Consider the following 57464-nt stretch of genomic DNA (forward strand, 5'->3'; position numbering starts at 1 on the left):
CGACCTCTTCGGTCAACGAGGGACGCTGAGCAATCAGCACGGGGTATTGCCTCCAGTGTTTGGCGCCCGCTATGTGACGCCGTCGTCCACGAAGGGTACGGGCGGTTCGGCCCTGCATGAAGCCGAACCGCCCGACCCCGCCCGCCCGCCGACCGCTCGGAGGCCCCGACACGGACCGCCACAGGGCCGGACCGGGGCCGCCAACGGGCCGAAACGGGGCCGAAAATGAGGGCTGGCAACGTGCCTGAACGCGACCGGAACGGGAGCCCGGCGACCAGCCTGAACGCGACCGGAACGGGAGCCCGGCGACGAGCCTGAACGGGGCCGTACAGGGGTCGGCGGCGGGCCCGTGCGCGGGTCGGCGGGCTCAGGCACGGCGATCGGCCGTTCCGGTCTCCGGGACCCCGGCGCGCGGCCCCGGCGCGCGGCCCCGGCGCGCGGCCCCGGCGGGGTGTAGTACCGCGGTACGACCCCGGTGGACCCGTTCAGCCCCCGGTACCACCGGATCGGGGCGATCACGGACTTAGCGTGGCGGAGAGGCGCCGGATCGCGGGACGCCGAGTCCGAGAGAAAGAGCTCCGATGATCGAAGCACGGCAGCTGACCAAGAGATACGGGGAGAAGACGGCCGTGGACGGCCTCGACTTCGTCGTGAGACCGGGTACGGTGACGGGCTTCCTGGGACCGAACGGTGCGGGAAAGTCCACGACGATGCGGATGGTCGTCGGGCTGGACGCCCCCACCAGCGGCTCCGTCACGGTGAACGGCCTCCCCTACGCCCGGCACCGGGCTCCGCTCCAGGAGGTCGGTGCCCTGCTGGAGGCCAGGTCGATCCACCCGGGCCGGTCGGCCCGCAACCACCTCAGGGCGCTGGCGCTGACGCACGGCATCCCGCGCCGCCGGGTCGACGAGGTCATCGAGCTCGCCGGTCTTGACAGTGTGGCGGGCAAGCGGGCGGGCGCCTTCTCCCTGGGCATGGGCCAGCGGCTCGGGATCGCGGCGGCTCTGCTGGGCGACCCGCAGACGGTGATGCTCGACGAACCCGTCAATGGTCTCGACCCCGAGGGCGTCCTCTGGATCCGCAACCTGCTGACCTCGCTCGCCGAGGAAGGGCGCACGGTCTTCGTGTCGTCGCACCTGATGAGCGAGATGGCGCTGGTGGCGGACCACCTGATCGTCGTCGGCCGCGGCCGGCTGCTGGCCGACACGACCGTGCGGGACCTGGTGCGCCGGGCCGGCGGTGACACCGTGCACGTGGCCACCCAGGACCCGGCGCGGCTGCGGGACGTCCTGGCCGGCCCGGACGTCGACGTCACCGGTCGCATCGGCTCCGAGGAGCTGGAGGTGACCGGGCTGAGCGCGCGGGAGATCGGGCTGAAGGCCGCCGAACACGGCATCGCCCTGTTCGAACTGAGCACGCGCCAGGTCTCCCTGGAGCAGGCCTTCATGGACCTGACCAAGGACGCCGTGGAGTACCACGGCTCCGCGACGGCCACCGGCACCGCGCAGGCCACCGAGACCCTCGGGAGGACGGCATGACCTCCACGCTCACCGCCACCACCGACGCGCCCCCCGCGGCCGCGCGCCCCGTGCACCGGGTGACCGGCAGGCGGGTGCTGGCCTCGGAGTGGGCCAAGCTCTGGTCGCTGCGGTCCACCTGGATCACCCTGGGGCTGGGGCTGCTGTTCCTCGTCGCGTTCGGGCTGATCGCGTCGAGCCGGTACAAGTCGGGGATCGGCTCCGCCCACATGGACCCGGACTTCGCCCGCTCGACCGCCGTCAGTCTGTCGCTGTTCGGGACGAACTTCGCGCAGCTCGCCCTCGGCGTGCTCGGTGTGCTGGTCACCGCGGGCGAGTACTCGACCGGCATGATCCGCTCCACGCTGGCGGCGGTGCCTCGCCGGCTGCCGGTGCTGTGGTCCAAGGCGGCCGTGTTCGGCGCGGTCGCGCTGGTGGTGGCCACCCTGGGGGTGTTCGTCGCGTTCCTGTTCGGCAGCCGGATCGTGTCCGGTACGCCCGCCGCGATGGGCCTCTCCCACGCCGGTGTCGTACGGAGCCTGCTGGGCGCCGGTCTCTACCTGGGCCTGGTCGCCGTGATCGGCACGGCGCTCGGGATGCTGCTGCGCTCGGTGGCCGGCGGCATCTCGGTGCTGGTCGCCTCGCTGATGCTGATCCCCGGGCTGATCTCGCTGCTGCCCAGCTCCTGGCGGGACGACATCGGCCCCTACCTGCCCAGCAACGCCGGCGAGTCGGTGTTCGCCCTGACCCACGACTCCACGAGCCTGTCGCCCGGGGCCGGCCTGCTGGTCTTCCTCGGCTGGACGGCGCTCGCGCTGGGCGGGGCGGCGTACCGGCTGCTGCGCAGCGACGTGTGACACCCGCATGATGGTCCGGTGACCCCCGTGACATCCGCGACCCCCCAGGTCATGGCGCCCGGCCCGGCCGCCGACGACCTCGGCGGGATGGGACCGCTGGTCGCCCGGTTCGCCCGGGCCGGCCAGCGGCTGCGGCATGCCGACCGGGCCCGTCCCTGGGTGCTGGACACCACGGTGGTGGTGCTGGTCTTCCTGCTGTTCTGCCTGCCGGACCTGGTGCGGACGGCCGGTGGCGGCCATGACGGCGACGAGCCGCACCATCTGCGGCTGGCCTTCACGCAGCTGCCTCTGGCGGGCATGCTCGCCCTCCAGGCCGGGCTCGTGCTGCCGCTGCTGTGGCGGCGGCGCAGGCCCGCGGTGGCGTTCGGGGCCGTGGCGGCCGTCTTCGTGCTCCATTGGTCGCTGGATGTGCTGCTGCGGGCGGACGTGGCGCTGTTCATAGCCCTGTACAGCCTCGCCCTGCACGGGCGGCCGCGGCAGCTGGCCCGGGCCTGCGGGGTCATGGCGGGCGCCATGGCACTGGTCGCGGTGCGGGTGTCGGCGGTGGTGTCGGTCTGGGACGCGCTGTTCTTCCTGCTGAGCACGGCGACCGCGGCGCTGGCGCTCGGGGTCGCGGTCCGTATCCGGCGGGCCCAGCTCGCGGGTCTGCGGGACCGGGCCACCCGTCTGGAGGTCGAACGCGACCAGCGCAGCAGGCTCGCCGCCGCGGCCGAACGCGCCCGGGTGGCCCGGGAGATGCACGACATCGTCGGCCACAACCTGGCCGTCATCATCACGCTCGCCGACGCGGGCGGCTATGCCGGCGCCGGCTCTCCGGAGCGGGGCCGGGAGGCCCTCCGGCTGATCGGTGACACGGGCCGGCAGGCGCTGGGGGAACTGCGGCGGGTGCTCGGGGTGCTGCGGGAGGCCTCCGACGGCCCGCGCGGCGAACCCGAGCTCAGTCCGCAGCCGGGCCTGACGGACGTGGACGCGCTGTGCGAGGGGGTGCGGGCCGCGGGTCTCGAGGTCCGCTACCGGACCGCGGGGGACGTCGAGACGCTGGACAGCGGGGTGCAGCTGGCCGTCTACCGCATCGCCCAGGAGGCCCTGACGAACACGCTCAAGCATGCCGGGGCCGGGGCCCGCGTGAACCTGGCGGTCGTCGTGCGGGGGACGCGGCTGACCGTCACGGTCCAGGACACCGGGCCCGCCGGCGCCGAGCGCCGTACCGGTCCGGCGAACGAGGAAGGGCACGGTCTGGTGGGCATGCGGGAACGGGCGGCACTCTACGGCGGGAGCCTCAGCGCGGGCCCCGCCGACGCGGGATGGACGGTCGAGGCCGTCCTGGACCTCACCCCTCAGGACGGTGTCAGGTGACGACCGTACTCATCGTGGACGACCAGCAGTTGCAGCGTTACGCCTTCCACCTGCTCCTCGACTCGGTCCCCGAGACGGAGGTCGTCGGTGAGGCCGCGCACGGTACGGAGGCGGTCCGCATGGCGGCCGAGCTCCGCCCCGACGTCGTCCTCATGGACGTCCGCATGCCCGGCATGGACGGGATCGAGGCGACCCGCCGCATCACCGCAGCGGGCGACCGCTCCCGGGTCCTCGTGCTGACCACCTTCGACCTCGACGAGTACGTCCACGCGGCGCTGCGCGCCGGAGCCAGCGGCTTCCTGCTCAAGGACGCCCGCCCGGACGAGCTCCTCGCGGGCATCCGGGCGGTGGCCGTCGGCGACGCCGTGATCGCGCCCGCCCTGACCCGCCGCCTCCTGCACGAGTTCTCACAGGTCGTGCCGCCGGCCGCGGGCGGTCCCGGCGGGGACCCGCGGCTCGGCGCCCTGACCGAACGCGAACGCGAGATCCTCGTGGCCATCGGCAAGGGCTGGAACAACAGTGAGATCGCCGCCCGCTTCGTCGTGTCCGAGTCCACGGTGAAGACGCACGTCGGCCGGGTGCTGGCCAAGATCGGCGCCCGTGACCGCGTCCAGGCCGTGATCTTCGCCTACGACCACGGCCTGGCCCGCCCCCACGCGGACTGACCCGTCACGCCGGAAGGTCAGCGATGTCTCGCATGTCTCGTATGTCACGGGTCCCGACCGTGCCGCGGGCCGCCTGAACGCATCGTGAGCGTCCCGGGCACCGCCTGAACCCTCCGGCGGGGCTATCGTCGGAATCACAGGCCAGGGCTGGGAGGACGGTCGGTGATGCCGCAGGACGAGGCCGTGATCGGCTGCATGGGGAAGGTACTCATCGGAACGCGTGGTTCCGGTGGTCCCGGTGAGGTCCTGGTGCGGGTCAGGGGCGGTTCGGAGACGTTCCTCGCCTGGTCGGAGGAGCCCCTGCCCGCGGGTGCGACGGTGCTCGTGATCGAATCACGGGGATGCCGCGCGGTCGGCGTCATCGAGTGGGTGGATCCATTGGACGCGCTCGGCGGGGATGCCGCCGACGCCGGCTGAGGAGTAACAGGAATGTTCGGATACCGCGTACCCGCTCCCGACGAGGCGATGCTGATCTCGGGGGGCAGGCGGGGACTGGGGGGCGCGCCGTTCCGAGTGGTCACGGGGCACGGGAAGTTCGTGCTGCCGGTCTTCCGGAAGGTCCGGTTCCTCACCCTGTCCATGTGCGAGTCCGAGGTCACCGAGACCTGCGTGACCCGGCAGGGCATCGCGCTGCACGTCCGCGCGGTCATCGCCTTCAAGGTGGGCAACGACCACGAGAGCATCATCAACGCCGGCCAGCGCTTCCTGTCGGACCAGGAGCAGATGTCGGTGCTCACCGGCCGGATCTTCGCCGGTCACCTGCGGGCCATCATCGGCTCGATGACGGTCGAGGAGATCGTCACCGAGCGGCAGAAGCTCGCCGCGGAGGTGCTGGACACGTCGAAGACGGAGATGGCGAAGATCGGCCTGATCGTCGACTCGCTACAGATCCAGTCGATCGACGACGGCGACACCGGCTACATCGACGCCATGTCCGCGCCGCACAAGGCGGCCATCCAGCGGCAGGCGCAGATCGCCCAGGCGCAGGCCACCCAGGCCGCCGTGGAGGCGGAGCAGGCGGCGGCCCGCAAGCAGGCCGAGTACGCCCGGCAGACCGCCGTCGTCAAGGCCGAGTACTCCGCCGAGGTGGACCGGGCCCAGGCGCAGGCCGGGCAGGCCGGACCGCTGGCGCAGGCGCACGCCCAGCAGGAGGTGCTGGCCGCCCAGACGGAGCTGGCCCAGCGTCAGGCCAAGCTGCGCCAGCAGCAGTTGGTGGCCGAGGTCGTGAAGCCCGCCGAGGCGGAGGCCGAGCGGGTCAGGATCCTCGCGGCGGCCGAGGCGCAGCGGATGAAGATCCAGGCGGAGGCGGCGGCGTCGTACGACCGGGTGGCGCTCGACCGGATGCTGATCGACCAGCTTCCGCAGATCGTCAAGGAGGCCGCGGGCGGCCTCGCCGGCGCCAACGTCAACGTCCTCAACGGCGCGGACGGTCTCGGTGAGATCGCCGCCGGCCTCGTCTCCCAGGGCCTGACGATCCTCGACTCGGTCCGGCAGAACCTGAGCGGCGGCCAGGACTCCGACGGGCAGCGCTCCGAGAACGGCAAGGGCGGCAACAGCCTGCTGCAACTCCCCGGCGGCAAGGGCAGGAAGTCGGACGACGGCCCGGTGGACGTCGACTAGGGCCGGTACTCCGAGGCGAGCAGGCCGTAGAGGAGGTCGTCGGTCCACTCGCCCTTCATCCAGGTGCTCTGCCGGAGGTGGCCCTCGCGGCGGAAGCCGACGCGCTCCAGCAGGTGCGCCGAGCGGACGTTGCGGCTGTCGCAGTCGGCCGAGAGGCGGTGCAGGCCGTCCTCCAGCAGCAGCGACCGTGCCACCCGGGTCACCGCCTCGGTGGCGTACCCGCGGCCCTGGAACGCCGGGTCGAACGTGAACCCCAGTTCGGCCTGGCGTCCGTCCTCGGCGCGGCGCACCCCGATGTCCCCGATCAGGCCGGGGGCGTCCCGCAGTTGGACGGCGTACTGGAACCAGCCCGGACCGCGCGGGTCGCCCGCCGCGAACCCGGCCACGAGCCGTTCGGCCGTCGCGAGCGGTACCGGCGCCTCCCAGGACTGGTACCGGCTCACCTCCGGGTCCGAGCGGTACGCCGCCAGTGCCGGCGCGTCGTGCGGACCGAACCTCCGCAGCACCAGCCTCGCCGTCTCCATACCCGCATCCCCTCTCTCGTCTCTCTTCCCCAGCTTCCGGCACCCGCCAGGTATGTCGGTCCAGGCACTGTCGGCCCAGCACTGTCGGCCCAGCACTCTCGGCCCAGCACTGTCGACCCATCGCCGACCGGCCCCAGGCGCTGTCGTCACCTGCCCGTCGTCGTCGCCCCGAGGGCGGCCCCGCGGCACCAGGTGCGTACGAGTGGAGGCCCCTGCCCTGCCGAAGGCCGGGGGAGCGCATGGCGTCGCGGGGCAGGCGGGCGGGCATGTGGGGGGGCAGGCGGGCGGTCATGTGACGGCGGGGCCTAGGGCCGGTCGGGGTCCGGTGTGGACAGGAGTGCGCGCAGTGGTGCCGAGGTGTGGGGGCCGGGGCGCCAGATGAGGGCCTTGGCGTAGGGGACGCGGGGGTTCAGCGGGACCGCGGTGACCCGGGGGTCGGCGGCGGCGCCCCGGGCGGCGGCGGCCGCCAGCGCGATGCCGACGCCCGCGGCGACCAGTTCGATCTGGAGGGCCACGTGGTTGGTGGCGTAGGCGGGCCGGAACGGCACGCCCGCCCGGTCGAACGCGGCGCTCAGATGGGGTCGCAGGCCACTGTCGGGCCCGTAGGTGATCAGGGGGGTGTCGGCGAGCTGGCCGAGGCCCAGCTCCGGCCGCCCCGCCTCGGGCCGGTCGGCCGGCACGACCGCGACGATCTCGTCCCGGACCAGGATCCGGTGGTCGAAGTCGGGGTCGAGCCCGCCGGGCGGCACGGCGACGAAGGCCGCGTCCAGGGAACCCTGCCGGACCTGCGGGACCAGGCTGGCGCTGGTGCCGTCGACGAGGTGGACGTTGACGCCCGGGTACTGGCGGTGGAACGCGCCGAGCCGGGCGGGCAGGCTGCTGTGCTCGACGCCGTCGGCGGCCCCCAGCGAGAGGTTCCCCGTCAGCAGCCCGGAGCGGGCCGCGAACTCGGCCCTGGCCGCGGCGACCGCACCGGTGACCGTCCGGGCGTGCGGCAGCAGCGCCTCGCCGGCGGCGGAGAGCCGGACGGTACGGGAATCCCGCTCGAACAGCGCCTCCCCCAGCTCCCGCTCCAGTCCGCGGATCTGCCGGCTGATCGCCGGCTGGGCGACATGGCAGCGGGCCGCGGCCCGGGTGAACGACCTCTCCTCGGCCACCGCGAGGAAGTATTGCAGGGTCCGGACCTCCATGGCTCCAGTGTACGACCCGTTGGCCTGCGCGTATTCCGATTTCTTATCGGTGGAGGAAGACCTAGGTCTTTGCGCTATCGATGGCTCCAGGCCCACTCTGGAGACACCGCCGCACGGCCCCCGGGCCGCGCCCGCTTCCGATAGGAGCCCCCCATGCCGCTGGTCCGTATCGACCTCCTCAAGGGCCGCGACGACGCCCAGGTCCGGGCCGTCGCCGACGCCGTCCACACCGCCGTCGTCGACGTGCTCGGCATCCCCCCGCGGGACCGCTTCCAGATCGTCACCGAGCACGAGGCGGGACGGGTCGTGGCGCTCGACGCGGGGCTGGGCTTCGACCGGGGCGACGGCGTCGTCATGATCCAGATCTTCACCCAGGCCGGGCGCCCGACCGAGGTGAAGCAGAAGCTGTACGCCGCGATCGCCGCGTCGCTGGCGACGGTGGGGGTCGCCGGGGAGGACGTGTTCATCGGCTACGTCGAGAACACCGCGGCCGACTGGTCCTTCGGCTTCGGCCGCGCCCAGTACGTCGAGGGCGACCTGGGGATACCCGGCACGGCGGCCTGAGGCAGCAAGCCGCCCGCCGCCTGCCCTCCGTTCCCGGTCCGCAGTGGTCGTCCCCCTTCCGGGCCTCCGCGGATGCCCGTCGCGTGCCTCCGGGGTGGACTGGGAACCGGCCGGCCGGGACGAACGGAAGGCATCCCCGATGCGCGAGACCCCCGAAACCCCCTCTCTCCGCTCCCGTCGCGCGTTCCTGCGCGACGCCGCCGCGGCCGGTCTGGTGACCGCCGTACCGGGTCTCGCGGTGTCGGCGTGCTCGGGGGCGGAGCGGACCGAGGCCGCGGCGGCCAGCCCCCGCCCGGCCACCCCGGCCGCGAGCACCCCGGCCGCAGGCCTGACCTCCAACGGCTACGGCCGCACCGCCGCCGACTACGCCAGGACCGGCCTCACCCCCGGCACGGTCCAGCAGTGGGAGGACGGCTTCCGCACGGCCGCCGGCAACGACGACCCGGACGTCTTCGAATGGTGGTACTCGGACTTCACCGGGGACGACGGCACGGTCGTCTCCTTCACCCTGAGCACCCGCCTGGACGACGGCTTCGTGCCCGAGCCCGGCGAGGACCGCCGTAAGCCGAAGTCCGCGGTCGTCGTCACCGACCCGGACGGCACGAGTCACGGCGGCCCCCAGGAGTACGACTGGAGCGAGTTCTCGGCCGCCCGGGACCGCTGCGACGTACGGCTCGGGACGTTCACCTTCACCGGCGACCTGAAGACGTACCGGATGCGGGGGCACTCCGGGGACGTCGGTGTCGACCTGACGCTGACCAGCCTGGTGCCGCCGTTCCGGCCGGGCACCGGTGTCATCTACTTCGGCGACACCGACGACCACTTCGGCTGGCTGTGCGTGGTGCCGTCCGGCACGGTCACCGGCTCGGTCACCGTGAACGGGAAGGAGCGCTCCTTCACCGGCCACGGCTACCACGACCGCAACTGGGGCAACCGCCCCTTCCCGTACTCCGTCGAGCACTGGCGATGGGGCCGCGGCAGCGTCGGCGCGTACTCGGTGATCGGCGCCGACCTGCATCTGCGGGAGCAGTACGGCTCCGCGACGGTCCCCGTCTTCCTGGTGGACGACACGAAGGCCGGCAAGCGTCTGGTCGGCGCGTACGACACCCGGACGGTGACGGCCACCGAGTCCGCCCCGGTGCCGTACGACGACCCGGCCTACCCCCGCGACTACTACAGCAAGGTCCACTGGGCCTACCACGACGGTGCCGACCGCGCCGACTTCACCTTCACGGACACCGGGCAGCGGATCGTCTCCCGGCACTACCTCACCTCGCCGACCGACGCCCAGCAGAAGGCCCTGGACCGGCTCGGCATCGACGAGATCTGGTACACCCGGTACGCCACGGACAACGACCTCACCCTGGCCCTGGCCACCACCCATGCCTCCGGCTCCGGCACGGGCACCCTGGAGGCCGCCCAGTTCGGACTCGCCGACGCACCTGCCAGGACCGGAGCTTCCGCTTCCTGACGGACGGCGCCCCTCCGCGCTTTCTTTGCACACTCCTGACGCCGGGTGCCGCATCCGGGCGGGCGCGCGCGGTGTCATCTCCCTTGTCCGGATTCCTGTCCGGATTCTTGTCCGGGTTCTTGTCCGGGTTCTTGTCCGGATCACGTCGAGAACGGAGTGTGTGCCCATGGACGGCGCCGTCGTAGGGGTCGTACTGGTGGTCGTGGCGGCCCTGCTCGTGCTGCGCGGCGGGATGCGGGTCGTCAACCAGGTCGAGCGGGGGGTCGTGTTCCGGTGGGGCAAGGCGCTGCCCGGCTACCGGCAGCCGGGGATCACCTTCCTCATCCCCTTCGCCGACCGGATGCGCAAGATGAACGTCCAGGTCGTCACCATGCCGGTGCCCACGCAGGAGGGCATCACCAAGGACAACGTGTCGGTGAAGGTGGACGCGGTCGTCTACTTCCGGGTGACCGACCCGGTGCGCGCGGCCATCGAGGTGCAGGACTACGTCTTCGCCGTCGGCCAGGTCGCCCAGTCCTCGCTGCGTTCCATCATCGGCAAGAGCGACCTGGACGACCTGCTGACCGACCGTGAGCGGCTGCACGAGGGGCTGGCCCTGATGATCGACAGCCCGGCCGCGGAGTGGGGCATCCACATCGACCGCGTCGAGATCAAGGACGTACAGCTGCCGGAGTCGCTGAAGCGGTCCATGTCCCGGCAGGCCGAGGCCGAGCGGGAGCGGCGGGCCCGGGTCATCACGGCGGACGGCGAGTTCCAGGCCGCGCAGCAGCTCGCGAACGCGTCCAGGATCATGTCCGACACCCCCGAGGCGATGCAGCTGCGGCTGCTCCAGACGGTCGTCGAGGTCGCCGCCGAGAAGAACTCCACGCTGGTGATGCCCTTCCCGGTCGAGTTGCTGCGCTACTTCGACCGGGCCACCAAGCGGCTCGACCAGGAGGTCGAGAAGAACGACCGGGAGCTGACCGGGCCGGACGCCGTCGACGGTCCGGCCGCGCTCAAGGCCGGGATCGAGCAGATCGCCGCCGTCGCCGACAAGTTCGCCCCGCCCGCGGAGATCACTCCACCCGAGGGCACGGCTCCGGAGATCACGGCCCCGGAGGCCACGGCTCCGGAGGTCGAGACCCCTGAGATCACGGCCCCGAGGGAGCCGGCGTCGGAGCGGTCCGGTTCCGGCGACCGGCCGTAGCCAGCAGCAGCGTCACCACGAGTGACGTGGCCGCGACGAACGTCATCGCATGGGCGGGCGAGGTGAGTTGGGCCACCGAACCCGCCAGCGTGGCGCCCACGCCCTGCATGGTCAGCATGCCCGACGAGTGCAACCCGAGGGCGTGGCCGCTGAGTTCGTCCGGGGTCAGGTCCATCAGCCGCTCCTGCTGGACCAGGCTCGCCCCGAACCCGACGGAGGCGACGGCGGCGCAGCCCGCGGCGAGCGCCAGCGGCGGGTGCGGGAAGAAGAACAGGTAGGGCGTGGCCAGGAGCAGCAGGAGCGGGGTCGCCGCCCGGCGACGGACGGCCGGCGGCAGCAGCCGGCCGACGGTCAGGTCACCGGCGAGCATGCCGAGGGCCCCGCAGGCGAAGAGGGTGCCGGCCGACTCCGGGGCGTACGACACGTACAGCGACTCGCAGCCGACCACCAGGCCGTTGGGCAGCCACAGGCCGAGATAGGTGAGCCGGCGCGGACGGGACGACCACAGCAGGGCGTTGGTGCGCCAGGTCGCCGCGACGGAGGGGCGGCCCGCGGACCGGGGCGGTCGGGCCCCCAGACCGCGGCGGACGACGACGGCGGCCGTCAGGTAGAGAGCGGCGGCGAGCAGCAGGCAGGTGCGCGGGGAGACGGCGGCGAGCAGGGCGCCGCCGGTGGCGTACCCGGCGATCTGCACCAGCCCGCTCATCATGTTGAACAGCGAACGCCCGGGCAGATAGCCGTCCTTGGTGAGGATCTCGGTCAGCAGCCCCCAGCGGACCCCGCCGCCGAGCGCGGCGACCAGGCCGAGCAGCAGGACGCAGCCGAGCAGCACGGCGGGCGGCAGGCCGGGCAGCGCCATGGCGGCGGTGACGACGGCGAAGGCGAGGGAGATCGCCGCGAGGGTGGTGCGGGGCGGCAGCCGGTCGGCGCCGGAGAGCAGGAAGGTCGCGCCGAGCACCTGGGCGAGCGAGGGACCGAACATGCTGAGCGCGGAGAGCAGCGGGGAGCCGGTGCTGCGGTAGACGAGCGTGCCGAGGGCGAGGCCGCCGACGGTACCGCCGGCGTTGTGAGCGGCGGAACCGAGGAAGAGAGGCGTGAACTCGGGGGTGCGGAACAGGGACCGGTAGGTGGTGGACGAGGTGGGCGCTTTCGAATCTTCGGACGCGGTGGGCGCGGTGGGCGCGGTGGACGAGCCCGACGAGCCCGACGAGCCCGACGAGCCCGACGAGCCCGACGAGCCCGACGAGCCCGACGAGCCGGACGAGCCGGACGAGGTGGACGCAGAGGTCATGCGGGGAGTCTCGGGGGAGGACGAAGCGGGCGTTATTGTTTCTCGTGAGCGCGAAAGGTTGTCACGTGCGCGGGCGCTGTCGCGAAGGTGAGAGGGGCTGGCGCCCGTGATGAGCCGCCCGTTCGCGAGAGGCTGTGACGTCGGCCAGGGACCTTCTCGACAGCGAGAGGCACTAACTACTGGGAGACCTCATTGGGCTGGTGGGAGCTCAACGCGGACACGCTCGCCCGTAGCCGGTTCGTGCTCTCGCCGCTCGCCGAGACCTTCGCGAGCCTCAAGCTGCTGCACGCCCGTACCGCCGCCCACCCCGGCGAGCGCCGCTGGCTGGACGCCCATCTGCCCGCCTACCGGGCGCGGCTCGCCGCCGACCCCGTCACCGCGCTGCTCGTCCGGGCCGGCCTGGGCCGTGAGTGGATCGCCGACTTCCTGACCCCCACCCCCCATGACGGGGAGACCGCCGAGGCGGGCATCGCGCGGGTCCGGGCGGCCGCCGCCGGCGCCGCCCGCGCGCACCTGCGGGTGTCCCTGCGCGGCCCGCTCCCCGCCGCCCTGGACCGCGACGACCTGCCCGGCCGGGCCGCGGACCTGCTGACGTGGGTGTGGGAGACGACCGTACGGCCCGACTGGGACCGCCGACGGCGGATCCTGGAGGCGGACGTGGTGGCCAGGACCGCGCAGGTCAGCCGGGGCGGCTGGGCCGACGTGCTGGACTCGCTGCGGCCCGGCCGGACCCGTTGGCTCGGCTCCAACCGGCTCCAGGTCAACCTGCACGAGTACCCGCCCCGCGCGATCTCCGGCGCGGACCTGCTCCTCGTCCCGGTCACACCGAGGTGCGGGTGGGTGTCCTGGGAGGAACCGGACCGCTACGCCCTGGTCTACTCCTGCGCCGGCGCCCTCGCCGACCCCGCCCGGCAGCGGGTGCCGGCCGCCCTCACCGCGCTGCTGGGCGCCGCCCGCGCCGGGGTGCTGGTCCTGCTGGCCGCGCCGATGAGCACGACCCAGCTGACCGCGGTGACCGGGCAGGGGCTGGGTTCGGTCGGCCGGCATCTGAAGGTGCTGCTGGACGCCGGACTGGTGGAGCGGCGGCGGGCCGGGCGGTCGGTGCTGTACTCGCGGACGGTCGCCGGGGACGCGGTGGTGGAGGCCGGAACCCGGGACGCCACCTGACGGAGTTAGCATCCGGCCATGACGACTACTGAGAACAACGGATCCGTGCTCGATGTCGAGATCGGGGCGCTGCGGGGCGGCTCCGCCGACCTGAGCCGCTATGCCGGCCAGGCCGTGCTCATTGTCAACGTGGCCTCCAGGTGCGGCCTGACCCCGCAGTACGGGGGCCTGGAGAAGCTCCAGGAGCAGTACGCGGCGCAGGGCTTCACGGTGCTCGGGGTGCCCTGCAACCAGTTCCTGGGCCAGGAGCCCGGCAGCGCCGAGGAGATCGCCGAGTTCTGCTCGGCGACGTACGGCGTGACCTTCCCGATGACCGAGAAGGTCGAGGTGAACGGCGAGGGCCGGCACCCGCTGTACGAGCGGCTCGTCGGGTTCGCCGACGGCGAGGGGCACACCGGGGACATCCGCTGGAACTTCGAGAAGTTCCTGATCGGCCGGGACGGGCGGATCGCCGCCCGGTTCTCGCCGCAGACCGAGCCGGAGTCGGCGGAACTCGTGGCGGCCGTGGAGCGGGCCATCGGCTGAACCGTCCGGGGCCCGGTTGACCTTGCCCCTGGGGCAGGGCGGAGTCTCCCGGTCACCGGGCGGAAAGGAACCGCCCGGTGACGGAGGATGCGGCCGTTGGAGGACGCCGTGGACGAGGAACTGCTCACGATCGGCGCGTTCGCGGCGCGGTCCCGGCTCTCGGCGAAGGCCCTGCGGCTGTACGACCGCCTCGGACTGCTGGCCCCGGCGTACGTCGACGGGACCACCGGCTACCGCTACTACCGGGCCGGCCAGACGGAGCGTGCCCGGCTGGTGGCGCTGCTGCGCCGGCTGGACATGCCGCTGGCGGGGATCGCCGAGGTGGTGGAGGCGGCCGACGGGCGGCACGGGGACACCGCCGCCGGGCTGCTGGCCGCCTACTGGGCGGACGTCGAGGAGCGGTTCGCCGGGCAGCGGTCCCTCGCCGCGTACCTCCGTGGACAGCTTTCCGGGAGGAGTTCGGAGATGGGTGAGTCGTTCGCGGTGGAGACGGTGGAGGTGCCCGCGCAGGTGGTGATCACCGAGACGCGGCACAGTCTGGCCGACGAGCTGCCGGCCTGGATCGGTGCCTCTCTGGGCCGGCTGGAGGCGGCGGCGGGCGAGTGCGGGGGCGTGGCCGGGGTGCCGTTCGTCGTGTACCACGCCGAGGTGTCCATGGAGAGCGACGGTCCGGCGGAGGCCTGTGTCCCGGTGGCGGACGAGGCGGCGGCCCTGGCCTGGGCGGAGCGGCACGGGCGGACCTGGCAGACGCGGGTACGGGTGGAGCCGGCGCGCACGCTGGCGTACACCCGGATCCGCAAGGCGCAGGTGGCCAATCCGCAGATCATGGCGGCCTTCGAGGCGGTGGAGCGGTGGATCGCCGGGCGGGACGGGCTGTCGTACGACGGTCCGTGCCGGGAGGTCTACTTCGCGGACTGGGACGCGGCGGGACCGGAGGACCCGGTGTGCGACGTCGCGTTCCCGGTCCGCCGGTCGGACGGCTGACGGGCACAAGCCGAGCCCCCTCGGCAAGGACGGCGAGCTGGTCGAGAGGGCTCTGTGCGTGACGCTTGTGCAGTTGTCGTGGCCGGAAGGCCGAGCGGTGGGTCAGCGAATGCCCCCTACGCCTTGACCGAGGCCACGAACGTGTTCCACGCGTCGGCCGGGAACGCGAGGACCGGGCCCTCCTCGACCTTGGAGTCGCGTACGGCGAGTCCCGCGGTCGTCGGCGACTTGACCTCGACGCACGCCCCGTTCCCTGCGGAATAGGAGGACTTCGTCCACGTCTCCGTGGCGCCCTGAAGCAGTGCCATGTCCACTCCTGTAGCGAGTTGCTGTGGTGCTTGGTGTAGTGCGATTCACGCCAACCTTTCTGACCGGTTGGCGTGATCGACGCTACTAGGCAACTTCCCCACCTGGAGTACCCGTTCACTCGACCGGATGGCATATTCCAGAGGAGACTTCCGCTGGAGCGTGTCCTCCGTGTACCATCCGCCGCTCATAGCTCAAGAGGGCTCAGCGGGCGTACTCCTTGGCCGCGTCGGCGATGAACTGTCGGGACTGCTCGACGTTCAGCGACTGGGCCCGCAGGTGCTCGTACATCACGGCGTACTTCTGCACGTCGTGCGCCTTCTCCAGGTACAGGTCGCTGGTGACGCCCTCCAGGTAGACGACGCTGGAGTCGGCCGCGTCGGCGAACTCCAGGATCGCGTACTGGCCGTTGAGGCCGGGATGGGCGCCGCACTCGAAGGGCAGCACCTGGACGGTGATGTGCGGCCGCTGGGACATCTCCAGCAGGTACTCCAGCTGTTCGCGCATCACCAGCCGGTTGCCGACCAGCCGGCGCAGCGCGGCCTCGTCGAGGACCACCCAGAGGCGGAGGGGGTTGTGTTCCGCGGTGATACGTTCCTGTCGGCGCAGCCGCACCTGGACCCGCTTCTCGATGTCGGCGGCGGAGGTCTCCGGCAACGCGCCCTGAACCAGGGCCTCGGCGTACGCCCGGGTCTGCAACAGCCCGGTGACCAGCTGGGGTTCGTACACCCGCAGCGACTCGGCGTCGGTCTCCAGACCGATGTAGACGCTGTACGGGATGTCGCCGAACGCGTGCCACCACCCCTGCTGCCGCGAATCCCTGGCCATCTCCATCAGGGAGTCGACGACCCGCTGGTCCTCGACCTCGTACACCCCGCACAGGTCGCGGACGTCACGCTGGCTGATGCTGCGCCGGCCGTTCTCCAGCCGGCTGATCTTCGACTGGGAGACGAGCAGCCGCTCGGCCACTTCCTCCGCCGTCATGCCCTTGAGCTCACGGAGCCTGCGGAGCTCCTGGCCCAGCCGGCGCCGCCTGACGGTGGGATTGACATTGGACGCCACGGGACGTGCACCTCCGGCTGCCTGCCTGTAACTACCACTTTGCGTATCTGCTGTTGAGCAGACTGCCACCAAGGTGCTTCCTACCGCTGGGAAACACCGGATATGCGGCGCGTACGCGTCAGTTCGGGCACGTTCCGGATTCTCCGGACCCGGGGCCGGAAGACGGCCGAGCGGGACGGCGAGGCGCGTACTGCCGTGTACGCCTCACCGTCCCGCTCGGACCAGCGGCTCCCGAACCGGGTCTCAGGGGTGCTGTGTTGCCGGTCGTCGCTGCCGTGGCACCGCGGCTCAGTGCACCACGGCACGGGCCATCGCGCCCCGGCGCGGCTGCATCGGAACACCGCGGGCGGGTTCCGGGGCACCGGGCCTGGCTCCCGGACCGGCCGGAGCCGGCGCCGGGTTGCGGCGGGGCTGGGCGCCCGCGCCGTTCTGCACGTCCATGACGGCGTGGGCCACGAGTCCACCCATCGGGTCGTGCCTGATCAGGTCCCGCAGCCGGGACCGAGAGGAGCGCCCCTCGTTCCCCGGGTACAGGTGCTTGCCGAGGCCGACCGCGTGGGCCAGGGCGGCGAGCGCCGCGGTCCGCGGGTCCGGCGGTACGCCGGTGCGGATCGCCGAGTCCAGCCGGCCACGGATCTCCCGGGTGACGGCGTTGTCCGTCGCCTGGTAGCGAGTGGTCGGCAGCACCCCGCACATCTGGCCCGCCACGGCGGCGACCATGCCGCACCGTTCGAGATGCGAGAGGTAGACCTGACGGAGCCCCAGGCGGGGTCCGCCGATCCAGTGCACAGCCCGCACGGGAGCGCCACGCCTTCGCAGCAACTCCAACGCGCAGTCCAAAGTCGGATCTCCAGTCGGCCGTGGCTGCACCACGGCGATACGATCCCCGTCTGGGGCTATCCGTCCGGCCAGCGCCAGCTCCACTAGCTGTGCTCCGGCCAGACCGAGGTCGAGCGACTGCGGCTGCGCAGTGGTACCCGTGGCCGGGTCCAGTGCCAGCAGCAGAAGCTCCTCCGGAAGTGTTCTGCGGCTCCTGCCCATCCATGCCTCCCCGCGTGGATGAATGACAGGGTGACCCCTCTCACATTGGTCTGTCGAGGGTGCGTGACCGGTTCGTAGTGGAACCGGTAGGTATGTCGTTCTCGTCTACCGCAGGGGCTAAGCCCGCACACAGGACACTGGTACATGGTTCGGACAGCGCACGGAGACGTGCGAAGCGTGGAGGAGGCATCGGTGGCGGGCGAGTCCCCCGACAGGTCGAAGCAGCGCGAGTCGTCGGCGGAACCGACGTCGGGGAGCGCGGGTTCGGTTCCCGAAGCACGCGATCCGCGACTGGCGGTGGCCGCCGAGAAGGAGACGGCCGGCGGTGTGGACACCGCGACCCGGGTCTTCTCGGTACGGGACCCGAAGCCGGCCGGCGAGGACGACACGAAGCTCCGCGCGGCGGTGGCGGCGTGGGTGCGGACCTCCGACGAGACCCCGGAGGAGCCGGCCGACGGCGACTCCGAGGACACGGCCGGACCGGAGGCGGCCGGCGAAGGCCCCGAGAAGGGCTCCGAGGGCCCCCAGGAGGGCCGGGAGACCCCGGAGCCCTCCGAGGAGGCGCCGGAGGCCCCCGACACGGCGCCCGAGGCAACGACCGCCTCGAAGGAGACGGCGCCCTCGGAGACACCCGGGCCGGAGGACGCCCGCCCGGAGGCGGCGCCCGAGGCGACGAACGCGCCCGAGGACGCACCGAAGCCCGAAGCCACCGGTGCGGAAGGCGAGTTGAAGACCACCGCCGAACCCGAGGACGCCGAGCCGCAGGCCGAGCCGCAGGGCGAGTCCCAGGCCGAGTCCGACCCGGAGGACGCGAGGCCGGCGAACGGGGACGAGACCGACGCCGAGCCCGAGGACGCCGGGCCCGCGGACCGGGAAGGCACCGAGGCCGAGCCCGAAGACGCCGAACCCCGGGACGACTCGCAGTCCACGACCGAACCCGAGGACGCCGAGGACGCGGACGAGGCCGGCACCGAGCCCGAGGACGCGAAGCCGGCGGGCCAGGACGAGGCCGAAGCCGAGCCCGAGGACGCCAAGCCCGCGGGCCAGGACGAGGCCGACGCCGAGCCCGAGGACGCCGACGGTGCGGACGCCCCGCAGGGATCGGCCCCGGCTGACAACGATGGCCGTGGCGCCGCGGTGGATCAGCCGACCACCACGCTCAAGGCCCCCCGCGCCACGCGCCCGTCGCAGGTCGACCAGCCCACCACCATGCTGAAGCTGGGTGGCACGCCCAAGCCCGAGACCCGTGCCGGCGACGCCGAACGCACCAGCAAGTTCGTCGCCCTCAAGTCGGACATAAAGCCGGACATAAAGCCGGTCGCGGCCCCCGAGGCCAAGCCGGGCACGAAGCCGGAGGCCAAGCCGGGCGCCGCTCCCGCGGGCAGGCCCGAGACGGACTCCGCCACCCGCACCACCGCCATCCCCCAGGTCGGCCCCGAGCGCACCACCCAGCAGCCGCTTCCCCCGAAGCCCCCGCTGGACCTGCTCGCCGAGCTGACCAACACGCCCCGGCCGCCGGAGACCCCGGTCAGGACCGCCATCCGCCGGGTCAAGATCTGGACGCCCCTGGTCATCGTCCTCCTGATCATCTTTGCGGTCGTACAGAACTTCCGTCCGCTCCCCCAGCCCACCCTCGGCCTCACCGCGAAGGACACGTACACCTTCGACGGCGGCAAGGTGGACATCCCCTGGCCGGCCGAGGGCCAGGCGGCGCTGGACGTGCAGGGCATCGGCTCGTTCGGTTCCTCCGGCGCCCAGAAGCCGGTGCCGATCGCGAGCGTCGCCAAGGTGATGACCGCGTACATCATCCTGCGCGACCACCCCCTGAAGAGCGGCGCAGCCGGCCCGAAGATCAAGATCGACCAGGCCGCCCAGGATCAGGCGAACGCGGGCCAGGAGTCCACCGTCGACGTGACGGCCGGCGACTCGATCACCCAGCGCGAGGCCCTGGAGTCCATCCTGATCGCCTCGGCCAACAACGTGGCCCGCCTGCTGGCCCGCTGGGACGCGGGCAGCGAGAAGTCGTTCGTGGCGAAGATGAACACCACGGCGAAGAAGCTCGGCATGACGAACACGACGTACACCGACCCGTCGGGCCTGACGAACTCCACCGTCTCCACCGCCGTGGACCAGGTGAAGCTGGCGAAGGCGGCGATGGCGAGCGAGCCCGCGTTCCGCGAGGTCGCCGCGATGATGTCGTACGACGACTACAAGGGTGTCAACCACGGCAACTGGAACCAGTTGGTCGGCCACAACAACGTCGTCGGCATCAAGACCGGCACCACCACCTCCGCCCTCGGCAACCTGGTCTTCGCCGCGAAGAAGGACGTGAACGGCGAGACCCGCACGGTCATCGGCGCGGTGATCCGGCAGCCGGCCAACGCCAGCAACGGCAACAGCATCCTCAAGGCCGCCCTCAACGCCGGCGACCAGCTGATCCAGGCCGCGCAGGGCGCGCTGAAGGCGGCGACCATCTACAAGAAGGGCGCCGTCGTCGGATACGTGGACGACGGTCTCGGCGGCCGTACCCCGGTCGTGGCGACCAAGGACGTCACCGCCGTCGGCTGGTCCGGGCTGAAGGTGAAGCTGACGTTCGCCGCCGACGACGTACCGCACACCGCGAAGGCGGGCACCAAGGTCGGCACCCTCACCGTGGGTGACGGCTCCGGCTCCGCCGTCCAGGTCCCGGTGGCCCTCCAGAAGGATCTGGCCGAACCCGGGTTCGCGAGCAGGCTGACCCGTCTCGGCTGACCCATAACGCACATACCGTCTCCGCACCCCGCCGATGGCGGCCCACCCCAGGGCCCCGCGGCGGGGTGCGTGCTAGCGTCACGAATCGGGGCAGGTCGCCGGTCGCCGGGACACGGCCGCGAACTGGACGGGAAGCGGCCGGTAACACCGTGGAACGCGGCCGGGAACAGAAGACGGGACACGGGGAGTGCCTTCAGGTGGCCACAGCGGAGCCGACACGCGCCGACGACGCCGATCCGGGCCCGGTAGCCGGCCCTCGAATAGCCCTGCCGTCCGCGGCCCCGGGCGTCGCGGCCGACCCGGCCGGCACGGAAAGTGACAGTCGCGTCGCGCGGCTGCTGACGGCCGCCGAACCCCTGCGCCTGCGGCTGCTGCGCCATCCGGTGCTCTCGGTCACGGTCCTGGCCGGGATCCTGCACATCATCTGGTTCTTCACGTTCGCGAACAGCGGCGGGGACCTGGCCGCGCAGGACGCGTGGGCCGAGTTCGTCGGCCGGCACCCGGACTCGGCGTACAACCTCGCCTGGTACGGCGGAATGCACCCGGTGTCGTACAGCGTGGTGTCGCCGTACCTGATGTCGGTGCTCGGGGTCCGGACGACGATGATGATCGCCGGCACCGTCTCGGCCGGTCTGCTGACCCTGCTGCTGATCCGCAGCCGGGCCGTGCGGAACCCGCTGTGGGCCGCGCTCGCCGGGGTCTTCGCGCTGATCTGCAACGCGGTCTCCGGACGGGTCACCTTCGGGCTCGGCACGATGTTCGCGCTGGCGTCGGTCGGGGCGGTGTTCTGCTGGCCGCACCGCTGGCGTTTCAAGCGGTGGGCGAAGGCGCTGGTCGCGGCGCCGCTGGCGGCGCTGGCCACCATGTCGTCCCCGGTCGCCGGCCTCTTCGTGGGCCTGGTGGCGGTCGCCCTGTTCCTTCAGAAGCGGCGGCCGGGCGCCTGGGCGCTCGGGCTGGCGCCGGCGGCCGTGGTCGCCGTCTCCGCCTGGCTGTTCCCGTTCTCCGGCACCCAGCCCATGACCATCGGTTCGGTGGTCATGCCCCTCTCCTACGGTCTGCTGTGCCTGTTCCTCGTCCCCAGGGAGTGGAGGACGGTCCGGCTGACGGCCGCCGTGTACAGCCTCAGCGTGGTGCTGGTGTGGCTGGTCAGCTCGCAGATCGGCTCGAACATCTCGCGGCTGCCCATGATGTTCGCCGGCGCGGCGCTGATCGCCGCGCTCCCGTACACGGTGCCGCGCTCGCGCAAGTACTACGTCACGGTCCTCGCGTTCCTCGGTTTCGTCGGCTGGCTCGGCTTCAAGTCGGTCGACGACATCCTCCACACCACCCCGGCCGCGTCCTGGGCCCGCGAGCTCGCCCCGCTCGTCCACCAGCTCCAGCAGGTCGGCGCCGAGAAGGGCCGCGTCGAGGTGGTCCCGGCCCGCTCGCACCGGGAGGCGTCCGCGCTCGCGCCGTACGTCAACCTGGCCCGCGGCTGGAACCGGCAGGCCGACATGGAGCGCAACCCGCTCTTCTACGACGACACCCTCAACTCCGCGAACTACCACGAGTGGCTCCAGCGGTGGGCGATCCACTTCGTGGTCCTGCCGAAGGACGAACCCGACGGCGACGGCGGCGAACGGGAACGGGCCCTGGTGCAGCGCGGGATGCCGTACCTGAAGCAGATCTGGGGTGACGCGAACTGGCAGCTGTTCCGGGTGACCGACCCGGTGCCGCTCGCGGAGCCCAACGCCTCGGTGGACAGCGCCGAGCAGGGCGAGCTGACCATCGAGGTCCGCAAGGCGGGCCGGATCCTGATCCGGATCCCGTACTCGCCGTGGCTGAGCATCGTCGACGCCGAGGGCAAGAGCCTGAAGGCGCCGCAGGAGACCCAGGCGTCCAAGCACCGGGCCGACGGCGAGCCGAAGACGTACGTCAACGTCAACGGCTGCCTCGCGGAGACGGCGGAGGACACCAAGGGCGACCGGTGGACGATGCTGCTGGCGCCTAAGGCGGGCACCTACCGGCTGGCGGCGCCGTACCAGCTGCCGCGCGGCACGCCCTGCCCCGACGAGCTGAAGTGACCGGGGCCCGCCCGCTCTTCCCGGCCGGGGAGAGCGGGCGGGTCTCGCGTCGCTTCCGGAAGTGGCTGCCGGCTACCGGCTGCCGGCTACCGGCTGCCGGCTACCGCGGTGACCGGAGTTCGTCCACGTACCGGTCGGTTCCCGGGACCGTCGGGACGAACGGGGCGACGAGCTGCACGGTGCCGAGCCCCGTGCCGGCCACCTCGGTGTCCAGTCCCGTGAAGTGCTCCTCCCAGGCGTCCCGGGGGTCGGTCTCCAGGAACCACAGCAGGGTCAGCCGGGTGTCGACGCCCTCCACCTGCTTCACGTACGTCATCCGGTCGCCGGGCAGGGGGGTGGGCCGGAAGACGGTCACCATCGCGGCCGGGGAGCCGGCCAGGCGCCTGGGCAGCTGCCGGGCGCGCAGCAGTTCCAGCAGTTCCGCGCGCTGCTCGGGGGACTCGCTGTCCACGACCTCGACCACCAGGCCGGCGTACGGGTGGTCGAGAGCGTGGAAGTCGCGGGGGCCGGCCGCACCGTCGCGGTACACCGTCGCCTCGTGGTCCTGGAACGCCGTGAAGACGTGGGTCCGGTCCTGGTACACCCGCGCGTCCCGGTTGAGCCGCTTGTTGATGGCGACCGTCCACTTCATGTGGTCGGCGTAGCGGCCGTCGGTGATCCAGTAGACCGAGATGTAGCAGCCGGCGGTGACCGGCTGGACGACGGCCGACTTCTCGGGGTAGCGCAGGAGTTGCAGGTCGCGGGTGGCGACCCAGCGGCGCCCGGCGTACATCCAGGGCATCGCCATGGCGCCCGCGTAGTAGTGGTCGTCCTCGTACCAGCGGTTGTACGCGTACTCGTGTCCGGGGTGCGGTTCGACCATGGTGACGAGGGCGTGCCCGGGACGCACACCGTACGGCCCCACGGCGGCGAGTTCGGCGTAGACGTCACTGCGGGTGTCGTCGCTCATGCGGTTCCCCTTTCCGGTGGACGCCCATACTCTGACGCTCCGTCAGGTAAAGCGCCAGGGCCGTGCGGGCCCCGGAGCCGGGAGGTCATCGATGTCACTGCTCGCGGGCAAGACGGTCGTCGTCTCGGGGGTCGGCGCCGGGCTCGGGCACCAGGTCGCGGCGGCCGTCGTACGGGACGGCGGGAACGCGGTGCTCGGCGCGCGGACCGAGGCGAACCTCGCGAAGAGCGCGGCCGGGATCGACCCGGACGGCACCAGGACCGCCTACCGGGCCACCGACATCACCGACGAGGAGCAGTGCGGGGCGCTGGCCGCGCTGGCGCGGGACCGGTTCGGCGGGATCGACGCGGTGGTCCATGTCGCCGCCTGGGACTCCTACTTCGGCGGGGTCGAGGACGCGGACTTCGCGACCTGGGCCTCGGTCATCGACGTGAACCTGCTGGGGAGCCTGCGGATGACCCGGGCCTGCCTGCCGGGGCTCAAGGAGGGGGGCGGGTCGGTCGTGTTCGTCGGCACGCAGTCGGCGGTGGCCGCGCCCTCGCAGGTCCGGCAGGCCGCGTACGCCGCCTCCAAGGGGGCGCTGACCAGCGCGATGTACTCGCTCGCACGGGAGCTGGGGCCGTACCGGATCCGGGTCAACACGGTGCTGCCTGGCTGGATGTGGGGGCCGCCGGTGCAGGCCTACGTGCAGTTCACGGCGCACACGGAGGGGGTGCCGGAGGACGAGGTGCTGGGGCGGCTGACCGGGCGGATGGCGCTGCCGGAGCTGGCGACGGACGGGGACGTGGCGGACGCGGCGGTGTTCCTGGCCTCGGACCGGGCGCGGGCCATCACGGGCCAGTCTCTGCTGGTCAACGCGGGGGAGCTGATGCGCTGAGGCACTGTTTTCGGCCATGATGGCCGTCCATGGCTGTTCATGGATATGAATCAAGGTCAGTAAATCGAACGATTTTACTCCCCCTTGACCTTACGCCCGCTTGTCGTGCCCTCGTAAACGAACCCACGATGAGCGGGCACTTCGCGGCCTTCCCCGTCCCCGCTCCGCTTATGCGAAGTGCCAGCCAGCTGAGCGGAGTTCACAAGGCGGACCCTGGAAGGGGGGCGCATGAACGGGCTCGACTGGGCCGTGCTCATCGGCTACTTCGGCGTGATGGTCGCGATCGGCGTCTGGTCGCACAAGCGGGTGGACGACGTCAGCGACTTCTTCACGGCCGGCGGGAAGATGCCCTGGTGGCTGTCCGGCATCTCGCACCACATGTCGGGCTACAGCGCGGTGATGTTCACCGGCTACGCGGGCATCGCCTACACCTACGGCGTGACGTCGTTCGTCACCTGGTCCTTCCCGATCGCGCTCGGGGTCGCGATCGGGTCCAAGCTCTTCGCCCCGCGTGTGAACCGCCTCCGCTCCCGGCTCCACGTGGCGTCCCCGCTCGAATACCTGAAGAACCGCTACGACCTGAAGACCCAGCAGGCCCTCGCCTGGTCCGGCATGCTGCTGAAGATCGTGGACGTGGCCGCGAAGTGGGCGGCCATCGCCACGCTGCTCTCCGTCTTCACCGGCGTGACCCTGAACCAGGGCATCCTCATCACCGGCGCGATCACCGCCGTCTACTGCACGATCGGCGGCCTGTGGGCGGACGCGCTGACCGAACTCGGCCAGTTCGTCATCCAGTTGCTGGCCGGGATCTCGATGTTCGTCGCGGTCGTGCTGAAGCTGAACGACAAGAACATCGGCTTCTTCGACGCCTGGAACCAGCCCGCCCTGCACGGCCACGACAAGGGACTGGTCGGGCCGTACGGGACCGTCTTCCTGCTCGCCTTCCTCTTCATCAAGCTCTTCGAGTACAACGGCGGCATGCTCAACCAGGCCCAGCGCTACATGGCCACGGGCAGCCCCCGGGAGGCCGAGCGCGGCGCCCGGCTCTCCGCCGCGCTGTGGCTGGTCTGGCCGGTGATCCTGTTCTTCCCCATGTGGATGTCGCCGCTGCTGGTCCACGCCAAGAAGCCGGACGGCTCCGACTCCTACGGCCTGATGACCGAACAGCTTCTGCCGCACGGCCTGTTGGGCCTGGTCATCGTCGGCTTCTTCTCGCACACGATGGCCATGTGCTCCTCGGACGCCAACGCCATCGCGGCGGTGTTCACCCGGGACGCGGCACCGGTGCTGTCCCGGCGGGCCCGGGAGTGGGGCCCGCGCACCGGGCTGATCGCGGCCCGGGTGACCACGGTGGTCTTCCTCGGTCTGTCGATGACAGTGGCGACCCAGGTCAACTCCCCCACCTTCAAGGACATCATCACGATCGTCATCAAGTGGGTGGCCGGTCTGATGGGCCCGATCGCGATCCCGATGATGCTCGGTCTGCTCCGCCCGTTCCGCCGCTCCGGCCCGACGGCCGCGCTCACCAGCTGGGCGGCCGGCCTGCTGGCCTTCTGGCTGGTCAACTACCCGATCAACTGGAACGTCGACGGCGGGGTTCCGCTCCAGTACCAGGTCTCGGTGCCGCTGGCCGTCTCCCTGGTGCTGTACATCCTGATCGGCTACCTGAAGCCGGAGGACACCCCGGAACGCCTGGCGATCATCGAGACCGTCAACACCGACGGCGACGGCGCGGCGGCCGCCCCGGTCCCGGCCCAGGCCCCGACGGGCGGCGACGAGGTACCGGCGACATAGCGACGGCACCGGCCGGGTCCGTCGGGCCGCGGCCGGGTCCGTCGGGCCGCGGCCGGGTCCGTCGGGCCGCGGCCGGGTCCGTCGGGCCGGGGGCGTGGGACGGCGGTCAGCGTGGGTAGCGGGCCAGCCAGCCCGGGGCGGCTCCGACCGGGCTGTGCAGGGCGGGCCCCTGGGTCATCTCCATCGCGAAGTCGTCGGCCAGCTCCAGCATCGTCTGACGGCCCTCCAGCTCGGCGATCCAGGCCGGCGGGAGGGCCGTCTCGCCGTGCAGGGCCCCGAGGAGGCCGCCGGTGAGGGCACCGGCGACCGCCGAGGGCCCGGCCTGGTTGACGGCGAGGCACAGGCCGTGCCGTACGTCCTCGCCGACGAGCGCGCAGTACACGGCGGCGGCGAGCGTCCCGTCGGCCGCCCCGTCGCCGGTCAGTTCCTCGACCCGCGCCGGGGACGGCATCCCCTGCCGCACGGCACCCAGCGCGTGCTGCAACGCGTCCGACACGGGCTGGTGCCCCGGCCGGGCCGCGAGCAGGGCGAGCGCCCGCTGCACCGCCCCGTCGAGCGAGTCACCTCTCGCCAGCGCGTGCACGATCACCGCGTACGCGCCCGCCGACAGGCAGGCCGTCGGATGTCCGTGCGTCTGCGCCGCGCACTCCACCGCGAGCTGGACGACGAGCTGCGGCTCCCACCCCACCAGCAGCCCGAACGGCGCCGACCTGGCGACCGCCTCCGGCCCCATGTCCTCCGGGTTCTTGGGCGCCTCCAGCGTCCCCATCCGCTCGTCCCCGAGCCCCAGCAGCAGCGACCGCGTGGGATCCCGCCGGGCGTACAGCCACTCCTCCCGGGCCAGCCACCCGTCGTCCTTGCGCCGCTCGTCGGGTCCCCAGTCCCGCTGGGTGGCCGCCCACCGCAGATACGCCCGGTGCAGGTCGGTCGGCGGATGCCAGGCGCCCGTGTCCCTTCTCACCTGGGCTCTTATCAGCCCGTCCACGGTGAAGAGGCTGAGCTGCGTGTGGTGCGTGACGGTCCCGCGCCGCCCCTGCCCGAACCCGAGATCGACCAGCCCCTCGGGCCCGTAGGCGGCCCGGATCTCCTCCAGGGTCAGCCCGTCCACGGGCCCGCCCAGCGCGTCCCCGACGGCGGCCCCCAGCAACGTCCCCCGCACCCGGCTCCGGAAGTCCTGCTGCTCGACCCGCCCCCAGACGGCACCCGACGTCGCACTCACCACCATGACCCCCTCACGGGCACCGTCCGTACGTACGAGCGCACAGCACTGTAATCGACCGGGAACGGTCCGTTCAGGGCCCGGTCGAGTATGCGGAGTGTGGGTTGTGTGCCCCCGGACGACCGGATTCCGGCCGGGAGCGGGACGGGGGCTCCGGCGCCGGACCGGTGTCCGGGGCCGGTCGGTCCGCGCCCGGTGCCGGTCAGTCCCCGCCGGTGCCGACCAGGTCGCGGCGGACCCGGTCGCGGGTCTCCTTCGCCCAGGTGAAGGCGGGGTCCAGGGCGATGGCCCGGTCCAGGTCGGCCAGGGCCTCCTCGCCGCGGCCCAGTTCGTGGAGGGCCGCGCCGCGGCCGGCCAGGGCGGAGGGGTAGTCGGGCAGCAGGCCGGCGGCCCGGGTGAGTTCGGTGACCGCGTCCGCGAAGCGGCCCGCGCGCCGGTAGGCGTCACCGCGCTCGGAGGCGATCCAGGGCGAGTCGGGCGCGCGCCGGACCGTCTCGTCGAGGTCGGCGAAGGCCTCGGCCCACTCGCCCCGGGCCCCGCGCAGCCGCGCTCTGCGCACCCGCGCCCACAGGTGCCCCGGGGCGAGGTCCAGCGCGCGGTCGAAGTCGGCGAGGGCCGCGTCGTACTGTTCCAGCGCGTGCCGGCACACGCCCCGGCCGGCCAGGGCGTGCGGGTCGGACGGGTCCAGGGCGACGGCCCGGCCGAGGTCGGTCACCGCCTCGGCGAACCGGCCCGCCAGGCGGTGGGTCTCACCCCGGGCCGCGACGAACAGCGCGGTGTCGGGGGCGAGTTCGTCCGCCCGGTCCAGGTCGGCGAGGGCACCGTCGAGATCGCGCAGCGCCCGGCGGCACAGGCCACGGCCGTAGTACGCCGTGGCCCCCTCCGGGTCCAGTGCGATCGCCAGGTCGTACTCGGCCAGGGCGCGGCCGAAGTCCCCGGCGTTGCGGAGTTCCCGGCCCCGGACGACATGGGCCAGCGCCCGGCCGGCGCCGTCCAGACCCGGCCAGGCGAGGAGCAGGTCCATGGCCTCGGTCATCCCGTCGGTGAGGGCCTGGCTCAGGCGGCGGCCCCAGTCCCGCACCGCCGGGGCCTCGGCGGCGACGCCCGCTTCCGCGACCGTGACCGCCCAGCGGCGGCCCGCAGCCGGATCCGCCGCGCAGGCCGGCAGGAGGGTGTTCAGCGCCTCCGGCAGCGCGGTTCCCGGCCGGGCGCACAACCGGTGGTACGTCTCCTCCAGCAGGAGTTCGCGCCACGGCTCGTGGTCCCATTCCGTGCCGGGGCGCAGGCCGTTCGCGGTCTCCTCGCGCCAGCCGCCGTAGGCCTCGGCGAGCCTCTCGTGCTCCCGTGTCCAGCCGCGTGGCGAGTGCCGGCGGCGCAGCCGGAGCATGGCGTCCCGGACCAGGTCGTGGTAGGTGAGCCGGTCCCGGCGCTCGGTGACGAACGGCAGGCCGCGCAGCCAGCCGAAGAGCGCGTCGGCGTCCTCGTCCGGGCAGTCCACTACCGTCCGGAAGACGTCCAGGTCGAGGCGCCGGGGCAGCGCGCAGGCGAGTGCCACCGACCGGCGGGCCGGATCGGGCTCCCACTTCAGGAAGCGTTCGACGGCGGTGGCGCTGGGGTCGCCCACGTCGTCCGGGTCGGTGGGGTGCTGTTCGGCCAGGGCGGTGACCAGCACGGGCAGGCCGCCGGTGAGCCGGAGCACCTCGGCGACCACCGGCTCGTCCCGCACCCCCTTGTCCGCGAGCAGCCCCCGGGCCTCCGCCTCCGTGAACGGGCCGAGCGGCAGGTCGGTCCTGAAGTCGGCGAAGCTGCCCCAGCGGGCCGTGTCGAACGGGTGCTGGCCGGAGGTGACCACGACGACGTCGGCGGGGAGGGCGCCGTACCGGTCGGTGGTCATCACGTCGTGCAGCCAGGGATCGAGGAACGGGCCGGTGCGCTCGTAGGTGTCGAGGAGGAGCACGATCCAGGGGACGGTGTCGGCCGCCGCGGCCAGTTCGTCCAGCAGCACCGGGGTCAGCACCCGCTCCGGGGAGAGCACCAGCTGGACGTCCTCCCGGCTGCGGAACCGGGCCCGGAGCCGGTCGGCGCCCTCGGCGAGGCGGTCCGTGTCCAGGGCGACGGCGAAGGCACCGGCCACCGGCACCATGCCCAGCCCCACCTGCGCCGCCCGCGCCACGGCCAGGCTCCCCGTCGACGGCCCCTCCCGGTCCTCCGGACCGCCGCCCACCGCCAGGGCGGCCTCCGCCTCGTGCCGGCGCTCCCGGTGCGCGGCCAGCAGCCGCTCCAGCTCCTTGAACCGCCGTCCCTGCGACGCGAACTGACGGGTCATCACCGCCAGGGCCTCGGGCACGCCGGCCACGCCCTCGTCGACGTACGCGGTCAGCGCCCCGGCCTCCCGGGCGATCTGCTCCAGCTCCCGGACCAGACGGGTCTTCCCGACACCGGCGTCACCGTGCACATGGAAGAGGAAGCGATGCCGCTCGTCCTCGGGCGCCAGCTCCAGGTTCCGCCGGAACGCCGCCCGCTCCTCGACCCGCCCGACGAACCCGGCACTCCGCCGCCGCCCGATCAACTCCTGCATCGACGGCCGTGTCGACCCCATCCGCGTCCCACCCCCCGCAGCCGATCCACGCCAAGTCTGACAGAGGCCCCGGCAGCCGACGGTCACCGTGCCCGGTTGACTTCGGAATCGACTCGAAGCGGGTCGCCGGGACCCTCGACCGGTCCCAGCGAGTACTCATCACCCGCCGGGAGCGACACCGGGGAGAGAGCCATACAGCAGGCGCTCCCGTCCGTCTTCCCGTGGGTCCGTCACCTGTCGGCGGACGAGCTGAGGCAGTTCGTGGCCGAGCTCGTCGACGCCACCCATGACGCCGCCCCGCTCGACGTCCACACCAACCTGCACCGCGTCGTCGTCGAATGGCGTGCCACGGCCCGTGTCCTCGCCGACCCCGAGCTCACGGCCCGGCTCACCCGTCGGCTGCCGGACGAGGACCACGGTGAGGTGACCGTCCCGTGAGCCCCAAGCGCGGCGACGACGCGCCCCGCCGCCCGTGGGCGGGCGGTGAATGGCGCCTGCGTTTCGCGACGAACGAAGCGGCGAAGGGCTGGGGAGAACTGAGTGCGGAGGCGCCGGGGAACACGCGGCGCTGCTTCGAGGCGCTGCGGAGCGACCCCGTGTCCCGAACGGACCCCGATCGTCAGCATCGGCTGCGGGGCCGATTGTCTTCAGGCGACCTCGGCGGTCGCGAGTACCCGCAGTGGGAGTACGAGGTGACAGCCGGCGGTCGCGAGTACCCGCAGTGGGAGTACGAGGTGACAGCCGGCGATCGCGAGTACCCGCAGTGGGAGTACGAGGTGACAGCCGGCGGTCGCGTCCGCTGCCTCGTCGACGAGACGCGTCACACCGTCCATCTCGTGTACGCGTCCACGCGCCACCCCGAGGACACCGAGTAGCCGGCCTCCTGGGTGCCGTCACAGGCCGCCGTCCCGGTGAGCGCGGCCGAGGGTCGCCGCCCGCATCCGCGCCCGGGTTTCCGGCGGTGGAGCCGGCCTCGCTGAACCCGCCGGACCCGAACGTATGCTCAGGGAATGACGACTTCCGAGACCTCCGGAACCGGCCCCACCGACCGCCCCGGCGGTACCGGCCCCACCGAGAACTCCATGCGTCGCGCCCTCAAACGCGCCCGGGACGGCGTCGCCCTCGACGTCGCCGAGGCCGCCGTGCTGCTCCAGGCGCGCGGTGAGGACCTGACCGACCTCGCCGCCTCCGCCGCCCGGGTGCGCGACGCGGGCCTCGCGGAGGCGGGCCGCCCCGGTGTCATCACGTACTCGAAGAGCGTCTTCATCCCCCTCACCCGCCTGTGCCGCGACAAGTGTCACTACTGCACGTTCGTCACCGTCCCCGGCAAGCTCCGCCGGGCTGGGCACGGGATGTTCATGTCCCCCGACGAGGTCCTCGACGTGGCCCGCAAGGGTGCGGCCCTCGGCTGCAAGGAAGCCCTGATCACCCTCGGCGACAAGCCCGAGGACCGCTGGCCGGAGGCGCGCGAATGGCTCGACGCGCACGGTTACGACGACACGATCGCCTACGTCCGCGCCATCTCCGTCCGCATCCTGGAGGAGACCGGCCTGCTGCCCCACCTCAACCCGGGCGTGCTGTCCTGGACGGACTTCCAGCGCCTGAAGCCGGTCGCTCCGTCGATGGGCATGATGCTGGAGACCACCGCGACCCGCCTCTGGTCCGAGCCCGGCGGCCCCCACCACGGCTCGCCGGACAAGGAACCCGCCGTCCGGCTGCGGGTCCTGGAGGACGCGGGCCGCTCCTCCGTCCCCTTCACCTCCGGGATCCTGATCGGCATCGGCGAGACGTACGAGGAGCGCGCCGAGTCGCTGTTCGCGCTGCGCCGCACCGCCCGCTCGTACCACGGCATCCAGGAACTGATCATCCAGAACTTCCGCGCCAAGCCGGACACGGCGATGCGCGGCATGCCGGACGCCGAGCTCGACGAACTGGTCGCGGCCGTGGCGGTGGCCCGGCTGGTGATGGGCCCGGCCGGCAACATCCAGGCCCCGCCGAACCTGGTGGACAGCGAGTACGAGCGCCTGATCGCCGCCGGGATCGACGACTGGGGCGGGGTCTCCCCGCTCACCATCGACCACGTCAACCCCGAACGCCCCTGGCCGCAGATCGAGGAACTGGCGGAGAAGTCCGCGGCGGCCGGTTTCGAACTGCGGGAACGTCTCTGCGTGTACCCGGAGTTCGTCCGCCGCGGCGAGCCCTGGCTGGACCCGCGGCTGCGCCCGCACATCGCCGCCCTGGCGGATCCGGAGACGGGACTCGCGGTCCCGGACGCGGTCGTCGAGGGGCACCCGTGGCAGGAGCCGGAGGAGGTCTTCGTCGCGACCGGCCGCACCGACCTCCACACCTCGATCGACTCCGAGGGCCGTACGGCCGACCGTCGCGACGACTTCGACGAGGTGTACGGCGACTGGGGCGCCCTGCGCGAGGCGGCGGCCCCCGGCATGGCACCGGAGCGCATCGACACGGACGTCCGCGAGGCCCTGGCGACCGCGGCCGACGACCCGACGCGGCTGACGGACGCCGAGGCCCTCGCCCTCTTCCACGCGGACGGCCCGGCGCTGGACGCGCTGACCCGGATCGCCGACGACGTACGGAGGTCGGCCGTCGGCGACGACGTGACATACATCGTCACCCGCAACATCAACTTCACCAACGTCTGCTACACCGGCTGCCGCTTCTGCGCCTTCGCGCAGCGCCGCACCGACGCCGACGCGTACACGCTCTCCCTGGACCAGGTCGCCGACCGGGCGCAGCAGGCGTGGGACGTCGGCGCGGTCGAGGTCTGCATGCAGGGCGGCATCCACCCGGACCTGCCCGGCACGGCCTACTTCGACATCGCGAAGGCGGTGAAGGACCGGGTCCCCGGCATGCACGTGCACGCCTTCTCCCCCATGGAGGTGGTGAACGGCGCGACCCGTACCGGCCTGTCGATCCGCGAGTGGCTGACGGCGGCGAAGGAGGCGGGCCTGGACACCATCCCCGGCACGGCCGCCGAGATCCTCGACGACGAGGTCCGCTGGGTCCTGACCAAGGGCAAACTTCCCACCGCCACCTGGATCGAGGTCGTCAGCACGGCCCACGAGGTCGGCATCCGGTCCTCCTCCACGATGATGTACGGCCATGTCGACCAGCCCCGCCACTGGCTGGGGCACCTGCGCACCCTGGCCGGGATCCAGCAGCGGACCGGCGGCTTCACGGAGTTCGTGACGCTCCCCTTCATCCACACCAACGCCCCCGTCTACCTGGCGGGCATCTCGCGGCCGGGCCCGACCATGCGCGACAACCGGGCGGTGACGGCGATGGCCCGGCTCCTCCTGCACCCGCACATCCCGAACATCCAGACGAGCTGGGTGAAACTGGGCGCGGAGGGTGCGGCGGAGATGCTCCGCTCGGGCGCCAACGACCTGGGCGGGACCTTGATGGAGGAAACGATCTCGCGGATGGCGGGGTCGTCGTACGGCTCGTACAAGTCGGTCCGTGACCTGATCGCGGTGGCGGAGGCGGCGGGGCGGCCGGCGAAGCCGCGTACGACGCTGTACGGCGAGGTGCCCGCGGAGCGGCGGCGGGCGGCGGAGGCCTCCGACGGGCACCTGCCGGAGCTGCTGCCGGTACTGGACTGAGGGCCGGGCCCCCGGGCAGGGCCCGGTAGGATGATCCGACCTCTGTCGTCTGTACAGGGGGCCTCACAGCGGAGGAGATACGTACCCGTGGCTGCCCTACTGCCCTCCTGGGTCACGGTCACCGGTCTGACGGCGGGGGCGACGGTGGCCGTCGTCTTCCTCGCCGTACAGGCCGAGCAGGGGCCGCACCCCGCGGCCGCGGCGGTCCGCCCGTCGGCGAGCGCGTCGGCGGGCGCCCATCCCTCCGCGTCACCGGCCCCGGCGAAGGCGCCCGCCGTTCCGGCGGCCTCCGGGACCGGCCGCCGGGTCGTCTACTCGCTCGGCGGCAAGCGGGTCTGGCTGGTCGACGCGAGCGACAAGGCGCTCCGCACGTTCACGGTGTGGCCGGGGACGGTGAGTCCCGACCCCGGCAGCTACAAGATCTCCAAGACCCTGGCGTCCACGACCGGCTCGGACGGCGTCCAGATCGAGCACATCCTCTACTTCGCCGCGAAGTCGGGTCTGTCGATCGCCTTCTCCAACGCGGTCGACGGCTCGTCCCCGCCGCCGGCCGCGGGCAAGCAGACCAGCGGCATCCGCATGCCGAAGGCCGACGGCACGGCCCTGTGGACGTTCGGCACGGAACCGGACACCAGGGTGACGGTGGTCAAGTGACCACCGAGCCGACGCCGCCCGCTCAGGCGGCTCCCTGTCCCTCCTGATCCGCCGGGCTCAACTGGACGACGAGCAGGGCGAGTCCGGTGAGGACCAGTACCCGCGTCGCGGCGTCCAGGCCGTTCCAGGTCTTCGACTGCCACATCGCGAACCACTCGCCGCCGATCCCGATGAACCCGGCGCCGAAGAGCAGCACGAGCATCAGCAGGCCGTAGGTGGACAGCCGGCGCGCGCGTGCGTCGTCGCGCCGGAACCACAGCACGGTCCCGGCGATCAGCACGAGCGCCGCCAGCGTCTCCCACACGATGACGGCGACGTAGGCCGCGTTCTCGAGACCCTTGTCCGTGACGGCCCGCCACATCAGGTCGTCGTCCTTGAACGTCGTGTCCATGGCCAGCACATGCTGGACGAACGCCTGGTTGGTGCCGAAGTCGGTGATGTTCCCGAAGGCGACGAGGGCGATGTAGAGGGCGACCGTGCCGGTGAGCACGGCGGCGGCGACGGAGAGCGCGCGGGGCGCGTGGGAGGTGGACATGACATCGTCCTTTCCCTGCCCCGGCCGATTACACCTCGTGGACGGGGCCCTGGAAGCGGTGCTCGAGCACTGCGACGCCGGCCCGGCGGACGGGACGCGACGTCCTCCTCACAGGTACTGCGCACACGCGTCCAGCACCCCCAGTACCGCCGCCTCCCCCGCCGGCGGCAGCTGCACCACGACCTCCTCGACGCCCAGCTCCGCGTAGTGCGCCAGCTTCCCGGGCGTCGGGAACACCGCGTACGGCACCACCTGGAGCGCGTCCGCGTCCCGCCCCGCGTCGGCCCACACCGAGCGGAGCACCGGCAGCGACTCCGACAGCCCGCGCCCCCCGATCGGCATCCACCCGTCCGCGTACTCCGCGATGTGCGCGAACAGCTTCGGCCCCGCGGCCCCGCCGACCAGCGTGCGCGGTCCGGCCACCGGCCCGCGCGGCTTCTGCACCGGCTTGGGGAACGCGGAGGACGCCCGTACGCTCCCGAACTCGCCCTCGTACGCGGTGGGTTCGGACGCCCACAGGGCCCGCATCAGCGCCATCCGGTCCCGGGCCAGCTCCCGCCGGGTCCCCCACCGCACCCCGTGGTCGGCGGCCTCCTCCACGTTCCAGCCGAATCCGACGCCGAGGGTGAAGCGGCCGCCGGACAGGTGGTCGAGCGTGGCGATCTGCTTGGCGAGGTCGATCGGGTCGTGCTGGGCGACCAGGGTGATGCCGGTGCCGAGGCCCAGGCGTTCGGTGACGGCGGCGGCCTGGCCGAGGGCGACGAAGGGGTCGAGGGTGCGGCCGTACTCGCGCGGCAGCTCCCCGCCCGCCGGGTACGGAGTGGTCCGCTCGACCGGGATGTGGGTGTGCTCGGGCAGGTACAGCCCGGCGAATCCGCGCGCCTCCAGCTCACGGGCGAGCCGGACGGGGGCGATGGTCTCGTCGGTGAGGAAGATCGTGACGGCTATACGCATGCCCCATCTGTACCGGGGGTGGCTCGATATGTCCATACCGACTGGTCGGCATCACCCGCCCCACCTTTCACACCGCTATGCACATGACATAAGGACTTCTGTGGATTCCCTGTCCTTCCGGGGGAGTTCACGTCCACCGGGGAGAGTGAGCCGTATGTGTGAGGACACGCACGACATCGGCAGACGCGCGCTGATCGTGACGGGCGCCACCGCAGCCCTTACGTTGGGAACCGTGAGCTTCGCGGCGGCGGACGGTCAGGGCCGGCAGACCCAGAGGACGGCGACGGTACGCGGCACCCTGCCGCCCGGCTGCCCGGACTTCGTCTACGTCCCGGTCGAAGTCCCCGCCGGGGTGAGGGAGATCAAGGTCTCCTACACCTACGACAGGCCGAGCGTCCCGGTCGGCACCACGGGCAACGCGCTCGACATCGGCCTCTTCGACCAGCACGGCACCGAGCTGGGCGGCAAGGGTTTCCGGGGCTGGTCCGGGGGCGCCCGCACGGAGTTCTTCGTCCGCGCCGACGACGCCACGCCCGGCTACATCCCCGGCCCCGTCGGCGCCGGCACCTGGCACATCGCTCTGGGCCCCTACACGGTCGCCCCGCAAGGACTGTCGTACGAGCTGACGATCACCCTGACCTACGGCGAACCCGGCACGCCCGTCCGCCCGGTCTACCCGCCGCAGCGCGCCGAAGGACGCGGCCGGGACTGGTACCGCGGCGACTGCCACCTGCACTCCTGGTACTCCGACGGCCGCCGCACCCCCGCCGAGATCGCCGCCCTCGCCCGCGCGGCCGGCCTCGACTTCATCAACTCCTCCGAGCACAACACGCACTCCGCGCACGCGCACTGGGCGGACCAGGCCGGCGACGACCTGCTGATCATGCTCGGCGAGGAGATCACGACCCGCAACGGACACGTGGTCGCCCTCGGCACCGACCCGGGCACCTTCGTCGACTGGCGCTACCGGGCCCGGGACAACCGCTTCGGCCGCTTCGCCCAGCAGATCCACAAGGCCGGCGGCCTGGTCGTACCGGCACACCCGCACGCCACCTGCGTGGGCTGCGCCTGGAAGTTCGGGTTCGGGGAGGCGGACGCCGTCGAGGTCTGGAACGGCCCCTACACCCCCGACGACGAGGTGGCCCTCGCCGCCTGGGACGCCACCCTGGTCGCCTCGGTGCGCGGCGACAGGCGGTGGCTGCCCGGCATGGGCAACAGCGACGCGCACCGCGACCCGGACGCGGTCGGCTCACCCCAGACGGTCGTCCTCGCCGACGACCTGAGCCGCGAGGCGATCCAGGCGGGCCTGCGCGCGGGCCGCTCCTACATCGCCGAGTCGAAGAACGTGACGCTGCGCTTCACGGCGACGGGCGGGCGGGGCGAACAGGCCGGGATCGGCGAACGCCTCGCGGTGGCCGCCGACACCCCGGTGACCGTCCGCCTGGAGGCCTCCGGGCTCCCCCGCTGCACGGTCCGCCTCGTCACCGACGAGGGCGTCCTGCTGACCAGCGACCCGCTGCCGGTGACCGGCTCGGGCACGGTGGAATGGCGGACCACCCCCTCCTACGCGGCCTACGTCCGCGCCGAGATCCGCCACGAGACGGCGGCGGGCCCCGTCCCCGGCGCCCTGGCCGCCCTGACCAACCCGATCTTCCTGGGGCGGTGACACGGCGCCGCAGACGGCAGACGGCAGACGGCAGACGGCAGACGGCAGAACTGTGAAGGAGCCGACATGTCCCCGCACCGCTGGCAGAAGTCGTCCTACTGCCAGGAAGGCGACGCCTGCGTCCACATATCCACCGGCCCCACCCTCGTCCGCATGGCCGACGCCGACCCGCCCCGCAACGTCCTCACCGTCGGCGCCAAGGCCTTCGGCGGTCTGCTCGATCTGCTGAAGTCTTCCGGCGGACGGTGAGTCGGGCCCACCGGCCGCCGGACGGCAGCGTCTCCGGATGCGGTCAGCGCACCGGCAGCGACCGGGTGTGCTCGATGCGGACGGCGTCCAGATCGCGCGGGTTCAGGCCGAGCAGCCGCAGCATCGTCGGCGCGATCTGCGTGGTCCGCACCGGGGCGTCGACGCGCACGGCGTGCGGGGTGCCGGCGCCGTAGACGACGAGCGGCACGTCGCGGTCGTCGGCGGCCGCCCCGCCGTGCTCGGCGATCTTCCCCTTGTCGCCGGTGTAGACCACGCCGTACCGGCTGATGCCGAACACGTCGGGCACGCGTGGGTCGCCGGGCCGGGCGTGGAAGTACCGGGCGGCGGCCGCACCGGCGTACACGGTCTTCAGGCCGCTCGCCGTGAACGGCTTGGCGGCTCCGTCGATGCCGTTGCCGGTGCCCGACTGGGCGAGCAGGTAGGCCTTGGCGAACTCGGCGGCGGCCTGCGAACGGTCGTTGAGCCACAGCAGCATGGCGTCGTCGTCCACGGCGTGGGCGACCAGGTCACCGGCGCCGGGGTGGGCGGCCTTCCAGGCGGCGTTCAGCCCGTCGAGCAGCGGCCCGTCGTCGATGCGGGTCAGCGCCTTCGGGTCAGTGGGCGACTGGCCGTGCTTCGAGGACAGGATGACGGTCGTGCTGCCGTCGAGGCCCCGCTGGTGGATCTCGGCGAGGAACGCCCCGACCTCCCGGTCGACGAAGGCGAGGTTCTTCGCGAGCAGCGGACCGGGGGTGCCGGGTGTGGTGTAACCGCCCGTCAGGCCGTCGGAGACCGGCAGCTTCTGGGCGGTGGACACGGACTGGAAGTTCATCCCGAAGACGGCCGGGACGCCGGTCCGGTGGGCGCCGCTGTGGTCGTGGCCGTCGATCTCGTTGAGGACGGCCTTCACCTTGTACGCGTCGTACTGCTCGGTGGCCGCGTTGTCCTTCGTCCAGTCCTGGCCGGCCGGGTAGCCGATGGCCTGGCTGTTGATCTCGGGGGCGAACAGGTCCTGGATGCCCTTGCCGGACGGCCCGTCGAGGATCTCGTAGGCGACGTGCTTGTCCGACCACGCGGTGCGCAGCCCGGCCTTGCGGGCGACGTCGAAGACCGTGTTCACCCTGAGGTAGGAGTGCGGGTAGACCGGCTTGCAGGTCTTCGGGTCGACGGGCAGCTTCGCCGGGTCGATGAGGCGGGCGGCGTCACCGGTCATGTGCAGGATGCTGCCGGGCAGGTTCGACAGGCCCTGGCCCGCGTCGAGGGAGTTCTTGTTCCTGTCGAGGTCCTCGGTGAGGTCGACCTCGGCGCCCGGCTTGGCGCCCGCGCAGTGCGTGGTGCCGGCCGGGAGCAGGGCGTTGCTGTAGGTGTCGTCGTAGTAGACGCCCGTGACGCCCGGGTCGCCGCCGGTCAGCTGGCCCACCATGCCGGGGAAGGAGTCGGAGGGGACGGTGGTTCTCGCGTGGGTGTACTCGACGCCGCCGGCGGCCAGGCGGGCGAGCGCGGACCGCGGGTGCCGGGCCACGTACCAGGCCAGGTCGGACTGGTGCAGGCCGTCGACCGACAACAGCAGGACGTGCCGGGAGCGGGACGCGGGGGAGGCCGCGGCGGGACCTGCTGTCGCGGCGGTCAGGCCGCCGACGGCGGCGAGCGCGGCGGCGGCGGCCGCGACAGGACGGAGGGGGTGTCGGAACACGGTGGTTCTCCTCGAAACTGTGCGGTGCTTGTGATCCTGCGGGAGGCGCACCGACATTCGAGAAGGAGAACGTGTACGGAACCGGACCTGCGTGCCCGATTCTGTCAAAGAACGTCATGTCGGCGCGCAAAGCCCACCGGCCTGTAGCCCACCTCGGAGGCAGAGGAACGATGTCCGACCGCAGATTCCGCATCACCACCGCTTTCCAGCGGCACGTCGCCAACCCGCTGACCAGGCTCATGCCCTTCCAGACGCTGCTGGAGACCACCGGGCGGGTGTCCGGGCGGGCCCGGCGAACGCCGTTGGGCGGGCGGCGGGTCGGGGACTCGTTCTGGCTGGTGTCGGAGTTCGGGACGAAGTCGCAGTACGTGCGGAACATCCAGGCCGATCCGCGGGTACGGGTGCGGATCGGCGGGCGGTGGCACCACGGCACCGCCCACCTGCTGCCCGACGACGACCCGGTCGCCCGGCTGCGCACGCTGCCGAAGGGCAACAGCGCGGCCGTGAAGGCCCTGGGCACCCAGCTCCTGACGATCCGGGTCGACCTCACCGACTAGGCAAGGGCCAGGTGCTCGGTGAGGCATCCAGATTTCTGCTTCTCCTGTGGGACGTAACCCGGCTGCCACAGCGTCTTCAGAATGTGGACGACGAACAGGATCTGGGATGAAGCGCCGGTACGAAGAGGAATTCATGGCGTTCGCCGCTGCGCGATCCGCACCTCTGTTCCGCTCTGCGTGTGTCCTCACCAGCGGTGATGTGCACCTCGCGGAGGACCTCGTGCAGGACACGCTGGGCCGCATGTACGCCAACTGGCGCAGGATCGCGCAGATAGACGACCCAGCGGCCTACACCCACACCGTCCTCGTACGGACCTACCTGTCCTACCGCCGTCGGCGCAGCAGCTCCGAGCAGCCCGTCGGCACCCTTCCGGACTCCGGTGCCGTCACCGAGCACGACGCCACGCTGCGGGTCACGTTGCTCGATGCCCTCGGCCGGCTCTCCGCCCGGGACCGGGCCGTGCTGCTCCTGCGCTACTGGGAGGACCGCAGCGTCGAGCAGACCGCCGCGGTCCTCCAGGTCCGGCCGGGCGCGGTACGCAACCAGAGCATGCGCGCGCTCACTCGGATCCGGGACCTCCTGGGCCACGACCTGACCGAGCTCGTCAGCCCCTGACCCGGTGCCGCGGCACCTACCGCGCCCTCATCACCGAACCCCCGAAACACGGTGCCCCGCCATGCCCATCGAAGAAGACTTCACCGAAGCCCTCCGCACCACCCTCCTGACCTTCGAGCCGCCCGCCACCCCGTCACTTGTACAGGCCGGAGTCCGCAACGGCCGGCGCAGGCGGCGACGCCGCGCCATGGCCGTCGGCCTGAGCGGAGCAGCCGTGCTCGCGCTCGTCGGGCTCGGCGCGGCGGCCGTTCCCGGGCTGCTGTCCGACGGACGAACAGGCCACCGCGCGATCGCCGGTCCTGCGGCCTCGGCCACAACCCCCTCGGCCACCGCATCCGCCACCCCGAAGCCGACGTTCACCGGGACACTGCCCGCCGACCGCGCCCTTGCCACCCTGGCCGCGCTGCTGCCGACCGGCCTGACCCGTTCGAGCCCACCCGGCGGCGGGCGGTCCGGCCAGCTGTGGGTGGACGACGGCCATGGCAAGTCACTGCTCGAAGTGCACGTCTCCCGGCAGACCTCCACCACCGCGATCCGCAGCCACGTCTTCGCCGGCACGACACCCCTGGCCGACGGAACCCTGATCGAGTCCCGGCAGACACCACCCGGAACGGGCCCCGGGCACGAGACGGTGAACGTCCTGCATCCTGACGGGCTCTACGTCACCCTCATGCAGTGGCAGGCGGCGAGCCAGAACGCCCCCTCGACCCGTTCTGCGCCGATCATGACACTGGCCCAACTGCGGGCCATCGCAACCAGCTCCCGGTGGCGGTGACGCCCGCGGCGGCCGTGCGGCGGGCCGACCCGGTCACGGCGGGCAGATCCACGGAGCCGGCACGGCTCCCTGGCCCGGTGCCCCCTCCGAACAAGCCGTACCCAACCCGACTTGCCTTCTGCGAGTCCCCCTTACGGGTTGTTCCGTCCGTCGCCTCCTGAAGGTACGAGGAAGTTCTCATGACGCAGCCCCTCAGATCGCGAAGGCACGCCATCGGCCGGACGAGGGCCGAGAAGGCGGATCCGGCGGAGTCGGCCGGCGGTGGCAGGGCTGCCGTGCGCAGAGCCGCCAAGAAGCCTGACAGAAGGCGCGCGCTCAAGATCGTCGGGCTGTTGCTCGGGTTCGTGCTGATCCTCGGCGTCGGCACTGCCGGGTACGCGTACTGGAGGCTGAACAGCAACATCAGGTCCGACGACCTGTCCGCCAACGGCAAGGACGGCGCCGGGCACGAGAAGATCGACGCGTTCGGACGCAGCCCGATCAACATCCTGGTCATCGGATCCGACGCCCGTGACAGCGCGGCGGACTGCAAGCTCGGGGGCGCCTGCGGAACGGCCGGCGGTGCCCGAGCGGACGTGGAGATGATCGTCCACATATCCGCCGACCGGTCCAATGCCACGGTGATGAGCATCCCCCGCGACCTGCGGACCGACTGGAGCGGCTGCCACGACCCGGGCCACCCGAGCATGCCGGCGCGCACTCGCGCGCAGATCAACTCGGCGCTGAACGGCGGCCCCGGGTGCAGCGTCGTCGCGGTGCACCAGCTCACCGGGATACCCATCGACCACTTCATGATGATCGATTTCGCCGGCGTGGTGGCGATGTCCAACGCGGTCGGCGGGACGCGCGTCTGCGTCAGCAAGAACGTCTACGACCCCTACAGCCACCTGAAGCTGAAGGAGGGGTCGCACACGCTGAAGGGTGACGCCGCGCTGGAGTTCGTGCGGACCCGGCACGGCTTCGGTGACTCCAGCGACAGCCGCGGCCGGACCGACGCCCAGCACATATTCCTCAACGCCCTCCTCAACCAGATGAAGAGCAGGGGCACGCTGAGCAGCCCGTCGAAGATGTGGGGCATGGCCAACGCCGCGACCAAGGCGCTGACCGTCGACAACGGCCTGGACTCCGCCGACAAACTCATCGGCCTGGCTCTCGACCTCGACAAGGTGCCCGCCGGCCGGATCACCTGGGCCACCATGCAGACCCAGGACGTCGACCTGCCGGGTGGCGGGTCCGAGACGCTGATCGGCCCCGGGGCCAAGGAGTTGTTCAAGACCATCGCGGACGACGAGTCGCTCACCGCGTCCACCAGGAAGAAGGGCTCCCCCTCGGCGAACGCCGACCCGATCTCCGCCGCCTCGGTCGCCGTCCACGTCGAGAACGGCACGGGGGTGTACCACCGGGGGGTGGCGATCGCCCAGGCGCTGATCGACCAGGGCTTCAGCAAGGAGACCGACTCGGGAAACGGGACCTTCTCGACCGCCACCTCGCTGACCTACCCGGCCGGGCGGAAGGCACAGGCCCAGGCGGTCGCCAAGGCGCTGGGCCTCCCGTCCAGGGCGGTCGAGCAGGGCACCGGTTCCCGGATCGTGCTGCTCATCGGCACCGACTGGACGACCGGCGAGACCTTCCCCGGCGGGGAGCCGACTCCGGCGCAGGTCGACACCCAGGTGGCTCTGAACGGCTCCCACCAGCAGACCGGCGACACCGAGAAGTGCGCGACGGTCAGCCCCTACGACGACGTCATCGGGCTGGACGCCAACGGCATGCCCACCAGTGAGGACCACCCGCCGTCAAGTACCTCCCCGACCGAGGCGTACGCCCTCGCCAGGAACGTGAAGGACTCCGCGCCGTGAGCCACCGGGCCCCCGACAGCCGGCCGAAGAGACACCGCCTGGTTCAGCTGGCGGCCTTGTAGAACGCGTATGTCGCCGAGTACGGCACCGAGACCTGGTCCGTGCCGGCGCACGCGGCGGCCGGGGCCACCCCGCCCTCCGTGTCCAGGCGCTGGACGTAGGTGACGCCCTCGAAGGTGCCGGCGCCGCGGGTGGCCGTGGCCTTCAGGAGCAGTTCGGGGACGGCGCCGTCCTTGGGGGAGTTGGCGATCGCCGAGGCGTTCACCGCGCTGCCGTCGACGGTGGAGACCCACACCGGGCCACGGGAGTGCAGGGCGACCGGGCGGTGGGCGCGGTCCCGCCGGTCGGAGAGGGTGGCGGCGGGCTCCAGGAGCTTCCAGGCGCCGTCGGTGCAGGTGTAGGTCTGTACGCCGTGCGCGGAGTAGACGCCGGTCAGCCTGTTGCCGTCGGGCACCGCGAGGGCGGCGGGGGCGTGGACGGCCGGGAGGTGGGCGGGCCGGGCGGAGTACGCCTGGACGGCGGTCGTACCCAGCACGGTGGCGGCCGCGGTGGCGGCGACGGCCGTGGTGGTCAGGGCGATTCTCTTGGCGAGCTTCATGGAGTGGTCTCCAGGGATTCCGTGCGTGTTCGAGGAAGGGAACGGCCGGACGTCGACCGATCGGAAACCGGCCGGTCCCCTTGTGCCCAGGACGCTACGGATCCGCTCCCTCCCGTGGAGCCGCTTTCACGATCTCTGCCCGCCGGGGACACCTCCCCGGGCCCCAAGGGGCACGTGACCGGCCGGTAACACCTCATCCCGGCCAGACGATCGCCTGTACCTCGCTGTAGGCGTGCAGCGCGTACGAGCCGACGTCCCGGCCCACCCCGCTCTTCTTGAACCCGCCGAACGGAGCCTCCATGTTCCGGCCCACCGTGTTGATCCCGACCCCGCCGGCCCGCAGCCGGCGCGCCACCCGGAAGGCGCGGGCCACGTCCCCCGACCAGACGTAGTCGATGAGGCCGTAGTCGGAGTCGTTGGCGAGGGCGATGCCCTCCTCCTCGTCGTCGAAGGGGATGACGGAGACGACCGGGCCGAAGATCTCCTCACGGGCCGCCCGCATGTCGTTGCCGCAGTCGGCGAGGAGGGTGGGCGCGACGTAGAAACCCCGCTCCAGCGGCGGGCGTTCACCGCCCGCGACCACCGTCGCCCCCTCCTTGCGGGCGAGTTCGACGTACGACTCGACGCGCGCCCGGTGCTCGGCGGAGATGACCGGTCCCACCACCGTGTCCGGCGCCGCCGGGTCCCCCACCGGCAGCCGGCCCGCGTACGCGGCGAGCCCGGCCACCAGCCGGTCGTACAGGCCGCGCTGCACCAGCACCCGGGTGGGCGCCGTACAGATCTGCCCGCTGTAGAAGGAGAAGGTGGTGCCGATCCCGGCGACCGCCGAACCGACGTCCGCGTCGTCGAGGACGACCGCCGCGCCCTTGCCGCCCAGCTCCATCAGCTGCCGTTTCATGTCCCGCCCGCACACCTCGGCGATGCGCTGCCCTACGGCCGTGGACCCGGTGAAGCTGACCATGTCGACGTCCGGGGAGGCGACGGCCGCCTCGCCGACCGCGGTGGACCGGCCGGACACCACGTTCAGCACGCCCGGCGGGACGCCCGCCGCCTCCAGCGCCTCCGCCATCCGGTAGACGGACAGGGGGTCCTGCGGGGCGGGTTTCACCACCACCGTGTTGCCCATGGCCAGCGCGGGCGCGACCTTGCCCGCCGGGTTGGCCCAGGGGTTGTTGTACGAGGTGATGCAGCTGACCACCCCGACCGGCTGCCGTACGGCCAGCGCGCCCATCACCCCGGCCTTCCCCATCGGGCCGGCCTCGTTGATCTGCGGCGGGACCGCCCACTCGGCGGGCTCGACGGTCGCGTAGCGCCGGAACCGGGCCACGGCCACGCCCACCTGCATCGCCCGCGCCGTCCCGGTGGTCGCCCCGGTCTCGGCCCGCGCCAGCTCCGTGTACGGCCCCATCCGCTCCCGGATGACGCCGGCGGCCCGGCCCAGCACCGCGGCCCGTTCGGCCGCCGGTGTCCGCGACCAGGCCGTGAACGCCTCCCGGGCGGCGGCGCAGGCGGCCAGCACCTGCTCCTCGGAGGCCTCGGGCGCCCAGCCGACGGTCTCCTCGGTCGCCGGGTCGACCACCGCGTAGTGCCCGGCGTCCGGCTCCACCCAGGCGCCCCCGACGAACAGCCGCTGCCGGCCGGCCGCCTCGCTCACCGGGTGCTCACCGTCCTGGTGTCCCGCCCGGACCGCAGCACCGTCCCGGGTACGGCCCCGCTCACCACGTCGTCCCGGATGGCCTCGACGCCGTTGACCCAGACCGCGCGCACGCCGATCGCCTTCGAGTCCAGGCGCGGGCTGTCTCCCGGCAGGTCGTGCACCAGGGTGGCCTGGCCGGCGGCGATCCGCTCCGGGTCGAAGAGCACCAGGTCGGCATGGAAGCCCTCCGCGATCCGTCCGCGCTCCCGCAGTCCGAAGAGGCGGGCGGGATCGTCGGTCAGCATCTTCACGGCCTGTTCGAGACCGAGCAGCTTCCGGCCGCGCAGACAGTCCCCGAGGAACCGGGTGGTGTACGGCGCCCCGCACATCCGGTCCAGGTGCGCCCCCGCGTCGGACCCGCCGAGCAGGACGTCCTCGTGCCGCCAGGTCTCGGCGCGCAGCGCCCAGGAGGCGGGGTCGTTGTCGGTGGGCATGGGCCACAGGACGGTACGGAGGCCGTCGGCGGCGCAGATCTCGACCAGGCAGTGGAAGGGGTCCTGCCCGCGCTCCCGCGCGATGTCCTTGACGACCCGCCCGGTGAGCCCGGCGTTGGCCTCGCTGTAGGTGTCCCCGATGACGTACCGCCCGAAGTTCGCCAGCCGCCGGAAGACCCCGGCCTCCTTGGAGTGGGCGCGTTCCAGCATCCCGGCGCGCACCTCGGGATCGCGCAGCTTCTCGATCCGCTCCGGGACCGGCAGCCCGAGGACCGGCCCCCATCCGGGGATCAGGTTCAGTGCGCAGAAGGTCCCCAGTGACATGTTCATCGGCGTGAGGATGGGCATGGTCAGCGCCACGACCCTGCCGCCCGCCTTCCGGGCCCGCTCGCTCGCCTGGAGCTGCCGGGGGACCCGCTCGGGCACGGCGGCGTCCACCGTCAGCACGTTCCAGTTCAGGGGCCGTCCGGCCACCGCGCTCATTTCGGCGAACAGGTCGATCTCGGCGTCGCTGAACTGGTCCAGGCAGCCGGCGACGATCGCCTCGATCTGCGTCCCCTCGTGCTCGCCGACGGCCTTGGCGAGGGCCAGCAGTTCGGCGGGGCGTGCGTGCCGGGAGGCCACGGGCTGCCCGTCCCCGTCCGAGTGGGTGCTGGACTGGGTGGTGGAGAAGCCCCACGCCCCCGCGTCCATGGCGTCGTGCAACAGCCCGACGATCTGGTCGAGTTGTTCCTCGCTGGGCTGTCCGCCCACCGCGTCGGCGCCCATCACGTACCGGCGCAGGGCGCAGTGCCCCACCATGAAACCGGCGTTGACGGCGATCCGTCCCTCGAGGGCGTCCAGGTACTCCCCGAAGGAGTTCCAGCTCCAGGGTGCCCCCTCCTCCAGGGCGACCAGCGACATCCCCTCGACCCTGGACATCATGCGCCGGGTGTAGTCGGCGTCGTCGGGGCGGGCCGGGTTCAGGGGCGCGAGGGTGAACCCGCAGTTCCCGGCGGCGACCGTGGTCACCCCGTGGTTCAGGGAGGGGGTCGCGTACGGGTCCCAGAACAGCTGCGCGTCGTAGTGCGTGTGCGGGTCGACGAACCCGGGAGCGAGGACGAGCCCCGTGGCGTCCTCGCTGGTGCGGGATTCCCCGGTGACGGTTCCGATGACGGCGATCCGCCCGTCACGGACACCGACGTCGGCGACGTAAGCGGGCGCGCCGGTGCCGTCGACGACTGTCGCCCCTTTTATGACGTGATCGAGCATTGGGCTCACCTCTTGGTATGCGGCAGGACTGCTTGCCTAGGGGCGCGGGGAACTGCGCGACCAGCCACAACGCACCCGCACCCGCCGGCGCACGCTCAAGCCCCCTGACGGAACCGCGTCGTCCGGTGCACCGGATCCGTGTCGATCTTCGGAATCACGTGCTCCCCGATCAGCCGGATCGTCTGCATCGTCTCCTCCTTCGGCACCCCCACCGGCAGCCCGAAGCTCAGCTGGTCGGCCCCGGCCTGCTCCCACCGCTTGCACTGCCGCAGCACCTCGTCGGGGTCGCCGCAGATCAGCAGCTCCTCCTCGACGAGCAGTTCGACGAACTCGGGGGTGTACTCGGGCAGCGTCTCCGGCCACACCGGGAACCCCTCGGGCCGCGGGAAGGTGTCGTGGTACCGGAACACCAGCGAGGGCAGGTAGTGCAGCCCGCCGGACGCCGCGATCCGGATCGCCTCGTCGTGGGTGGGCGCGCAGATCGCGGTCGTCGTCACCATCACGTTGTCGTTGACGAAGTCCCCGACCGGCTCGGCGTCCACGATCGCCGTCTTGTACTGCTCCAGCACCCACTCCATGTCGGAGACCTTCTGGATGCTGAACCCGAGAACCCCCAGCCCCTTCTTCGCCGCCATGGCGTACGACGGCGGCGACCCGGCCGCGTACCACATCGCCGGGTGGGACTTCCCGTACGGCTTGGGCAGCACCTTGCGCGGCGGCAGCTGCCAGTGCTTGCCCTGGAAGCCGGCGTACTCGTCCTGGAGCCACATCTTGGGGAACTCGGCGATGGTCTCCTCCCAGATCTCCTTCGTGTAGTTCATGTCGGTCACCCCGGGGATGAACCCGAGGATCTCGTGGGAGCCGGCGCCCCGCCCGCTGCCGAACTCGAAGCGGTTGCCGCTGAGATGGTCGAGCATGGCGACCTTCTCGGCGACCTTCACCGGGTGGTTGACCTGGGCGAGGGGGTTGAAGATCCCGGAGCCGAGGTGGATCCGCTCGGTGGCGTGGGCCAGATACCCCAGGTACACGTCGTTCGCGGAGAGGTGCGAGTACTCGTCCAGGAAGTGGTGCTCGGAGGCCCAGGCGTACTTGAAGCCGGACCTGTCCGCCTCGATGACGTACTCGGTCTCCTCCATCAGTGCCTTGTGCTCGGCAAGCGGGTCGGTCTCGGCGCGCTTGCCCACGTATCCCTGTACAAAGAGCCCGAATTCCAAGGCGGTTCACCGTCCCATGTCCAGGTGGGTGGTCCCTATGAGTCCTACGCACTTTCTGACGTCACGTCAGAAACGTCAATAGCTGACGAGCCGTCAGATGACACTGACCCCGGCCAGCCATCCCCCGTCGATCACGAACGGCTGCCCGGTGATGTACGACGAGTCGTCCGAGGTCAGGAACAGGGCCAGCCGGGCCACCTCCTCGGCCCGCCCGATCCGCCCGAGCGGCACGAGCTTGCGGTACAGCTCGTCCAGGGCACGGCTCATCTCCGCCGGATCGGCGTCCGGGTCCAGCCGCGCCGGGTTGGACATCGCGGTGTCGACGGCGCCGGGGCAGATCGCGTTGACGCGGATCCCCCGGTCGGCCAGCTCCAGCGCGGCGACCCGGGTGAGCCCGAGCACCGCGTGCTTGGTCGCGGTGTACGACCCCACTGCCGCCATCCCGGTCAGCGCGGTGTAGGAGGCCGTGTTCACGATGGTCCCGCCGTCGGCCAGCTCCGGCGCCACCGTCTTCATGCCGAGGAAGCAGCCGACCTGGTTGACCTGCACGACCTGCATGAACTCCTCGAGCGGGGTGTCCACGAGGGCGTTGAAGCGCAGGATGCCCGCGTTGTTGACCAGCCCGTCGAGCCGCCCGTACGCCTTCTTCGCGGCGGCGACGGCGGCCTGCCACTCCTGCTCCACGCCCACGTCCAGGTGGACGTAGCGCGCCCCTATCTCCTTGGCGAGCGCCTCGCCGAGGTCGTCCAGGACGTCCGCCACGACCACGCGCGCGCCCTCCGCCACGAAGAGCCGCGCCTCCTGCTCGCCCTGTCCGCGGGCCGCCCCGGTGACGATGACGACCCGCCCGTCCAGCTTGCCCATGCCACGCACTCCTCAGGTCAGGTGGGGCGCTACCTCGGCCCCGAACGCCTCTATCTGGTCGATGAGTTCGGCGCGGCTCCGGCTGCGGAACCGCACCTGGAGCTGGTGCACGCCCATCGCGCCGTAGGCCCGCAGCGACTCGGCCAGGGCGTCGGGGCCGCCACTGAGGGTGCGGCGGCCCACGTCCCAGCCGGGTGTGCCGACGTACAGCGGCTCGGTGATCGTGCCGACGGTGACCGGCTCCTCGATCCCGGCCTCCGCGCGCAGCCGCCGCAGCCGGTCGATCTGGGCCGGCAGCCGGTCCCTCGGGTCGCCCTGCGGCAGCCAGCCGTCTCCCTTGAGCGCGGCCCGGCGCACGGCCGCCGGCGAGGACCCGCCGACCCACACCGGTACCCGCGCCTGGGCGGGTCGGGGCCGCTGGCCGAGCCCCTCGAAGTCGTAGAACTTGCCGTGGTGGGCGGGGAACTCGTCAGGTCCCAGGGCCGCCCGCAGCGCGTCGACCGCCTCGTCGAGCACGGCGCCGCGCTGCCGGAAGTCCACGCCCAGCACCTCGAACTCCTCCCGGACGTGCCCGGCGCCGACCCCGAGGATCAGGCGTCCGCCGGAGAGGTGGTCGAGGGTCGCGTACTGCTTGGCGGAGAGCAGCGGGTGGCGCAGGCCCACGACGGCGACATGGCTGAGCAGCCGCACCCGCTCCGTCACCGCGGCCAGGTGGGCCAGGGTGGCGACCGGGTCGTACCAGACGGTGCTCATCGCGTCGGCCAGCCGGTGCGGGATCGCCACGTGGTCGCAGACGGCGAGGTAGGCGAAGCCGGCCCGGTCCACGGCCCGCGCGATCTCGACCAGGTCGGCGGCGCCCGCCCCGGCCTCCCAGCGCTCCGCGTAGAGGGTGGACTGGGACTGGACGGGGAGCTGGATGCCGTAGTCGGTCACCGCGGACCGCCCCACAGACCCTCCGGGGTGAGGCCCAGCAGGTCGATCGCGTTGCCCCGTACGATCCGCTCCACCACGTCCGGGGCGAGGTGGCCCATCTGGGCCTCGCCGACCTCCCGGGACTTCGGCCAGGTGGAGTCGGAGTGCGGGTAGTCGGTCTCGTAGAGGACGTTGCCGAGGCCGATGGCGTCGAGGTTCCTCAGGCCGAAGGCGTCGTCGAAGAAGCAGCCGTAGACGTGGTCGGCGAAGAGCTCGGAGGGCGGCCGTGTGACCTTGTCGGCGACCCCGCCCCAGGCCCGGTTCTCCTCCCAGACGACGTCGGCGCGTTCCAGGATGTAGGGGATCCAGCCGATCTGGCCCTCCGCGTACATCACCCTCAGGTTCGGGAAGCGCTCGAACTTGCCGCTCATCAGCCAGTCGACCATCGAGAAGCAGCAGTTGGCGAAGGTGATGGTGGAACCGACGGCGGGCGGGGCGTCCGGCGACGTGGACGGCATCCGGCTGCTGGAGCCGATGTGCATGGCGACGACCGTGCCGGTCTCGTCGCAGGCGGCGAGGAAGGGGTCCCAGGCGTCGGTGTGGACGGAGGGCAGCCCCAGGTGCGGGGGTATCTCGGAGAAGGCGACGGCGCGGACCCCGCGGGCCGCGTTGCGGCGGACCTCGGCGGCGGCCAGTCCGGCGTCCCAGAGCGGGATGAGGGTCAGCGGGATCAGGCGGCCCCGGGCCTGCGGGCCGCACCACTCCTCCACCATCCAGTCGTTGTAGGCCCGGACGCAGAGCAGGGCCAGTTCGCGGTCCGCGGCCTCGGTGAAGGTCTGCCCGCAGAAACGCGGGAAGGTGGGGAAGCAGAGGGCGGACTGGACGTGGTTGACGTCCATGTCGGCGAGCCGCCGCGGCACGTCCCAGGAGCCCGCCCGCATCTGCTCGTACGTGATCACCTCGAGCTTGATCTCGTCGCGGGAGTAGCCCACCGCGGTGTCGAGGCGGGTGAGCGGGCGGTGCAGGTCCTCGTAGATCCACCAGTCGCCGATCGGGCCGTCCTCGCCCGGGTCGCCCATGACGGGCTTGAACCGGCCGCCGAGGAAGCTCATTTCGCGCAGCGGGGCGCGGACGATGCGCGGTCCGGTGTCCAGGTACTTCTTCGGGAGGCGGGACTGCCAGACGTCCGGCGGCTCCACGGTGTGGTCGTCGACGGAGATGATCAGCGGGAGGGTGCCGTCCTGGATGTCGTCACGGGTGTCCATGGCGCTCACGGTAGCGCCGATCTGACGAACCGTCAGCTGTCAGAGTGACGGTTCATCAGGCTTGCGCACGGGCCCGGCGGAGCCCCCGGAAGAATCGTTCCGTCTTCAGTCCGGCCTGTTCACGGAGGCCGTCGCGGTGTGAAGACTCTGTGGACCACCGCGTGTCGCCCTGTGATCGGTGTCTCGCCCGGCTGACGCAACCCGCCTGAACAAGGCAAACTGACGGGGTGAGTCGGGTCTCTAGGGGGACGGGCATGGACGGTGGACCGCGGGTACCGGAGCAGCGGCGCCCCTCCTCCGCGGCGGAGGCGGCGGCGGTGCGCTTCAGCGTGCTCGGTCCGGTGCGCGCCTGGCGTGCGAAGGAGTCGCTCAACACCGGCTCCCCGCAGCAACGCGCACTGCTCGCCGCCCTGTTGCTGCGCGAGGGCCGCACGGCCACCGCGGCCGAGCTGATCGACGCGCTGTGGGGAACCGAACCGCCGTCGCAGGCACTGGCGGCGGTCCGCACCTACGCCTCCCGGCTGCGCAAGGTCCTGGACCCCGGGGTCCTGGTCAGCGAGTCCGGCGGATACGCGGTACGGGGGCTCGGCGAGGGCGCCCTGGACCTGGCGGCCGCGCAGGACCTGGCGGCGGAGGCGGAGAAGGCGCGCGGCACCGGAGACCTGTCCCAGGCCCGTGACGTACTGAACCGGGCGCTCGCCCTGTGGGACGGCGAACCGCTGGCGGGCGTCCCCGGCCCGTACGCCGACGCGCAGCGGGCCCGCCTGGAGGAGTGGCGCCTGCAACTCCTGGAGTCCCGGCTGGACATGGATCTGGAGCAGGGCTGCCACGCGGAGGCGGTGTCCGAACTGACGGCACTGACCGCGGCGCACCCGCTCCGCGAGCGGCTCCGCGAACTGCTCATGCTCGCCCTGTACCGCAGCGGCCGGCAGGCGGAGGCCCTCGCGGTCTACGCCGACACCCGCCGTCTGCTCGCCGAGGAACTGGGTGTGGACCCGCGGCCCGGCCTGCGCGAGCTCCAGCAGCGGATCCTCCAGGCCGACCCGGGGCTGGCGGAGCCGTCGTCCCCGGCCTCGGAGACGCCGGTCGTCCCGGTCCGCCCGGCCCAGCTCCCGGCCACCGTGCCCGACTTCACCGGCCGTTCCGCCTTCGTCGCCGAGCTGGGCGAGGTGCTGGCCTCGGCGGAGGGCCGGGTGATGGCGGTGTCCGCGCTGGCCGGGATCGGCGGCGTCGGCAAGACGACCCTCGCGGTCCACGTGGCCCACCAGGCACGGTCCGCCTTCCCGGACGGCCAGCTGTACGTGGACCTCCAGGGCGCGGGCGCGCGGGCGGCGGAACCGGAGACGGTCCTCGGCTCCTTCCTGCGCGCCCTGGGCACGCCGGACTCCGCGATCCCCGACTCCCTCGACGACCGCGCGGCCCTGTACCGCTCGGTCCTGGACGGCCGGCGGGTCCTCGTCCTGCTCGACAACGCGAAGGACGCGGCCCAGGTACGGCCGCTGCTGCCGGGCACCGAGGGCTGCGCGGCACTGGTCACCTCCCGGGTCCGGATGGTCGACCTGGCCGGGGCGCATCTGGTCGACCTGGACGTGATGTCCCCCGACGAGGCGCTCCAGCTCTTCACGCGGATCGTCGGCGAGGAACGGGTGGCCGCGGAGCGCGAGTCGGCCCTGGACGTGGTGGCGGCCTGCGGCTTCCTCCCGCTGGCGATCCGCATCGCCGCGTCCCGCCTCGCGGCCCGCCGCACCTGGACGGTGTCGGTGCTGGCGGCGAAGCTCGCCGACGAACGCCGCCGGCTGGACGAACTCCAGGCCGGCGACCTCGCGGTGAAGGCGACCTTCGAACTGGGCTACGGCCAGCTGGAACCGGCCCAGGCCCGCGCCTTCCGCCTGCTGGGCCTGGCCGACGGCCCCGACATCTCGCTGGCGGCGGCCGCGGCGGTCCTCGCGCTCCCGTCGGAGGACACCGAGGACCTGCTGGAGTCCCTGGTCGACACCTCCCTGCTGGAGTCGGCGGCCCCGGGCCGCTACCGCCTGCACGACCTGGTCCGCCTCTACGCACGCGCGTGCGCGGAACGCGACGAACAGCCCCCGGGCGAGCGGGAAGCGGCGATATCCCGCCTCCTGGACTTCTACCTGGCCACGGCGGCGGGGGTGTACGCGATCGAACGGCCGGGCGACCGGACCGTGGAGCACCTGGAGCCGACCGGGTACCCCGGGCTCTCCTTCACGAGCCACCGCGCGGCACTGGACTGGCTGTACGCCGAGGCCGACTGCCTGCTGGCCTGTGCGCGGCAGTCCGTCCGCGGCGGCAGGCTGCGCGGCGCGATCGACCTGCTGTGGGTGGTCAAGGACCTCGCCGAGTCCGGAGCCAACGCCCGTGACTACGAGGTGGCGGCCACGGCGGTGCGGGACGCCGCCCAGACGCAGGCCGATCCGCTGGCCGAGGGCCGGGCCCGGATGGCGATCACCAACGTCCACCTCGTCGCCGGGCGGTTCGATCTGGCCGACGAGGAGGCCGCGCAGGCCATGAGACTGGCTGCGGCGACCAGGGATCCGCTGCCCAGCGGCGTCACACCGAACGACCGGGGGATCATCGCGCTCTACCAGGGTCGCCACCACGACGGCGAGGCCCACCTGAACGTGGCCATCGCCAACTACCGCGCCGACGGCAACCGGCCGGGCGAGGCCAGCGCCCTGTGCAACCTGTCCCGCATCCAACTGGCCACCGGCCGCGTCGCCGAGGCGGTCCGGCTGGCCGGTGAGGGTGTGGCGATCTACGACACCCTCGGGCACACCCTCAGAGGCGCGAACGCCCGGTACGCGCTGGGACTCGCCCTGACCCAGTCCGGGCAGCCGGACCAGGCCCTGGACTGCCTGGACGACGCCCTGAGCGTCTTCCAGGAGAGCCGACAGCGCCTCTGGGAGGGCATGACCATCTTCCGTATGGCGGAGGTGCACCTGTGGGCACACCGCCCCGCCCAGGCCGCCACGATGGCGGAGCAGTCACTGTCCCTGCTGCGTGGCATCGGAGGTGAGTGGCGGCACGCGAACGTGCTCACCGTCCTGGGCCGCAGCCTGCGCGACATCGGGCACTCCGACCGGGCCCGTGCCTGCTGGCGCGAGGCGCTGTCGGTGTTCGAGCAACTGGGCGCCCACGAGGCCGACGAGGTGCGCGCCCTGCTCGAACCGACGGCGGCTGCCTGACCTGCGCCGCAACACGTTCATCGTTCGTTTATCGGCACCCGCCATCCTCGATTCATCGGTCCGGCGCGTCGGGGGGCAGGCGGATCGACACGGCAGGCCCACCCGTTAGGGTGACGGCCGCCGCGCCTGTCCGGCAGCACCCGGGGGAGCTGCCGGACAGGCCTTGCCTACTTTTACGCAGAGGAGCACAACCGATGAGCGACGAGAAGACGAGCCAGTCGGTCACCACGCCCGACGAGAACCACGCGACCGACGTCGAGTCCGTGGTGGCGCTGGAGAACCACGCGACCGGTGCGGAGAAGGCGGTCCTGAAGAACAGCACCGCCGACACCGAGGACGTCGTGGCGCTGGAGAACCACGCGACCGGTGCGGAGAAGGCGCTGCTGGAGAACCACGCCACCACCGAGGCCGCGGGCTGAACCACGACCAGGGGGAACACCGGCCGCGGCGGCGCCGAGGGGGAGCCGCCGCGGCCGAGGTGTGTGCCGGGGGCGGGGCGTGCTGCGGGGCGGGGGTCCCTCAGGCGCACCGCCCCCGCAGTTCGCCCTTGACCACCTTCCCGCTCGCGTTGCGCGGGAGTTCCGCCACGAAGTCGATCGTCCTCGGGACCTTGTAGTTCGCCATCTCGCGGCGGGCCCAGGCGATCAGGTCGTCGCCGGTCAGCAGGGCGCCGGGGCGGCGGACCACGAACGCCCTGCCGACCTCGCCGAGACGGGCGTCCGGCACGCCGATCACCGCCACGTCGGCCACGTCCGGGTGCAGGCCGAGCAGTTGCTCTATCTCCGCCGGGTACGCGTTGAAGCCGCCGACGATGAACATGTCCTTCAGCCGGTCGGTGATGCGGAGGTTGCCCGCCGCGTCCAGGATCCCGACGTCGCCGGTGCGCAGCCAGCCGTCCGGCGTCAGCGTCGCGGCCGTCGCCGCCGGGTCCTCGTAGTAGCCGCGCATCACGTTGAAGCCCCGGACCAGTACCTCCCCGGTCTCGTCGACCCGCACCTCCGTCCCGGGTATCGCCCGGCCCGACGTCGACGCGATCACCGTCGGGTCGTCGCCCCGGCGGCACATCGTCACGATCCCGCTCGCCTCCGAGAGGCCGTAGGCGGTGAGGACCGTCTCGACGCCGAGCTCACCGCGCAGGCGTTCCACGAGCCGCAGGGGTACGACGGCGGCTCCGGTCACCACCAGGCGCAGCGCGGAGAGGTCGTGGGCGGCGCGTGCCGGGTGGTCCAGGAGGGACTGGTGGAGGGTCGGGGGGCCGGGCAGCACCGACACCCGTTCCGCGGCCACGTTGGCCAGGGCCGTCGCCACGTTGAACACCGGCTGCGGGATCATCGTCGCGCCGCGCATCAGGCAGGCGATCACCCCGGCCTTGTAACCGAAGGTGTGGAAGAAGGGGTTGACGATCAGGTAGCGGTCGTCGGCGCGCAGACCCGCCAGGTCCGCCCACACCTCGTAGGCCCGCAGGGTCTGCGCATGTGTGATCATCGCTCCCTTGGGGCGGCCGGTCGTCCCCGAGGTGAAGACGATGTCGGAGAGGCAGTCGCCGTCCAACCCGGCCGCTCTGGACGCGACTTCGCCGTCACCGACTCCTTCGCCCGCCGCCAGGAAGTCCTTCCAGGTGCGGAAGTCGGCGGGCGCGTCCTCGGCCAGCACCACCACGTCCCGCAGGTCCGGCAGACCGGGCAGCGGGCCGGTCCCGGCCCCCTCCCCCGCCGCCCGGCGCAGCGACGCCACGTACGAGGTCCCCAGGAACGTGCCGGTCACGAACAGCAGCCGGGCCCCGCTGCGACGCAGCACGTCCGCGGCCTCCGCGCCCTTGAAGCGGGTGTTCAGCGGGACCAGCACCCCGCCCGCCGACACCGCGCCCAGCGCCGCGACGATCCACTCCAGGGAGTTCGGCGCCCAGATGCCCACCCGGTCGCCCGTGCCGACACCGGCGGCCAGGCAGGCGGCCGCCGACCGTTCGACCCGGGCACCCAGTTCGGCGTAGCTGATCCGGGTCCTGCCGTCCACCACCGCCTCGGCGTCCGCGTACCGCCTCGCCGCCGACCGCACCAGCCCCGGAACGGTCCCCCACTCCATGTCACCGCGCACAACCGACCTCCCCGGACGCATAGCTGACTGACCGTCAGATTAGCTGTAGCCTGACGGCCTGTCAGCAAGTCGCGACAGCCGTGGAGGTGCGGGCACATGGCCGGTCTCAGAGGCATCAAGGACGCCACCGCCATCGTCGGGATCGGGCAGACCCGCTTCGCGAAACGGCTCGACGAGGACGAGCGGATCCTCGCCTGCCGGGCCGTCCTCGCCGCCCTCGACGACGCCGGCATCGCCCCGGGTGAGGTGGACGCGCTCGCCTCCTTCACCATGGAGGAGACCGACGAGGTGGAGCTGGCCAAGGCGGTCGGCCTGGGCGACCTGACCTTCTTCAGCAAGGTGGGATACGGGGGCGGTGGCTCCTGCGCCACCGTCGCCCACCTCGCCGCCGCGATATCGAGCGGGCAGGCGTCGGTCGGGGTCGCGTGGCGGTCCCGGAAGCGGGGCAGCGGCCCCCGGCCCTGGACCAACACCACCGTCCAGCTCCCGACCCCCGCCCAGTGGACCCGCCCCTTCGGCCTGCTCCGGCCCGCCGACGAGATAGCCATGCTCACCCGCCGCTACATGCACGAGTACGGCGCCACCCGCGACCACCTCTTCAACGTCGCCCTCGCCTGCCGCAACCGCGCCAACCAGAACCCCGCCGCGGTCATGTACGACTGTCCGCTCACCCGCGAGATGTACATGACCTCCCGCTGGATCAGCGAACCCCTCTGCCTCTTCGACAACTGTCTGGAGACGGACGGCGCACTGGCCTGCGTGGTCGTCTCCCGGGAACGCGCGCGGGACTGCGCCAAGCCGCCCGTCTACGTCCACTCCGCCGCCCAGGGCCTGCCCGCCCAGCACCACGGCATGGTCAACTACTGGAACGACGACCCGCTCACCGGCCCGGCCTGGACCGCCGCCCGGCACCTGTGGAAGCACGCCGACCTCACCCCCGAGGACGTCGACGTCGCCCAGATCTACGACGCGTTCACCGCCCTCGTCCCGCTCTCCCTGGAGGGGTACGGCTTCTGCGGACGCGGTGAGGGCGGCGCCTTCACCGAGCAGGGGGCGCTGGAGACCGGCGGGCGGCTGCCGATCAACACCGGCGGCGGCGGACTCAGCGAGGCCTACGTGCACGGCTTCAACCTCATCACCGAGGGCGTCAAGCAGCTGCGCGGCACCAGTACCGCGCAGGTCCCCGGCGCCGCCA

49 protein-coding genes (1 of these 49 running past the window's edge) are annotated in these 57464 nt (G+C 72.3%); 29 read left to right on the top strand and 20 right to left on the bottom strand.

What is annotated here, in order from left to right:
- The first annotated feature begins 581 nt into the window (after nt 1-581).
- The 6 genes from AAW13_RS12190 (at nt 582) to AAW13_RS12215 (ending at nt 6015) form a co-directional block, all read left to right on the top strand.
- Nucleotides 582-1538 carry an ABC transporter ATP-binding protein gene (locus AAW13_RS12190; protein ID WP_046733654.1) on the top strand — a complete coding sequence of 319 codons (957 nt, stop codon included), beginning with the start codon at nt 582-584 and terminating at the stop codon, nt 1536-1538.
- Entirely contained in the window at nt 1535-2374 is an 840-nt protein-coding gene (locus AAW13_RS12195; protein ID WP_046733655.1) for an ABC transporter permease, read from the top strand. The genes AAW13_RS12190 and AAW13_RS12195 overlap by 4 nt, the downstream gene beginning before the upstream one ends.
- Before the next feature lie 51 nt (nt 2375-2425).
- Nucleotides 2426-3730 (top strand): sensor histidine kinase, encoded by a 1305-nt coding sequence (locus AAW13_RS12200; RefSeq protein ID WP_046733673.1) that lies wholly within the window; start codon nt 2426-2428, stop codon nt 3728-3730.
- Entirely contained in the window at nt 3727-4395 is a 669-nt protein-coding gene (locus tag AAW13_RS12205) for a response regulator (protein WP_046733656.1), read from the top strand. Before AAW13_RS12200 ends, AAW13_RS12205 begins: the two co-directional genes overlap by 4 nt.
- A 165-nt stretch (nt 4396-4560) precedes the next feature.
- Nucleotides 4561-4812 carry a hypothetical protein gene (locus AAW13_RS12210; protein ID WP_046733657.1) on the top strand — a complete coding sequence of 84 codons (252 nt, stop codon included), beginning with the start codon at nt 4561-4563 and terminating at the stop codon, nt 4810-4812.
- Between the two features lie 12 nt (nt 4813-4824).
- The gene (locus tag AAW13_RS12215; RefSeq protein ID WP_046733658.1) at nt 4825-6015 is read left to right on the top strand and encodes a flotillin family protein; all 1191 of its coding nucleotides are present in this window, start codon (nt 4825-4827) and stop codon (nt 6013-6015) included.
- On the opposite strand, the gene AAW13_RS12220 is transcribed toward AAW13_RS12215, so the two are convergent.
- Complete coding sequence (locus AAW13_RS12220) at nt 6012-6539, bottom strand: GNAT family N-acetyltransferase (RefSeq protein ID WP_046733659.1); 528 nt, start codon at nt 6537-6539, stop codon at nt 6012-6014. The genes AAW13_RS12215 and AAW13_RS12220 overlap by 4 nt on opposite strands.
- A 305-nt stretch (nt 6540-6844) precedes the next feature.
- Complete coding sequence (locus AAW13_RS12225; protein WP_046733660.1) at nt 6845-7729, bottom strand: LysR family transcriptional regulator; 885 nt, start codon at nt 7727-7729, stop codon at nt 6845-6847.
- 153 nt (nt 7730-7882) lie between these two features.
- Between AAW13_RS12225 and AAW13_RS12230 the strand changes: the two genes are divergently transcribed.
- The 3 genes from AAW13_RS12230 to AAW13_RS12240 all read left to right on the top strand — a co-directional run bounded on the left by AAW13_RS12230 (nt 7883) and on the right by AAW13_RS12240 (nt 10950).
- Nucleotides 7883-8293, top strand: a complete 411-nt coding sequence (locus AAW13_RS12230) for a tautomerase family protein (protein ID WP_046733661.1) — start codon at nt 7883-7885, stop codon at nt 8291-8293.
- 139 nt (nt 8294-8432) lie between these two features.
- On the top strand, nt 8433-9764 hold the full coding sequence (locus tag AAW13_RS12235; RefSeq protein WP_143144998.1) for a carotenoid 1,2-hydratase: 1332 nt from the start codon (nt 8433-8435) through the stop codon (nt 9762-9764).
- Between the two features lie 166 nt (nt 9765-9930).
- Nucleotides 9931-10950 carry a slipin family protein gene (locus AAW13_RS12240; RefSeq protein ID WP_079178788.1) on the top strand — a complete coding sequence of 340 codons (1020 nt, stop codon included), beginning with the start codon at nt 9931-9933 and terminating at the stop codon, nt 10948-10950.
- Here AAW13_RS12240 and AAW13_RS12245 read toward each other — a convergent pair.
- The gene (locus AAW13_RS12245) at nt 10895-12241 is read right to left on the bottom strand and encodes an MFS transporter (protein ID WP_240528606.1); all 1347 of its coding nucleotides are present in this window, start codon (nt 12239-12241) and stop codon (nt 10895-10897) included. The genes AAW13_RS12240 and AAW13_RS12245 overlap by 56 nt on opposite strands.
- Before the next feature lie 192 nt (nt 12242-12433).
- Here AAW13_RS12245 and AAW13_RS12250 point away from each other — a divergent pair, with 192 nt between their 5' ends.
- From AAW13_RS12250 to AAW13_RS12260, 3 genes are all read left to right on the top strand, one after another.
- Nucleotides 12434-13408, top strand: coding sequence for an ArsR/SmtB family transcription factor (locus AAW13_RS12250; RefSeq protein WP_046733663.1), 975 nt, complete (start codon nt 12434-12436; stop codon nt 13406-13408).
- An 18-nt stretch (nt 13409-13426) separates the two neighbouring features.
- A complete protein-coding gene (locus tag AAW13_RS12255) occupies nt 13427-13933 on the top strand; it encodes a glutathione peroxidase (protein ID WP_046733664.1) in 507 nt (168 codons plus the stop codon).
- 87 nt (nt 13934-14020) lie between these two features.
- A complete protein-coding gene (locus AAW13_RS12260) occupies nt 14021-14917 on the top strand; it encodes a MerR family transcriptional regulator (protein WP_046733665.1) in 897 nt (298 codons plus the stop codon).
- Nucleotides 14918-15033: 116 nt separating this feature from the next.
- Here the strand turns inward: AAW13_RS12260 and AAW13_RS12265 are convergent, their stop codons facing one another.
- From AAW13_RS12265 to AAW13_RS12275, 3 genes are all read right to left on the bottom strand, one after another.
- Nucleotides 15034-15225 carry a DUF397 domain-containing protein gene (locus AAW13_RS12265; RefSeq protein WP_046733666.1) on the bottom strand — a complete coding sequence of 64 codons (192 nt, stop codon included), beginning with the start codon at nt 15223-15225 and terminating at the stop codon, nt 15034-15036.
- 202 nt (nt 15226-15427) lie between these two features.
- Entirely contained in the window at nt 15428-16285 is an 858-nt protein-coding gene (locus AAW13_RS12270) for a helix-turn-helix domain-containing protein (protein WP_046733667.1), read from the bottom strand.
- 288 nt (nt 16286-16573) lie between these two features.
- Nucleotides 16574-17326, bottom strand: coding sequence for a GOLPH3/VPS74 family protein (locus AAW13_RS12275; RefSeq protein ID WP_046733668.1), 753 nt, complete (start codon nt 17324-17326; stop codon nt 16574-16576).
- Nucleotides 17327-17470: 144 nt separating this feature from the next.
- Here AAW13_RS12275 and AAW13_RS12280 point away from each other — a divergent pair, with 144 nt between their 5' ends.
- Both AAW13_RS12280 and AAW13_RS12285 read left to right on the top strand, forming a co-directional pair.
- Complete coding sequence (locus AAW13_RS12280) at nt 17471-20077, top strand: serine hydrolase (protein WP_079178789.1); 2607 nt, start codon at nt 17471-17473, stop codon at nt 20075-20077.
- Nucleotides 20078-20274: 197 nt separating this feature from the next.
- Nucleotides 20275-22140: an MFS transporter gene (locus AAW13_RS12285; RefSeq protein ID WP_206306201.1), complete on the top strand. Its 1866-nt coding sequence runs from the start codon at nt 20275-20277 to the stop codon at nt 22138-22140.
- Between the two features lie 100 nt (nt 22141-22240).
- Here AAW13_RS12285 and AAW13_RS12290 read toward each other — a convergent pair whose 3' ends face one another.
- On the bottom strand, nt 22241-23089 hold the full coding sequence (locus AAW13_RS12290; protein ID WP_046733670.1) for a hypothetical protein: 849 nt from the start codon (nt 23087-23089) through the stop codon (nt 22241-22243).
- 91 nt (nt 23090-23180) lie between these two features.
- Here AAW13_RS12290 and AAW13_RS12295 point away from each other — a divergent pair, with 91 nt between their 5' ends.
- Nucleotides 23181-23966, top strand: coding sequence for an SDR family oxidoreductase (locus AAW13_RS12295; protein ID WP_046733671.1), 786 nt, complete (start codon nt 23181-23183; stop codon nt 23964-23966).
- 228 nt (nt 23967-24194) lie between these two features.
- Nucleotides 24195-25760 (top strand): sodium:solute symporter family protein, encoded by a 1566-nt coding sequence (locus AAW13_RS12300; RefSeq protein ID WP_046733672.1) that lies wholly within the window; start codon nt 24195-24197, stop codon nt 25758-25760.
- A 106-nt stretch (nt 25761-25866) separates the two neighbouring features.
- On the opposite strand, the gene AAW13_RS12305 is transcribed toward AAW13_RS12300, so the two are convergent.
- Both AAW13_RS12305 and AAW13_RS12310 read right to left on the bottom strand, forming a co-directional pair.
- Nucleotides 25867-26979, bottom strand: coding sequence for an ADP-ribosylglycohydrolase family protein (locus AAW13_RS12305; protein ID WP_046732722.1), 1113 nt, complete (start codon nt 26977-26979; stop codon nt 25867-25869).
- 202 nt (nt 26980-27181) lie between these two features.
- Entirely contained in the window at nt 27182-29578 is a 2397-nt protein-coding gene (locus tag AAW13_RS12310) for a tetratricopeptide repeat protein (RefSeq protein ID WP_046732719.1), read from the bottom strand.
- 240 nt (nt 29579-29818) lie between these two features.
- Between AAW13_RS12310 and AAW13_RS46710 the strand changes: the two genes are divergently transcribed.
- From AAW13_RS46710 to AAW13_RS12330, 4 genes are all read left to right on the top strand, one after another.
- Complete coding sequence (locus AAW13_RS46710) at nt 29819-29995, top strand: hypothetical protein (protein ID WP_240528607.1); 177 nt, start codon at nt 29819-29821, stop codon at nt 29993-29995.
- Nucleotides 29992-30432 (top strand): hypothetical protein, encoded by a 441-nt coding sequence (locus AAW13_RS12320; RefSeq protein WP_046732718.1) that lies wholly within the window; start codon nt 29992-29994, stop codon nt 30430-30432. Before AAW13_RS46710 ends, AAW13_RS12320 begins: the two co-directional genes overlap by 4 nt.
- 135 nt (nt 30433-30567) lie before the next feature.
- Nucleotides 30568-33180, top strand: a complete 2613-nt coding sequence (locus tag AAW13_RS12325; protein WP_046732717.1) for a bifunctional FO biosynthesis protein CofGH — start codon at nt 30568-30570, stop codon at nt 33178-33180.
- An 87-nt stretch (nt 33181-33267) separates the two neighbouring features.
- Nucleotides 33268-33834: a hypothetical protein gene (locus AAW13_RS12330; protein ID WP_071659515.1), complete on the top strand. Its 567-nt coding sequence runs from the start codon at nt 33268-33270 to the stop codon at nt 33832-33834.
- Nucleotides 33835-33856: 22 nt separating this feature from the next.
- On the opposite strand, the gene AAW13_RS12335 is transcribed toward AAW13_RS12330, so the two are convergent.
- On the bottom strand, nt 33857-34369 hold the full coding sequence (locus tag AAW13_RS12335; RefSeq protein ID WP_046732715.1) for a DUF2165 domain-containing protein: 513 nt from the start codon (nt 34367-34369) through the stop codon (nt 33857-33859).
- A 108-nt stretch (nt 34370-34477) separates the two neighbouring features.
- Nucleotides 34478-35323, bottom strand: coding sequence for an LLM class F420-dependent oxidoreductase (locus AAW13_RS12340; protein ID WP_046732714.1), 846 nt, complete (start codon nt 35321-35323; stop codon nt 34478-34480).
- A gap of 154 nt (nt 35324-35477) precedes the next feature.
- On the opposite strand from AAW13_RS12340, the gene AAW13_RS12345 reads away from it, so the two are divergent.
- Together AAW13_RS12345 and AAW13_RS12350 are read left to right on the top strand one after the other, a co-directional pair.
- Complete coding sequence (locus AAW13_RS12345) at nt 35478-36989, top strand: CehA/McbA family metallohydrolase (RefSeq protein WP_046732713.1); 1512 nt, start codon at nt 35478-35480, stop codon at nt 36987-36989.
- A gap of 66 nt (nt 36990-37055) precedes the next feature.
- Complete coding sequence (locus AAW13_RS12350) at nt 37056-37238, top strand: DUF397 domain-containing protein (RefSeq protein WP_046732712.1); 183 nt, start codon at nt 37056-37058, stop codon at nt 37236-37238.
- Nucleotides 37239-37281: 43 nt separating this feature from the next.
- On the opposite strand, the gene AAW13_RS12355 is transcribed toward AAW13_RS12350, so the two are convergent.
- Entirely contained in the window at nt 37282-38931 is a 1650-nt protein-coding gene (locus AAW13_RS12355; protein ID WP_046732711.1) for an alkaline phosphatase family protein, read from the bottom strand.
- Between the two features lie 170 nt (nt 38932-39101).
- On the opposite strand from AAW13_RS12355, the gene AAW13_RS12360 reads away from it, so the two are divergent.
- The 4 genes from AAW13_RS12360 to AAW13_RS12375 all read left to right on the top strand — a co-directional run bounded on the left by AAW13_RS12360 (nt 39102) and on the right by AAW13_RS12375 (nt 42735).
- Entirely contained in the window at nt 39102-39488 is a 387-nt protein-coding gene (locus tag AAW13_RS12360) for a nitroreductase/quinone reductase family protein (RefSeq protein ID WP_046732710.1), read from the top strand.
- 106 nt (nt 39489-39594) lie between these two features.
- Nucleotides 39595-40104, top strand: coding sequence for a SigE family RNA polymerase sigma factor (locus AAW13_RS12365; RefSeq protein ID WP_046732709.1), 510 nt, complete (start codon nt 39595-39597; stop codon nt 40102-40104).
- Between the two features lie 61 nt (nt 40105-40165).
- Nucleotides 40166-40879 carry a hypothetical protein gene (locus AAW13_RS12370; RefSeq protein WP_046732708.1) on the top strand — a complete coding sequence of 238 codons (714 nt, stop codon included), beginning with the start codon at nt 40166-40168 and terminating at the stop codon, nt 40877-40879.
- Nucleotides 40880-41058: 179 nt separating this feature from the next.
- A complete protein-coding gene (locus AAW13_RS12375; protein WP_079178791.1) occupies nt 41059-42735 on the top strand; it encodes an LCP family protein in 1677 nt (558 codons plus the stop codon).
- A gap of 43 nt (nt 42736-42778) precedes the next feature.
- On the opposite strand, the gene AAW13_RS12380 is transcribed toward AAW13_RS12375, so the two are convergent.
- The 7 genes from AAW13_RS12380 to AAW13_RS12410 all read right to left on the bottom strand — a co-directional run bounded on the left by AAW13_RS12380 (nt 42779) and on the right by AAW13_RS12410 (nt 50969).
- Complete coding sequence (locus AAW13_RS12380) at nt 42779-43333, bottom strand: DUF3455 domain-containing protein (RefSeq protein WP_046732707.1); 555 nt, start codon at nt 43331-43333, stop codon at nt 42779-42781.
- 193 nt (nt 43334-43526) lie between these two features.
- A complete protein-coding gene (locus AAW13_RS12385; RefSeq protein WP_046732706.1) occupies nt 43527-44987 on the bottom strand; it encodes an aldehyde dehydrogenase family protein in 1461 nt (486 codons plus the stop codon).
- A complete protein-coding gene (locus AAW13_RS12390; RefSeq protein WP_046732705.1) occupies nt 44984-46714 on the bottom strand; it encodes an N-acyl-D-amino-acid deacylase family protein in 1731 nt (576 codons plus the stop codon). Before AAW13_RS12390 ends, AAW13_RS12385 begins: the two co-directional genes overlap by 4 nt.
- A gap of 95 nt (nt 46715-46809) precedes the next feature.
- Nucleotides 46810-47928, bottom strand: a complete 1119-nt coding sequence (locus tag AAW13_RS12395; RefSeq protein ID WP_071659516.1) for an LLM class flavin-dependent oxidoreductase — start codon at nt 47926-47928, stop codon at nt 46810-46812.
- A gap of 93 nt (nt 47929-48021) precedes the next feature.
- On the bottom strand, nt 48022-48792 hold the full coding sequence (locus AAW13_RS12400; protein ID WP_046732703.1) for an SDR family NAD(P)-dependent oxidoreductase: 771 nt from the start codon (nt 48790-48792) through the stop codon (nt 48022-48024).
- 12 nt (nt 48793-48804) lie between these two features.
- Nucleotides 48805-49725 (bottom strand): LLM class F420-dependent oxidoreductase, encoded by a 921-nt coding sequence (locus AAW13_RS12405; protein ID WP_079178802.1) that lies wholly within the window; start codon nt 49723-49725, stop codon nt 48805-48807.
- The gene (locus tag AAW13_RS12410) at nt 49722-50969 is read right to left on the bottom strand and encodes an amidohydrolase family protein (RefSeq protein WP_107483306.1); all 1248 of its coding nucleotides are present in this window, start codon (nt 50967-50969) and stop codon (nt 49722-49724) included. The genes AAW13_RS12405 and AAW13_RS12410 overlap by 4 nt, the downstream gene beginning before the upstream one ends.
- Before the next feature lie 254 nt (nt 50970-51223).
- Between AAW13_RS12410 and afsR the strand changes: the two genes are divergently transcribed.
- Both afsR and AAW13_RS12420 read left to right on the top strand, forming a co-directional pair.
- A complete protein-coding gene (gene afsR, locus AAW13_RS12415) occupies nt 51224-54175 on the top strand; it encodes an SARP-family global regulator AfsR (protein ID WP_046732700.1) in 2952 nt (983 codons plus the stop codon).
- Between the two features lie 194 nt (nt 54176-54369).
- On the top strand, nt 54370-54594 hold the full coding sequence (locus AAW13_RS12420; protein WP_046732699.1) for a hypothetical protein: 225 nt from the start codon (nt 54370-54372) through the stop codon (nt 54592-54594).
- Between the two features lie 100 nt (nt 54595-54694).
- Here AAW13_RS12420 and AAW13_RS12425 read toward each other — a convergent pair whose 3' ends face one another.
- Nucleotides 54695-56257, bottom strand: a complete 1563-nt coding sequence (locus tag AAW13_RS12425) for a FadD3 family acyl-CoA ligase (RefSeq protein ID WP_079178803.1) — start codon at nt 56255-56257, stop codon at nt 54695-54697.
- A 108-nt stretch (nt 56258-56365) separates the two neighbouring features.
- On the opposite strand from AAW13_RS12425, the gene AAW13_RS12430 reads away from it, so the two are divergent.
- Nucleotides 56366-57464, top strand: the 5' portion of a protein-coding gene (locus AAW13_RS12430; protein WP_046732697.1) for a lipid-transfer protein. The gene runs 65 nt beyond the window's last position; only the first 1099 of its 1164 coding nucleotides appear in the window; the start codon lies at nt 56366-56368; its stop codon lies off the right edge, out of view.

It is taken from the genome of Streptomyces humi (assembly GCF_001005085.2).
Lineage (GTDB): Bacteria > Actinomycetota > Actinomycetes > Streptomycetales > Streptomycetaceae > Streptomyces > Streptomyces humi.

Coding starts and splice junctions, on each gene's coding strand:
- AAW13_RS12335 (WP_046732715.1), bottom strand. CDS start 34,369: ATGTCCACCTCCCACGCGCCCCGCGCGCTCTCCGTCGCCGCCGCCGTG.
- AAW13_RS12345 (WP_046732713.1), top strand. CDS start 35,478: ATGTGTGAGGACACGCACGACATCGGCAGACGCGCGCTGATCGTGACG.
- AAW13_RS12225 (WP_046733660.1), bottom strand. CDS start 7,729: ATGGAGGTCCGGACCCTGCAATACTTCCTCGCGGTGGCCGAGGAGAGG.
- AAW13_RS12340 (WP_046732714.1), bottom strand. CDS start 35,323: ATGCGTATAGCCGTCACGATCTTCCTCACCGACGAGACCATCGCCCCC.
- AAW13_RS12200 (WP_046733673.1), top strand. CDS start 2,426: ATGGCGCCCGGCCCGGCCGCCGACGACCTCGGCGGGATGGGACCGCTG.
- AAW13_RS12275 (WP_046733668.1), bottom strand. CDS start 17,326: ATGGGCAGGAGCCGCAGAACACTTCCGGAGGAGCTTCTGCTGCTGGCA.
- AAW13_RS12290 (WP_046733670.1), bottom strand. CDS start 23,089: ATGAGCGACGACACCCGCAGTGACGTCTACGCCGAACTCGCCGCCGTG.
- AAW13_RS12300 (WP_046733672.1), top strand. CDS start 24,195: ATGAACGGGCTCGACTGGGCCGTGCTCATCGGCTACTTCGGCGTGATG.
- AAW13_RS12230 (WP_046733661.1), top strand. CDS start 7,883: ATGCCGCTGGTCCGTATCGACCTCCTCAAGGGCCGCGACGACGCCCAG.
- AAW13_RS12220 (WP_046733659.1), bottom strand. CDS start 6,539: ATGGAGACGGCGAGGCTGGTGCTGCGGAGGTTCGGTCCGCACGACGCG.
- AAW13_RS12215 (WP_046733658.1), top strand. CDS start 4,825: ATGTTCGGATACCGCGTACCCGCTCCCGACGAGGCGATGCTGATCTCG.
- AAW13_RS12255 (WP_046733664.1), top strand. CDS start 13,427: ATGACGACTACTGAGAACAACGGATCCGTGCTCGATGTCGAGATCGGG.
- AAW13_RS12410 (WP_107483306.1), bottom strand. CDS start 50,969: ATGGACACCCGTGACGACATCCAGGACGGCACCCTCCCGCTGATCATC.
- AAW13_RS12195 (WP_046733655.1), top strand. CDS start 1,535: ATGACCTCCACGCTCACCGCCACCACCGACGCGCCCCCCGCGGCCGCG.
- AAW13_RS12400 (WP_046732703.1), bottom strand. CDS start 48,792: ATGGGCAAGCTGGACGGGCGGGTCGTCATCGTCACCGGGGCGGCCCGC.
- AAW13_RS12240 (WP_079178788.1), top strand. CDS start 9,931: ATGGACGGCGCCGTCGTAGGGGTCGTACTGGTGGTCGTGGCGGCCCTG.
- AAW13_RS12350 (WP_046732712.1), top strand. CDS start 37,056: ATGTCCCCGCACCGCTGGCAGAAGTCGTCCTACTGCCAGGAAGGCGAC.
- AAW13_RS12260 (WP_046733665.1), top strand. CDS start 14,021: ATGCGGCCGTTGGAGGACGCCGTGGACGAGGAACTGCTCACGATCGGC.
- AAW13_RS12265 (WP_046733666.1), bottom strand. CDS start 15,225: ATGGCACTGCTTCAGGGCGCCACGGAGACGTGGACGAAGTCCTCCTAT.
- AAW13_RS12375 (WP_079178791.1), top strand. CDS start 41,059: ATGACGCAGCCCCTCAGATCGCGAAGGCACGCCATCGGCCGGACGAGG.
- AAW13_RS12295 (WP_046733671.1), top strand. CDS start 23,181: ATGTCACTGCTCGCGGGCAAGACGGTCGTCGTCTCGGGGGTCGGCGCC.
- AAW13_RS12390 (WP_046732705.1), bottom strand. CDS start 46,714: ATGCTCGATCACGTCATAAAAGGGGCGACAGTCGTCGACGGCACCGGC.
- AAW13_RS12370 (WP_046732708.1), top strand. CDS start 40,166: ATGCCCATCGAAGAAGACTTCACCGAAGCCCTCCGCACCACCCTCCTG.
- AAW13_RS12325 (WP_046732717.1), top strand. CDS start 30,568: ATGACGACTTCCGAGACCTCCGGAACCGGCCCCACCGACCGCCCCGGC.
- AAW13_RS12280 (WP_079178789.1), top strand. CDS start 17,471: ATGGTTCGGACAGCGCACGGAGACGTGCGAAGCGTGGAGGAGGCATCG.
- AAW13_RS12310 (WP_046732719.1), bottom strand. CDS start 29,578: ATGGGGTCGACACGGCCGTCGATGCAGGAGTTGATCGGGCGGCGGCGG.
- AAW13_RS12380 (WP_046732707.1), bottom strand. CDS start 43,333: ATGAAGCTCGCCAAGAGAATCGCCCTGACCACCACGGCCGTCGCCGCC.
- AAW13_RS12420 (WP_046732699.1), top strand. CDS start 54,370: ATGAGCGACGAGAAGACGAGCCAGTCGGTCACCACGCCCGACGAGAAC.
- AAW13_RS12235 (WP_143144998.1), top strand. CDS start 8,433: ATGCGCGAGACCCCCGAAACCCCCTCTCTCCGCTCCCGTCGCGCGTTC.
- AAW13_RS12190 (WP_046733654.1), top strand. CDS start 582: ATGATCGAAGCACGGCAGCTGACCAAGAGATACGGGGAGAAGACGGCC.
- AAW13_RS12360 (WP_046732710.1), top strand. CDS start 39,102: ATGTCCGACCGCAGATTCCGCATCACCACCGCTTTCCAGCGGCACGTC.
- AAW13_RS12365 (WP_046732709.1), top strand. CDS start 39,595: ATGAAGCGCCGGTACGAAGAGGAATTCATGGCGTTCGCCGCTGCGCGA.
- AAW13_RS12425 (WP_079178803.1), bottom strand. CDS start 56,257: ATGGAGTGGGGGACCGTTCCGGGGCTGGTGCGGTCGGCGGCGAGGCGG.
- AAW13_RS12210 (WP_046733657.1), top strand. CDS start 4,561: ATGCCGCAGGACGAGGCCGTGATCGGCTGCATGGGGAAGGTACTCATC.
- afsR (WP_046732700.1), top strand. CDS start 51,224: ATGGACGGTGGACCGCGGGTACCGGAGCAGCGGCGCCCCTCCTCCGCG.
- AAW13_RS12245 (WP_240528606.1), bottom strand. CDS start 12,241: ATGACCTCTGCGTCCACCTCGTCCGGCTCGTCCGGCTCGTCGGGCTCG.